This is a genomic window from Cellulomonas composti (assembly GCF_007990245.1).
In the GTDB taxonomy this organism is placed as follows: Bacteria; Actinomycetota; Actinomycetes; order Actinomycetales; family Cellulomonadaceae; genus Cellulomonas; species Cellulomonas composti.
In genome coordinates this window covers 115343-168424 of the sequence record NZ_BJWG01000008.1, presented here as the reverse complement: position 1 = coordinate 168424, position 53082 = coordinate 115343, and the positions used below count along the sequence as shown (strand labels likewise).

Sequence of the window (53082 nt, the reverse complement as noted above, 5' to 3'; positions counted from 1 at the left end):
CGCGCCTGTGCGCGTGGACCCTGGCTCGCGCGCACGCCCGCTCCGGCGACCGGCTCGCGATCGCCGCGTACCTCGGCACCTCGAGCCGCGCCGACGAGGCGTTCGCGCAGTTCGCGACGGACTACGCGGACCGGGTCGAGGTCGACCACGCGCACTTCGTCGACGCCATCGCACGCGGCGAGGTCCCCGCCTCGTCCCGCTGACCTGCGGCCGTCTGCGGTGTGGGAGACTCGTCGCGCTCGTCGGGCCCGGCCCGACCAGGAGGGCTGGCTGAGCGGCCGAAAGCGACGGTCTTGAAAACCGTTAGGGCGGGACAACCCCGTCCTCAAGGGTTCGAATCCCTTGCCCTCCGCCGAACGGTAAACATGCAGTTCAGAGTGCTACAACCGGTCCTGACCGACCTGTCGCGTAGCTATCCAGCGGTGACGATACTCGACAGTCGTCGAGAATACTCGACACTTGCCGAGGATCGTCGGCGTCAGTCGAGCATCCGTACGATGCCGCATGGGCCCGGACGCGACGGTCGTCACGACAACCGCCGCCTGGACGCTGTAGGCCGATGACCTGGGCAGGCGGGAGACGTGTGATGCGCGCTCGATGGAGTGTTCGGTCCCGCGCGTGGGTCGTCGCCCTTGGTCTGCTCGCGCTGGCGGGCTGTGCGACCGGCGGCGGGCTCGTCAACGACGATGCGACGGGCTCCGGGTACTGCGCACAGCAGGCCGCGACCGGACCCGTGCTGATCGGCCTGAGCACGCTTCGCAACGAGGGCACGTCGGTCGCCGAGGTGACGGACGTGACGCTCATCGACCCGACCGACGGCATCGAGCTCGTCGGGGCGTACCTCGTGCCCGAGGCGGACACCCCGTCGAACGGGCAGCCGTTCGTCATGCCGGACGACCCGGTCATGACGGTCGAGCCCGGCGGCACCGTGTTCGTCGTCGTCGGCATCGGGCTGCGGTCCGGAGTCCACGCCGCGCGCGCCGACGGCGTGCGGGTGACCTACCGGGTCGACGGTCGCGAGTCCCACGTCCGGACCAGGCTGTGGATGCAGACGAGCGAAGCCGGCGCGCCGTGCGACGCCGACTGGACGCCGCCGGGCTCGGACGACTGAACGACCGCAACCGAGAGGACGACCCGCAGCTCGGCGCCGCTCGACTGCGTAGAACCCGGAGTGCTCACCACACGCGCTCTCAGTGTGGTGTGGGTCAGGAACCGAGGCGGCGCGCCCGTCACCGTCGTCGAGGTCGAGCTGACCACCCGGGCCGCTGTCCGACCTCGATCGAGCGCGAGGCCTCAGGCGCTGCGCTGGTGGGAGGCGGCGTGCGTGCGGTAGCCGGCGGTGGTGTTGCGTGCGTAGACCGCACACGCCTCGTGGGCGGGGCCGCCCGCCCAGGGCAGTGAGCGCGCGCCGATCTCGACCATCTGGTCGCAGACCGTGCAGCGTCCGGGATCGCGAGCGGGAGCAGCGTTCACGGCTGTCACCCTGCCGGAATTGTGCTGTCTTGTGGCCGGTTCGGCGGGAATCCACCCGCAGCGTGCGCTCAATCCACCCGCACGTGGGGCGAGCGTCACCCGTTCGGATGTGCACAACGCCGGACGCGGGCCGCCCGCGCCCGCCATGATGACCGCCATGACGCCCTCACGCGCCCGCTCCGTCACCCGTCCCCTCGCGCTCGTCGGGCTGGCCGTCGCCGTGCTGCTCTCCCTCGCGGGATGCGTGAAGCTCGACATGAGCCTGACGTTCGCGGCCGACGACACCGTCGACGGCACGATCGTGTTCGCGATCGAGAAGAGCGTGCTCGAGATGACGGGCCAGACCGTCGACGAGTTCCTCGACAGCACCGAGGACTCGCTCGGCGACGACGCGACCTCCGTGGAGCCGTACCAGGACGACACGTTCGTGGGCCGCACCTACACGTTCGTCGACCAGCCGTTGTCCGAGTTCGGCGACGAGGACATGACGGTCACGCACGAGGACGGGACCTTCACGGTCGACGGCACGCTCGACCTCGGCGGAGCCTCCGAGGACGAGGAGACGCCGCAGCTGAGCGGCGGGGACATCCGGATCGCCTTCACCTTCCCCGGGCCCGTGACGTCCGCGAACGGCGAGATCAGCGGCACGACGGTCACCTGGACCGGCGACGGCTCCGAGGCGATCACGATGCAGGCGACGGCGAAGGACAGCCCGGCGTCGCCCCTCCTGAAGTGGATCTGGCTCGCCGTCGCGATCGGCGTCGTCGTGCTCGTCGTCGTGATCACGGTGATCCTGCTGTCGCGACGCCGTGCCCGCCGGGCGGAGGCGGACGACGAGAACGCGTTCGCGGCGCCCGTCGAGGGCGCGCACCCCGGGTACCTGACGCCCGGCGCGCCGAAGTTCACGCCCGGCGCGCCGACGTTCACGCCCGGCGCGCCGCCGGCACCGCCCGTGCCCGGCGCCGGGCCGTTCGCCCCGCAGCCGGCATCCCCTGCCGCTGGCGCAGGCCCGCTTGCCCCGCCGACGCCGCCCTCACCGCCGGCCGAACCGGGTCCGCCCGCGCCGCCGATCGGCTGACCCGCCAGGTCACCGGGCGCCGGGCCCGGCCCGTCGCCATAGGCTCGGGCGGTGCCACGACGCCAGGTACGGCTCCGGTCCGACGACCGTGCCGTCGACACCGCCGTCCGCGACGGGCTGGCCGCGCTGCGCGCCGAGCTCGCCATCCCCGACGAGTTCCCGCCGCCGGTCAGCGACGAGGCGCGCCGGGTCGCCGAGGCCGACCCGCATGCCGGCGACGATCGTCGGGACGCGCGCGACCTGCCGCTGCTGACGATCGACCCGGAGGGCTCGCGCGATCTCGACCAGGCGCTGCACCTCGAGCGCCGCGGTGACGGGTTCCGAGTGCACTACGCGATCGCGGACGTCGCCGCGTGGGTCGTGCCGGGTCGGGCGATCGACGACGAGGCGCGGCGGCGCGTGACCACGCTGTACGCGCCGGACCGGCGCACGCCGCTGCACCCGCCGCGGCTCAGCGAGGGTGCGGCGAGCCTGCTGCCGGGGCAGGACGCGCCCGCACTGCTGTGGCAGATCGACCTCGACGGGGACGGGATGCCACAGGCGGTGCACGTCGGGCGGGCGATGGTGCGCAGCGACCGGCGGCTGTCCTACGAGCAGGCGCAGGGCCTCGTCGACGGCTCCCGCGACGGCGGTGAGCCCGACGGCCCGCTCGGGCTGCTGCGCACGGTCGGGCTCCTGCGCCAAGCGGCGGAGCGCGAGCGGGGCGGCATCACCCTGCCGACGCCCGAGCAGGTCGTCGAGCGGCGCGACGGCGCGTGGGTGCTCGCGAGCCGATCGACACTGCCTGTGGAGGAGTGGAACGCGCAGATCTCGCTGCTCACCGGCATCAGCGCCGCTCGCCTCATGCTGGACGCGCGCGTGGGGATCCTGCGCACGCTGCCCGCGGCCGACGACCGCGACGTCGCCCGGCTCCGGCGCGCCGCGCTCGCGCTGGGCGTCGACTGGCCCGTGGGCACCGACGTCGGTGATGTGCTGCGCGGCCTGGACGCGGCCCGGCCCGCGCACGCGGCGGTGCTCACCGAGGCGACGACGCTGCTGCGCGGCGCCGCGTACGCGGCTTTCGACGGCGCGCCGCCCGAGCATCCGGGCCACGGCGCGATCGCGGCACCGTACGCGCACGTCACGGCGCCGCTGCGCCGCCTCGTCGACCGGTTCGCCGAGGAGGTCTGCGTGGCGGTCAGCGCCGGGAGCGACCCGGCGGACTGGGTCCGCGCGGCGCTGCCGGACCTGCCGGCCCGGATGGCCGAGGGGGACCGGCGGGCGTCGGCGTACGAGCGCGGCTGCCTCGACCTCGTCGAGGCGGCGGTGCTGGCCGGGCGGCAGGGAGAGGTCTTCCGCGGCGCGGTCGTGGACGTGCGCGACGACGGCGCGACCGGGGTCGTCCAGCTTCGCGAGCCCGTGGTGCGCGCGCGGGTCGGCGGCGCCGGGCTCCCGCTCGGCGAGGAGGTCGACGTGCGCCTCGCGGAGGTCGACGTCGCGCGGCGGCTCGTGCGCTTCGAGGTGGCATGACGACCGGCCCGCGCGACCCCGACGCACCCCGCGTGCACGCCGAGACGCGGGAGCCCTGGCGGCAGTGGCTCGCCGAGCACCACGCGACCGCGACGGGCGTCTGGCTCGTGTTCTGGAAGCCCGCGACCGGTCGGCCACGCCTCAGCTACGAGGAGGCGATCGAGGAGGGCATCGCGTTCGGCTGGGTGGACTCGCTGGCGCGCACGTTCGACGACGAGCGCTCCGGCCTGTGGTTCACGCCGCGCAAGCCGAGCAGCCCGTGGTCGAGGACCAACAAGGAGCGGCTGGCCCGCGTCGAGGCGGCCGGGCGGATGGCGCCGCCCGGCTGGGCCGCGGTGGAGGCGGCGAAGGCCTCGGGCGCGTGGACCTATCTCGACGACGTCGAGGCGCTCGTCGTGCCCGACGACCTGGCGGCGGCGCTCGCGGCGCTCCCGGGTGCCCGCGAACGGTGGGACGCCTTCACCGAGTCGGCGCGCCGGCAGGTGCTGCGCTGGCTGCTCGACGCGCGACGGCCGGCGACCCGGGCCGCACGCGTCGAGGAGACCGCCCGACTCGCGGCGCAGGGCGTCCCGGCCCACCAGCAGGAGCGCTGAGCCCCGCCGGCGGGCCGGGACGCGGTCGTCGCGTCAAGCGATCGCGGCGGCGCCCTCGGTCGGCAGGTCGGATCGTCGCGCCTGGATCAGCGCGATCGTCGCGACGAGCGCGAGCACGAGCAGGCCCGCGCCCGCCAGGTAGGCGACGTGGTAGCCGGCAACCTGCGCGGTGGCTTGCGTCGCCGCATCCGCAGCGTCGGCGCCGCCCGCGACCAGGTCGGTCAGCTTGTTCGTCGTCGCCGTGATCGCGAACGTGCTGAGCAGCGCGACACCGAGCGACCCGCCGACCTGCTGCGCGGTGTTGAGCACCGCGCTCGCGATGCCTGCGTCGTGGCCGCCCACGCCGATCAGCGCGGTCGAGGACGCGGGGATGAACACCATGCACATGCCGAGGCTGAGCACGACGAGCGCCGGCAGGACCACGGTCCAGTACGACGACGTGGGCGTGGTCCGCGTCAGCATGAGCATGCCGACGGCCGCGAGCGACAGGCCGACGATCATGAGCGGCCGCGGGCCGGTGACCGGCAGCAGCCGCGCGACCACGCCCGCCATGAGGATGAGCGTGACGCTGAACGGCAGGAACGCGAAGCCGGCCTTGAGGGGTTCGTAGTGCAGGACCTGCTGGAAGTAGAAGCCCATGAACATGAACATCGCGAACAGGCCCGCGCCGACCAGCAGGAACACGAGGTAGGACCCGCCGCGGTTGCGGTCGAGGATCAAGCGCATCGGCAGCAGCGGGTTGGGCACGCGCGTCTCGACGACGACGAACGCCACGAGCGAGAGCACTGCGACCACCAGCAGCGCGACCACGACCGGGTCGGTCCATCCGACGGTCGTCGTGTGGCCCTGATCGTCGACGGTGAGCTTGGCGGTCTCGGTGAACGCGTACACGAGCGAGACGAGCCCGATCACCGAGAGCACGGCGCCCGGGATGTCGAACCGCGTGTTGCCGTGGGCCCTGGACTCGCGCAGGATCCGGACGCCGAAGGCGGCCGTGATGAGCGCGATCGGCAGGTTCACCAGCAGGCACCAGCGCCAGTCGAGGTACTCGGTGAGCACGCCGCCCGCGATGAGCCCGATCGCGGCGCCACCGCCCGCGATCGCGCCGAAGACGCCGAACGCCTTCGCGCGCTCGTGCGGCTCGGTGAACGTCACGGTGATGAGCGCGAGCGCGGCGGGGGCCATGAGCGCCCCGAACACACCCTGCAGCGCCCGGGCGCCGAACAGCATCCCGGCGTTGGCCGCGACGCCGCCGAGGGCGGAGGCGGCCGCGAAGCCGAGCAGGCCGATGAGCATCGCGCGCTTGCGGCCCAGGTAGTCGGCGACCCGGCCGCCGAGCAGCAGCAGACCGCCGAACGCGAGCGTGTACGCCGTGATGACCCACGCGCGGTCGTTGTCCGCGATGTTGAGGTCCTCGGCCGCGGACGGCAGCGCGATCGTCATGATCGAGGAGTCCAGGACCAGCATCAGCTGGGTCACGGCGATGACGCCGAGGATGGCCCAGCGGCGCGGGTCGGGGGGTTCGACGGCCGCCGGCGCCGGGAGCGCGACGGGCTCGTCGGACGTGACGGGCAGGACGGATTCGGACACAGAGCACTCCAGGGCCGGGGGATCACGGGATGGCGTCGTCGCCGGACGAGACAGCCGGACGGTAACGAGACGCACCGACATGCCCCAGATACGGACCGCTGACCTCGATCCGCCGTGCACAGCACAGCCCGCGCGAGCCCGCGTCGTCAACGGCTTTCGCCTCACGGCGAAATCGCGCAGTGGCGCACGCCGCACACCGCGCAGGCCCCTGGGCCCACCCTTCTGCCCCCGGGCAGGTCAAGATGGTCCCGTGGCCTCCCCCGACGATGACGAGCTCGACCTGATCCGGCGCTCCGGCGCCGCTCTTCAGGTCGGCAAGCTGAGCCTGTCCGCGGGCACGGGCTCCTACCGCGTGAAGGCGTCGATGGCGCGCACCGCCCGGGCGATGGGTGTCGACCGGCACGAGGCGCACGTGACCCTCACCGAGATCACGGCCACGTCCCACCGCGGCCGTTCGTTCCGCACCGAGGTCGCCGAGGTCCGGTCGGTGGGCGTGAACGCCGACCGGCTCGCAGAGCTCGAGCGGATGGTCACCCGCTTCGAGCGGCGTCGCGACGAGCGCCGTGCCCCGGTCTCGGTCGACGAGGTGCTCGACGAGGTCAACGCGATCGCCGCCAAGCCCCCGCTGTACCCGGCCCTGCTCAACGCGCTGTGGTCGGCGATCGCGTGTGCCGCGTTCGCGTTCCTCAACAACGGCGGCCCGGTCGAGGTGGGCGGCGTGTTCATCGCCGCCGGCCTGGGCCAGCTCGTGCGGCGCAACCTCATGCACCGCGGCTACAACCAGTTCGGCGTCGCGATGATCGCGGCCACGGTGGCCTGCTTCTCCTACCTGGGGCTCGTCACCGCGCTGCACGAGCTCGGCATGCTCACCACCCGCCACGAGGCGGGCTACGTCTCCGCGGTGCTGTTCCTCATTCCCGGCTTCCCCCTGGTCGCGGGCGCGCTCGACCTCGCCCGGCTCGACTTCTCCGCCGGTGTCTCCCGGCTCACCTACGCGATGGTCATCCTCATGTCCGCCGCTCTCGCGGTCTGGGGCGTCTCGAGCGTCGTCGGCCTCGCCCCGGACCCGCCGCCACCGCCGGACATCGACGCCGCGCTGCTGCTCGCGCTGCGCTTCGTCGCGAGCTTCCTGGGCGTGCTCGGGTTCGCGCTGATGTTCAACGGCCCCTGGGTGATGGCGATCGGCGCCGCGACCGTCGGGATGTTCGCGAACGTCATCCGCCTCGAGCTCGTCGACCAGGGCATGGTCACGCAGGCCGCCGCGGCCGTCGCGGCCTTGCTCGTCGGACTCCTGGCGGGGTGGGGAGCCCCCAAGCTGGACGTGCCACGCGTGACGATCTCCGTGCCCGCCGTCGTCATCATGGTCCCCGGCGTGACCGCGTACCGGGCGATCTTCTACCTGTCGGACGGCAACACGGTGCAGGCGCTGGCGTACGGCGTGCAGGCCACGCTCGTCGTCGTCTGCCTCACGATCGGGCTCGCCGTCGCCCGCATGGTGACCGACAAGTCGTGGGGTCTGGAGCGCTGACGGACGCGCTTTGCTGCCCGACGACACGGCCAGGTACCCTGTGCGCACCTGGAGACGTCGCATAGCCAGGTCTAGTGCGCGACCCTGCTAAGGTCGTGAAGGCGTAAGCCTTCCGTGGGTTCAAATCCCACCGTCTCCGCCAGGCAGTACACGTTGGAACCCTCGGTGACCGAACAGTCGCTGGGGGTTCTTGCATGTCTCCCTCCGGTCCCCGTTCGCGGTGCCGGCGACTGCCACCGCCGTTCGTAGTACTCTCCGTGCGCCGGTGTGGCTCGAACTGGTTCAAGGGGGCTCGATGAGTCGGCGGATGCGTTCCGTGGTTGTGGTGCTGGCGTGGTGCTTGGCTGTCCTCGGGCTCGCGACGCCCGCCGCGGCTGCGGGCACGTGGTCTGGTTCGGTGTCGCTCGTCGCAGATGCGTCCGAACTGGGACCGGCGGAGCCCTCGACGTACGTGCGGGCGACGGTGTCGCCGGCGACCTACCCATCAGCTACCAACCCGTACGTCATCATCTACGACTCCACGACCGGAGCGCTGGTCGAGTCATGCCTGATGAGCTCCACTGCGTGCAGTACGAAGGTCAGCGTCGACGTCGACGCAACCCGTAGCTTCAGTGCCTACGTCACGATGAACAGCGTGCCCAACCCGGGCCCGCCTTCGGGCGCCGTCGTGCTCGCGTCCTCGTCGACCGCGGTGCATCGCAGCGGCTGGACTGGATCGCTGACGCTCGTCGCGGACGAGCCGACGCTGCAGGCCGACAAGGGAAGCACGTACGTCCGGGCCATCGTGAACCCGTCTGCGGCTACCAATCCGCATCCGTACGTGACCATCGGGGACGCCCAGTCGGGGCAGCTCGTGAAGAGCTGCCTCATGAGCTCCATCCCGTGCTCGGAGAAGGTCTCTGTCGGAATCGACCAGTCGCGATCGCTTGTGGCCTATGTGACCGACACCTGTTGTAGCGGTGGCAGGCCCACGAGCGGCATCCGGGCGTCGGCGGGTGTGGCGGTGAAGCGGTCCGGTTGGCACGGGTCCGTCTCGCTCGCTGCTTCGGTCTCGACGTTCGGCTCCGCCGGCGGCAAGTCGCTCATCACGGCGACGATCGCGCCGGACGTCAACGAGACCGGGCTGATCACAAGTATCTACAACGCCGAGACACACACAAGAGTCGCGAACTGCTCACAGAGCCTGGTCACGTGCAGCTACAGCGCGAATATCGGCGCAGGAGCCTACAAGTCGTTCATCGCCTTCGTTGCAAAGGACGCACCGTCTGACGCGCTCCCGAGCGTAGATATCCGCGCGAGTTCGGGCCGGGTCGTCGTCACGAGCATCCAGATCGACGCCGTGGAAGCGTCGCCGCTGGTCATCTCGCTTGCCACGCTGCTGGTGCAGAAATACGGGGACTCGGCGTGCCTCACGCTCGGCGCGTGGATTCCGAGCCACCGGGCCATGTCGAGCGTCCCGGACGTCACCCTCGTCTGCAACGCCAAGGGCATCGTCGCGGCGATCCGAATGATCGCGACACTCGATGACGTCGCCCGCGCTTTACAGAGCCTCATCGACACCATTCAGGACGACGTCGCTCCGATTGAGGACTTCGATCCCGACTGTTACCACGTGTCAGACGAGGGAATCTGTCTCGACGAAGGCACGCCGGACCTCGATTACGATCCGGAGCCCGGTGCCGACGGCGGCATCGATCTGCCCGGGAACTGCATCAAGGACCCCGTCTACAACCAGAACCTCCTGGACTCACTCCCGACCCAGAAGCACCACCTCGCGACTGACAAGAGTCCGCAGACGTGGACGCCCTATTTCGAGGAAATCATCGAAGATTACCCGGGGCTCACGCTTAACCAGGACTGGAACCTCTTGTCGATGCCGCACCGCGGTCGGCACCCAAACGCCTACCATCAGTGGGTTCTTGAGAACATGGAACTAGCGCAGGAGGTGGCCGGCGATGACGCCGATGAGTTCTTGCGATTGTTTGCCAAGTGGGTGCGGGAGCCCATCGAGAACAATCCGCTGGCGATTCGTGGTGCCTGGTGGAGGTGTTGAGTGTATTTCGATCTGATCCCCATGGGTGATGCTGTCGCACGCCGCATCTCGCCGGACCGCAAGTATCTGACGTCACTTCGGCACCATCCCGCCGTCGTGACAGACCCGCCACGGATGGAGTGGCGTTTGACGAGCGCCTTTGCTGGCGACTGGATGCGGGTGATCGATGCAACTCGCGTCGTGTCACTTCGGGCGCGAGACGTCCTCGAGCCGTTATTGGGACCTATGGATGTGGTTCAGTGGCTCCCGGCGATTGTTCGCACGGTTGCCGATGTCCCGCTCGACTGTTGGGTGATGCACTTCCCCGAACCGCCGGACATCTACGATGCGGCGCGCTCGGTCATCGGCCCAAGCGGGCTTCCGACTCAGCCCGTGATCTCTGCGACGAAGGTCGCCGGACACGAGATCATCGGTCCGAGGTCGCAGAGTCGGACGTTCGTGAGCGACAAGGTTCTGGCCGCGATGCGCGCATCGGGACTGAACGGCTACGAGATTCTGGGCTCCCACACGCCCGTGTGAGGTGCTGAACGGATCAGCTCGGTCGTTCATGCAGGAGTTGGTTGACGGCCGCCCAGAGTCCGGCGTTCCAAAGCTGTGTCAGTGAGGCCGCTCGAGGCCGGATCCGCGTCCAGGGGTCCGGCCTTCACGTTTCCGACGAGCGTGCCGCGTCCCTCCCGGAGCGCCGCCGGGCGGCCAGCACGTCGGCCGCGAAGACCAGCGCGAGCACGCCGTTCGTGAGCCACGAGAGGGTCAGCGGCGTGACGCCGCCCCGCAGCGCGACGAGTGCGACGGCCAGCGCGGCCCCCGTCAGGTGCGGCCACGACCAGGGTCCGCCCGTCGCTCGTCGGAACAGCGCGTTCCCGACGAGGTAGACGGCGGCTGCGCCGCACACCAGGCCCGCGGTCCACCCGTCGGTCGCGCCCTCGTGCCCGTGCGGGTGCTGCAGGACGAGCTCGTCCCCGACCGCGGTCAGGACGATGCCCATCACCAGCAGGTAGGGGATGTACGTGTAGGCGGTCTGCGCGACCATGCCGGGGTCGCGGCGCGACGACAGGTAGTGGCTGCCGGTGCGCTCCGAACGGTCGAAGTAGAGCAGCCACATCAGCACGGTCGAGGCGAACGCGGCGAGGAACGCGGTCACGCTCGTCGGGTCGATCTCGAGCTCCGCGAACGCGGCGCCCGCGACGATGATCGACTCGCCGAGGCTGATGATGACGAACAGCGAGACCCGCTCGGCCATGTGGTGGCCGCGCACCGACCAGGTGGCCGCGCGCGACGGACCGAGCCCCGGGACCCAGAACATCGCGCGCGGTGCAGCGAGGTCCAGCAGCGCCGCGGCGCCCCACCACCAGATCCGCTGCTCGGCGTCGACCGTCGCGCCCACCAGCCACAGCACGCCCGAGGTCGCCAGCCACATGCTGATCCGCACGAAGTTGACGGCGTTCTCGGGCCAGTGCCGGCCCATCGCGAGCGCGGTGAAGACGCTCCGGCCGACCTGGATCGCGACGAACGGCGCCGCGAACAGCATCGCCTTGCCGTCGAACGCCTCGGGGATCGCGCTGGACATCAGCAGACCGAGCAGCATGAGCACCAGGAGCATGACCCGCACCGGCACGCGGTCGGGGTCGAGCCAGTTGGTGACCCAGGTGGTGTCGATCCACAGGAACCACACCGCCCAGCCGAGGATCAGCGTGTGCGCCAGGGTGGTGCCGTCGGGGTGCGCGATCAGGCTGTGCGAGAGCTGCGTGACCGCGAACACGAACACGAGGTCGAAGAACAGCTCGACGTAGCCGACGCGGCTCGAGTCGCCGTCGTCGCCGTGCCGCAGCAGGTCGGTGCGCAGCCCCCATCGTCCCGTGCTGTCGCTCGGCGTCGCCACGGCGCGATAGTGGCACCCGCGGTGCGCGCTGTCACTCCCGGACCGGGTGGACCTCCCGTCGCGTGGCGGGGGGAGGTCCACCCGCCTCGCGACGTCAGCCGGCGAGGGCCGTGCGGACCAGGGCGGAGAGCTTCTTGCCGTCGGCGGCCAGACCCGCGCGGGCGGTGGCCTCCTTCATGACGGCGCCCATGTCGCGCATGCTCGTCGCCCCCAGGTCACCGACGACCGCCGTGACCAGCGCCGCGAGCTCGTCGTCGGAGAGGCGTGCGGGCAGGTACGTCTCGATGGCGTCGGCCTCGGCGGCCTCGTTCGCCGCACGCTCGGGCGCGCCGGCGTCGGTGTAGATCTGCACGCTCTCGCGCCGCTTCTTGACCTCGCGGGCGAGGACCGCCAGCACCTCGTCCTCGGTGAGCTCCTTGCTCACCGGTCCGGCCTTCTCCTCGGCCCGGACGGCGCCGATCACCTGGCGCAGCACGCTCGTGCGGTCGGTGTCGCGCGCCTTCATGGCGGTGGTGAGGTCGGAGGTCAGTCGGTTCAGCGTCTCGCTCATCCCCCGATCATCCCCGCCGGCGAGCCGCTGCCGCACTCGCATTCCGGTCCGAGGTCGGCCGCTCGCGGGGCCGGAGCGCCCACCGGCTCGGCGGAAGCGCAGCCGATCGACTGTGGCGTAGGCGGCTGCGTGCCGGCGTCAGGCCCCTCGCGATGCCCGGACGACGAAGGCCCCTGACCGCGTCTCCGCCGGTCAGGGGCCTTCTGATGTGCGCCCGAAGGGACTCGAACCCCCAACCTTCTGATCCGTAGTCAGAGAACGTGCCACACTGAGGGGAGGTCGCACCGGCTCTGACCTGCGCCTTAGCATCCAGTCAGACCCCGTGAGACTCTGTGAGATCACTACAGACTTCACTACACCCCGGAGGCGCGGCATGGCCGAGCGTCGCAGGCGGCAGTACGGCACCGGCAGCGTGTACCAGCGCGCCTCCGACGGCCGGTGGATCGGCACCTTCCAGGCCGGCTGGACCGAGCGCGGCACCCGGCGCGTCGTCACCGTCTCGGCCACCACCGAGGCCGAGTGCAAGCGGCGCCTGACCAAGCGGCAGCGCGAGTACGAGGTCGACGCCGGGGCTGTGGCCGGCGGGCACAGGACCGTCAAGTCCTGGTGCGAGGCGTGGCTCGAGGTCCACGCGACCAAGGCGCGGCCGAAGTACTACGCGACCGACGCCAGCGCCGTGCGCCGTTGGATCGTGCCGACCATCGGCAGCAAGCGGCTCGACACCCTCACGCCCGGCGACGTGCGCTCGGTGGGCACCGCGGTACGCAAGGCGGGGCGCTCGACGACGACCGCGCGCTACGTCCACGGCGTGCTGATCCGCGCCCTGGACGCCGCCGCGGCCGACGGGCACAGCGTCTCCCGGCTCGCCCGAGAGGTCGCCGCACCCGGCAAGGCCACCCACGACCGCGACGCGGTGCCGCTCGGCCACGCGCTCGCGATCCTCGGCGCGGCCTCGCAGCGGCCCGACGGCTCGCGCTGGGCCGCCGCCTTCTTGCAGGGCATGCGCCAGGGCGAGTGCCTGGGGCTGACATGGGAGGCCGTCGACCTCGACCGTGGGCTGCTCGACGCGTCCTGGCAGCTCCAGGCCCTGCCGTACCTCGACCGCGCCGCAGGGACGTTCCGCGTCCCCGACGGGTACGAGGCGCGGCGGCTCGTGGACGCGATGCACCTGGTGCGCCCGAAGTCGCGCAGCGGGTGGCGCGTCATCCCGCTCGTGTCGTGGATGGGGGCCGCCCTGGAGACGTGGCAGCGCGCCGAGCACGTGAACCCGCACGGTCTGGTCTGGCCCGTGATCGAGTGGGACACGACCGACCCGACGCTGCTCGCGCGGATGCTCGGCCGCCCACGCTCGTCCGGCGCCGACCGTGACGCCTGGTACGCGCTCCAGGCCGCCGCGAAGGTCGCCCCGACCGACGAGCGCCGCCACCGCGACCCCGCCCGGTACCTGCTGCATGAGGCCCGCCACACCACCGCGACGCTGCTGCTGGAGCACGGCGTCAAGGAGGCCGTCGTCATCGCGATCATGGGCCACTCGTCCATCACGTCCACTCGCGGGTATCAGCACGTCAGCCAGGCCCTCGCGCGGGATGCGCTCGACGGGATCGCCGGGGCGCTCGGGCTGACCGCTACGCCGCACGGGTGAGGGCGCGTACCTCGTCCGGGTGCCGGGTGTCAGGGGTGCGCGCGAGTCTGGTCGGCTGCGACGAGGGTGCGCGGCGGACAGGGGGATCGTCGGCGTGGACGAGTTCGAGTTGCTCGCACGGTTGGGTGTGGCGGTCGTCGAGGTCGAGGGGATGACCCACCCGGTCTGCTACGTCTCGACGCAGAACGTCGGGCTGCTCAGGGCAGGTCTGGACGCCGAGCGTCGTCTTGCCGCCGGCGCTCTACTGCTTGATCTAGCTCTTCGTCAGTTCGCTGCTCACCAAGGTCCGTGACCGCCTCAGCGTCCATTCGGGCGTCCCACTCGCGCTCGAGATAGTCGAGGCTCGGCGCATGGAAGTAGGCGACCATCGCCTCCCGTGCGGCCGTGGGGTCCTCAATGCCATGGCGACGGGCGTACTCCGCCACCGCGCGCCTCTCGGCCCGGCGCGCCTCGATCCACTGGACCATGAGCGTGTCCTCGGGCATGTACGCGGGGTCGGCGAAGGTGGACCCCGCGTCGAGGCTGCGGTACTCGGTGTCGGCCAGTGCAGCCTCGAGGACCGTCTCGTACGGCGTGCGCGTCGCAACCGCGAGGGAGTCGAGCAGACGCCGCTCGGGCAGCTGCTTGAGCCCGCGGTTCTTCCAGGAGTTGAGCGTCTGCGGGCGCGTGCCCATCTTGCGCGCGAGCGCAGCCTCGCGGACGCCGTACTCGTCCAGGTGCTTCTGGACGATCTGCCACAGGTGACCCATGGGGCGACCCTCTCCGGGCGCCGGCTCGGGCGCAACGGCCCCGGACACCGTGCCGTCTACCGGCAAAGCGTCCCGCGTGTCGTCATTTCGTCTACCAACCATCGGTGCCCATCGTGCCGTAAGTCCGCAGGCTGCGGAACTACAAGCGTGTGAGTAGTTGACCAGCGTCTACCTCCTGCGGAAGAATCATCCGCAGTTAGTTGACACCGCACCGTCTACCAAGGGAGGATCAATCCAGATGCAGGACCGGACGAAGACGCGTTGGCCGAAGGGGACTTGGATGCGACTCACCTCGCCAGAGACGCTGAGGGCGCTGATCAGGCAGCGCGGCTTCTCGTACGAGCAGCTCGCGCGCTACGCCGGCTGCTCGAAGTCGTTCGTCTCGCACCTGACCTCGGGCAGGAAGAGCACCTGCACCCCGAAGCTCGCCGTCCGTCTCGCGGAGGCCCTCGCAGTCCCGACCGAGATCCTCTTCGTGGCCTCCGCATCCGCAGTCAGCGGACGTTCCATCAACCAGCGAGCGAAGGTGGCGTGATGACCGACCTCATCCAGCACGCGTTCCACGGCCAGGCCGTGCGCGTCATCACGGACGAGTACGGGGAGCCCTGGTTCGTCCTCGCGGACCTCTGCGCCGCACTCGGCATCCGCAATGCCCGTGACGTCGCAGCCCGTCTCGACGAGGACATGAAGGGTGTCGGTCAGATCGACACCCTTGGCGGCCGTCAGTCGATGACCACCGTCACCGAGGCGGGCATGTACGACGTCATCGTCCGTAGCGACTCTCCGAGCGCGAAGCCGTTCCGGCGCTGGGTGACCACGGACGTCCTGCCGACGATCCGCCGCACGGGCAGCTACTCGGTCGCACCAGCCCCGGACCTGACGACCCCTGCTGGCGTGCTCGCCATGGCCGAGCAGTTCGTCGAGACGGCCCGCGCGCTCGTCGTCGCGAACGAGCAGATCGCCGCGCTCGAGCCCCGCGCCGAGGTCGCGGACCTCCTGCTGGACGCGACCGGTGACCTGTCCGTCGCGGACGCCGCGAAGGCACTCGCTCGCTCGGGCATCTCGCTCGGCTCCACGCGCCTGTTCGCGGTGCTCGCGGACCTCGGGTGGCTCTACCGCGGCTCCGACCAGCGGTGGCACGTCCGGCAGACCGCGATCGAGCGGGGCCGCATGGCCGCACTGCCGCAGTCGCACTACCACCCGCGCACCGGCGAGCGCGTCCTGGACGCCCCGCAGCCGCGCGTCACCCCGAAGGGGATCGAGTACCTGCTGCGTCACCTGCGCGGCGGCGGCCTGGCGGTCGTCTCGTGACCCCCGCGCCGCTGGTCTACACCCGCGACGAGGCGGCTGCTGCGGCGCGCACGTCGAAGGCGCGCATCGACCAGGCGATCCACTCCGGCCAGCTCAAGGCGAAGCAGATGGGTCGCCGCATCGTCATCCCCGCGAAGGCGCTCGAGGAGTACCTCGACGCCCTCCCGGACGCCTGACCCCACCCAGCAGACGGCCCCCGCCACAACCGCCAAGCCGGACGAGGGCCACCTACACGAAAGGAATCGTCTCAGATGAACCGCTTCCTGCGCCGCAAGCCGCGCCCCACCACCCCCGAGCCCGAGGACGTGTTCGCCGCGAAGGACGCCCAGCGCGACTACGCCACGTTCCGCCGCACGTCGACCCCCCTGTACGACCAGACGCGCGACACCCTCGGCTTCACCCCGACGCGTCCGCTCACGGTCGACGACCTGCTCGCGGAGGTCGACCTGCTGCGTGGGCCGATCGTCACGGGCACCCTCGTCGGCCCGGTCGAGGACGAGGTGGCGTGATGGGCCGCATCATCCCCGCCGCGATCGTCGCCCGCACCGACGAGTACGTGGCCGAGATCCTCGAGTACCCGTCGGTGACTGAGGTGTCCCAGCGGGGCGGGAGCATCCTGGCGGCCTACACGTCCGGCTGGTACGAGCACCCCGAGGACGCCGCGCCGTACACGCTGCGGCGGGTGGGCTCGGCGATGCGCGCCCGGCAGATCGAGCTGTGCGAGGTGCTGGACGCGCACCAGGCCCTCCGCGACGAGCGTGCGGCGGTGGCGTGATGGGCGAGGACACGATCACGCGCCTGGTCATCGTGGCGTCGACGACGGTGGCCGCGGCGATGGACAACGTGCGGGCGTGCGAGCAGGTGGTGGTGTCCGCGGCCGAGCGGCTGACCGTGGAGCCCGGTGCCGACTCGACGGCGGACCTGTTCGACGCGGTGGCGGGGCTGCACGAGGCGCGGCGTGGGCTGCGTGCGGCGAGGAGTGCGCAGCGGATCGCGCAGGATCTGGCGTCGCTGGACGACGTGCGGCCGTGTGGGCACCGGGACGAGGACGCGTGCGAGGCGTGCGTGCCGTCGCTGGTGGCTCTGGCCGTGACGCATGACCCGACGCGGTGCCGTAGCGCGTCCGACTGCACGTGCTCGTGCACGCCGTGCATGCGGGACCACGAGGGGGCGCTGCCGTGAGCGCGGCGACGTGCGCATGGTGCGACCTGTCCGCACCCGGTCCGCGCTACCCGGCGCACGACTCCGACGGCGAGCACGTCGAGGTCTGCACCGACTGCGCGATCGACGACCCTGACTTCCTGGACGAGCCCGGGGACGGCGTGCAGGCAGCACTCGACCTCGCTCGCCTGTGGGACGGGCGCGGCTCCCGCGGCGCGCAGATGGACTGGCTGCGGCGTCGCGTGGAGAAGCGGCACGCGGACCGGATCGTCGGGGACGTCGGCCCTCAGGCGATGCACGACGCGCTCGTCGCGGTCCTCGACCTGCTCGACGACGCATACGAGCGCGACCGCTCGTCGGTGACCGCGCTGCAGGTGCGGAACGCGCTGCACGGGGCGCTGTCGTGAGCGCCACGAAGGCCCGTCACCACGGCATCGCGTGCGACTGCCCGCACCGCTGCTACGAGTGCGCCCCGGTCGACGACAAGTACGCCCACTACCGCGGTGGGGCGCTCGTCGAGTCGCCGTGGGACCTCACCGGCGCGGGCGACCTCGACGAGGCGGCGAGCGGCCTGTACGTGCGCGTGTCGCACGTCGTGGAGCACCACCGCACCCTCGCCTTCATCGACCGACTCGACCGCCTGCGGCTCGCGGTCGACATCGCGCGGGAGGTGGCGTCGTGATCACGTCCCTGGACTACGACCTGACGGCGCGCTCACGGCTCGCGCTCACCTGGGCGCAGACCGCGATGAGCGGCACCGACGACGACCTCGACGCCGTGACCCGCACCGTGGCCGCGCTCGGCCACGACGAGGCCCACGAGGTGCTCGTCGAGGCAGGCGACTGGCTCACGGGCGTCGTGCTCGTCATCGACCCGCAGTGTGCACGTGACGCAGCCCTGCGACTGCCCGCCTCCGCGATCCGTGTCGCTGACGAGGCGGAGAGGCGGGTGGCGTCGTGAGCGACCAGCCCTACGACTACGCGCGCGAGATCGACGACGCGCGGCGGCACAGCACGTGGGAGCCCGCCGACGACCTGCCCAGCGGTGCGGACCTCGCGGACAACGACGAGCTCGACCAGGAGTTGCGGCTACGGCCGTGGGTGGGGGACGAGTCATGAGCCTGCGCATCCTGCCCGACCTCGTGCAGGGCACCGACGAGTGGGCCGCCCAGCGCCGCGGCATGGTCACCGCGTCCATCATGGGCAGGCTCGTCACGCCCACGCTCAAGGTCGCCGCGAACGACACGAGCCGCGACCTGCTGCGGCTGCTCGTCGCCGAGCGGATCACCGGCTGGACCGACCCCGTGTACGTGTCCGACGACATGCTCCGCGGCACCCTCGACGAGCCCGTGGCGCGCGACCTGTACGCGCAAGACCGCGGCGTCCCGGTCGTTGAGGTCGGGTTCATGGTCTACAGCCCCGATGAGCCCGACGACGACAGCCAGACCTTCGAGATCGGCTACAGCCCCGACGGCCTGGTGGACGACGACGGGCTCATCGAGATCAAGTCACGGCGGGCCAAGGCGCAACTGCGCACGATCCTCGACGACGAGGTGCCCGCCGAGAACATGGCCCAGATCCAGACCGGGCTGCTCGTGTCCGGGCGGGCCTGGTGCGACTACGTGTCCTACTGCGCCGGCATGCCGCTGTACGTGAAGCGCGTGCTGCCGGACCCCGCGTGGCGTGACGCGATCCTCGCCGCCGTCACGGCCTTCGAGGACACCGCCTTCGCCATGACGACCACCTACCGCGAGCGCGTCCAGGGCATGCCCGAGACCGAGCGCGGCCTCTACCAGGAGATGATCTAGTGGACCTCGCCGACACCCTGGCACCCCAGTCCGACCAGCTGGACGCCGTGGACCTCCTGGGAGGTCCGCAGACGTTCACCGTCGAGCGCGTCACCGTCGCCGCGGGTGAGCAGCCCGTCAACGTGCACCTCGTCGAGTTCCCGCGGCCGTGGCGTCCGGGCAAGAACATGCGCCGCGTGCTCGTGGGCGTGTGGGGGCTCGACCACACGCAGTGGCCCGGTCGCCGCATCACGCTGTACTGCGACTCGACGGTCCAGTACGGCGGTGCCGCTGTGGGCGGTGTGCGCATCGCGGCGATGAGCGGCATCGACAAGCCGAAGGGTGTGCCGACGATCCCGACGCGCGGGAAGTCCCACGTGTACGTGGTGAAGCCGCTCGCCGAGCCCACCCGCCCGAGCGCGCCGGACCTCGCGCAGATCACGGACCTCGACGTGCTGCGCGGCATGTACCGCACGGCCGACGAGCGGACCCGCGTGCAGATCAAGGCGCGCGTGGCCGAGCTGACGGCCCAGAAGCCTGCGGGGGCGGCCGCTCCCACCCCGGTCGAGGCCGCCTCACCAACGGCCGAGGATGCCGGGCTGGTCGAGGACGTGGCGGACGACTTGTCCCCGACCGCCACCATGCCGCCCCCGCAGGTCGACGACGCCGACTACGACTGGCCGCCCGCCGAGGCGCAGGACGGTGCGTCATGACCGCCCTGCACTCCCGCACCCGCTGCGACTGGTGCTCCCGCCCGGTGGGTGACGCGGCCCTCGTGACCGTGACCCTGCCCACGGGTCCGTGGCGGCTGTGCCCCGAGTGCGCGACCGGTGCCACGACGACCCGCGTCGTCCCCGAGCCGGTGCGCCTGCACGCCGACGAGCCCGACACGATCGACACCGAACCGCCCGGGGACGACGAGTGGCGGTGCGACGGCGAGCACGCACGCGACGCGCTCGGGCTGGCACTCGCGGTCGCGTTCTGGGCCGTCGCAGTCGCTGCCGGTGCGGCCATGGGTGCGTGGCTGGCGGGTGTGCTGTGAGCGCCAACCTCACGCTGACCGACCACTTCGCCGGCATCGGCGGGTCATCCACCGGGTGCACGTCGATCGCGGGCGTCGAGCTGGTCATCGCGGCGAACCACTGGCGGCTCGCGTGCGAGATCCACAACGCGAACCACCCGAGCGCCGACCACGCCGCGGTCGACCTGCACCAGGAGGACCCCGCGTTCTTCCCGACGACGGACGTGCTGTGGGCGTCGCCGGAGTGCACGAAGTGGTCCCAGGCGAACGGCAAGGCGCGGCCCGCGATCGAGGAAGGGCTCTTCGAGGACCCTCTCTCGGACGACGCCGCGACCCGCTCCCGGCTGCTCATGTTCGACGTCCTGCGCTTCGCCGAGCACCACCGCTACCGCTACATGATCGTCGAGAACGTCGTCGACATCGCCACCCAGGCGAAGTACCGGCTCGCGTGGCAGGTGTGGCGGCAGAGGCTCGCCGCGCTCGGCTACCACTTCCGGGTCATGTCGATCAACTCGATGCACGCGCAGATGCTCGGCCCCGGTGCGCCGCAGTCCCGTGACCGGATCTACGTCGTGTGCTGGCGCGAGGGCGAGCGTGCGCCGGACCTCGACCGGCTGATCCGCCCCCGCGCGTACTGCCCGCGGTGCGACGCGGTGGTCGAGGCGTCACAGGCATGGAAGGTCGGCCGCACGGTCGGCAAGTACCGGGTCCAGTACACGTACGTGCACGCCGCGTGCGGCATGACCGTGGAGCCCGGGTGGCGTCCCGCGTCCGACGCGATCGACTGGTCGATCCGTGGGCAGCGCATCGCGGACCGCGCGAAGCCACTCGCAGAGAAGACGATGCTGCGGATCGCCGCCGGGATCGCCCGCTACTGGACGCCCGTGCACATCGAGGCGCTCGGCAACCAGTACGACGCCGCCGACCCGAACCACGTGCGCCACGGCGACCCTGACGCCTACTACCGGGCGTGGCCGATGACGGACCCGATCCGCACCCTCAACACCCGGGAGACGAAGGGCCTCGCGGTGCCGCCGTTCCTCGTCGAGATGTACGGCACCAGCAGCACGCGGCCCGTCACCGAGCCCGCGGGCACGTTCACCGCCGGCGGGAACCACCACGCGCTCGTCACGCCGGCCGGCGGGACGTGGAACGAGGACGCGCGACCGGCGAGCGAGCCGCTGCGCACGGTCACCACGCGCGCGTCCTACGGGATCGCCGTGGCTGACCGCGACGCGCTCGTCACCCGCATGAACACCGGCGGCGGCGAGATGACCACGCCCGTGTTCGAGGAGCTGCGCACGCTCACGACGAAGGGCCACCAGGCGCTCCTGCGCTCACCGGCCGGGCGCCCGCGCCTGACCGCACGGGACCTGGCCGAGGCGCGCGAGATCCTGCCCGAGGTCGAGTTCCGGATGTTCCGCCCGCACGAGGTGGCCCGGGGCCAGGCGTTCCCCGACGACTACATCCTGCGCATGCCGGACCCCGACAAGAAGGGCCGCATGGCGACCGACGCGGACGTCACCAAGGGCGCCGGGAACGCTGTCACGCCGCCGAACGCGCGCGACCTCATGGGCGTGGTGTACGAGGCTGCGACCGGCGAGACGGCGGTGGCCGCATGACCGCCCCCACCCTCACCCGCGAAGAGGTCATCGAGGACTGCACGTTCCTCGCCCTCAACGGCGTCGGCATCTACGAAGCCGCACACCGCACCGGACGCACCACCGAGGCACTCGAGGTCCTGCTGCGACGCGCGAACCGGCTCGACCTGCTGCACACCCTGCGCGCCCAGGAGACGTCGCCCGTGGACACGTGGGCCGGTCGCGTCGGGCACGAGCTCGCGTGGTCGTCCACCGCCCTCGGGCGCCACGTCCTGGCTCGCGCGGAGGAGCACCGCCGCGCCGCCGCTGACCGCCACGACGACTCGCCCGCCACGACCGAGCGACGTCGGCTCGTCCTGCTGACCGGAGGCATCTCGTGACCCTGTTGACCATCCCCTTCCACCTCCCGTCGCACCACACGATCCCCGGCCGCGTCGCACCCGTCCTCGCTCGCCGCATCGCCGATGACTGCGACCGGCTCACGTCGTGGCACCTGGACCTGACCACCGACACCCTCATCCTCGACCTGCCCGGTGTGGCGCGTGAGGACGTCGAGAAGGCCGTGGGCGAGCACCTGCCGGCGGGCGTGCAGTACAGCGTGGGGGAGGCGTCGTGATCCGCTGCGCCCACTGCGGCACCCTGTACACCCCCGGCGCGTCAGGCGTCTGGCGGCACCGGACCATCGCCGGACACACCCCCGCGCCATGGACACCGCCACCCCCACCACCACCCCTGCACCTGTCGCTCACGTGCGCCGACAGCAGGCACCACGCGTGCCTCGGAGTCGTGAAGGTCAACGGGGCGCGAGAGACATGCGGATGCGTGTGCCACGGGATCGGGGGGCTGTGATGAGGATCCGCTCGACCAAGCCGGAGTTCTGGCGCTCGGCCCGGATCGCGTCCGTGAGCTGGGATGCGCGCCTCGTCCTCAAGGGCCTCGAGTCCTACGTGGACGACAACGGCGTGGGCAAGGACGACCTCGCGCTCATCGTCGGCGACGTGTTCCCTCGCGACATCCTCGCGAGCCCTCGCGAGACCTACGCGAGGGTGTCCGAAGCCGTTTCCGACCTCCACCGGGCCGGTCTCGTGTGGCGCTACGAGGTCGACGGGACGCGACTTATGTTCGTTTCGTTCTGGGAGGACATCCAGCGCATCGACAAGCCCGGCAAGGGACGTTTCCGCAGGCCAGACGGCACGTTGGAGTACCGGGACTCGATCATTCGCGAGAGTGTCGCGAGCCCTCGCGAGAGTGTCGCGCCTGGAACAGGGGAACAGGGGAACAGGGGAACAGGGGAACAGGGGAAGAAAGACGTCTCGTCGGAGGTCGCTGACGCGACCGTCCGACGCGCAGACGTCGAGCGCATCCTCGACCACCTCGACCACCGCATCGCGGCCAACGGAGCCAAGATCCCGAGCCGGTCGAAGCGCAACACCGACGCCGCTCGACTCCTGATCGACGCCGACGGCCACACCGTCGCCCAGATCGAGGCCGCGATCGACTTCGCCACCTCCGACGAGTTCTGGCGCTCCAACGTGCTGTCGATGTCCAAGCTCCGCGAGAAGTACGACCAGCTCCGGCTCAGCGCCCAGCGCACACGTCGACCCGCCGAGCCGCGGCCGACCCGCTTCGAGGAGAACCTCGCGGCCGTGCGTGCCGTCGCCGAGCGCGACGGGCTCGCCACCACCTACCCGCAGATCGGAGCGGCGCTGTGATCCCCACCGAGGTCGGCACGTTCCTGCTCAAGGTCTCCACCGTCGACAACCGCAAGGTGACGCCCGAGGCGATCGACTCGTGGGCGGACATCCTCGACGAGCGCATCACCCTGGCGGACGCGTGGCAGGCGGCGCGCGACCACTTCGCCGAGCGGGCGGGCGACTACCTCATGCCGGGTCACGTCAACGACCGCGTGCGGATCATGCGCCGGGCGCGCCTGGACGCGATGCGCACGCCCGAGCCGCCCGACACGCTCGACCCGGACGACGTGCGCGCGCACCTGACGTGGCAGCGCGCCTACCGTGCCGCGATCGGCGACGGCCACGACGAGCAGCGCGCCGACGAGATCGCGTGCGCGACGTTGGGCGTGACCCGTCCGCCGGCGCTCACCGCCGTGCGACCCGTCGTGGCGCTCGTGCAGCAGACCGCCGACGCGCTGCCACGCATCCCCCGGGGGGACGCGTCGTGACCCGCGAGCGCTGCCCCGAGCACGGCGTGTCCCTGCCGTGCGCCGGGTGCCGTGCCGACGCGCTCGAGGTGGGCGCACCGACCGAACGACCCCCGGACGTCCGCGAGCTCGCAGCAGGTGAGCGATGACACCCCCGGCCGCACGACCCGACGACACACCCATGGAGGAACGATGAGCACCGAGATCAAGCCCTGGGCGACCTGGGCGCCAGCGTCGATCAAGGCGTACAGCCTGAACGAGGACGGCCCCGACGTCGTGGCGATCAACCTGCCGAACGGGTCGGCCCTGTCGTCCCGTGCCGACTTCCTGGCGGCGGTGGCGTCCGAGCTGGACGTGATCGTGGTCCCGCGGGCGGACCTGCCGGAGGTGCGCACCGGGGGCGAGGGTGACGACGCCTACCTCGTGGCAGCCGGTGTCAGCGCGTACCTGAACGCCGACCCGGCCGAGACGCACCGCAAGGCGCTGGGCTTCCTGGCGATCGAGGCCCGCCAGCGCGCCCTGGCATCGGAGCGTGACGCGGCGGACGAGCGGGCCGTGGAGGCGCTGGCGAGCATCCTCGACCAGTACCCCGGGAGCGCGCCGAACGCAGCCCTCGCCCGTGCCCTGCTGGCCCGTCGTGACGAGGTGCTGGCGGCGCTGGGTGGTGGCGACCGTGGCTGAGCGCCGGTACACCGACGGTGAGCGGGGCGCACACCCCACCGCCGCACCGACCCCGAGCGCGGGGCCGTCCACGCCTCCCACGGGCGGTGCGGGCACGTCGACCGGTGTGGGCGACGACGCCGTGGAGCGGGCCGCACGGGCGCTGGACGAGCACCGCTGGAAGTCGATGAGCGTCAGGTCGGCCGAGTGCGAGTGCGGCGAGATCATCACCGGTGACGACTCGCTGACCGAGTTCCCGGCTGACGAGGCATTCCGGCGACACCTTGCCCGTGCCGCTCTTGCCGCTGCCGGTGTGGGCGAGACCGTCACCGAGTGGGGCGTGGAGCACAGCCAGGGCCTCGTCCACGAGGAATACGGGACGCCCTACACCGAGGCAAGGGCCAGGGCGCGGGCTGCCGAAATGATCGCCGGAGACGAGCGCCGCCAGGCCGCGTATCGCGGCAAGGTCCGCCTCATGCGCCGTGAGGTCACCCCGTGGGTCGTGGTCGAGGACGGTGCGCGATGAGCGAGTGGCGTCACTGGCTGGTCTGCCCCGTGCGGTCACGGTTGCGGCGGAAGGTCTACGGCCAGCCGTTCTGGAAGGACGACAGGGTCGCGATCGTCCTCGGCCGGGCTCATCGCGGATGCCCGCGCTGCGGACGGGGGGCGGCGCGATGAGCGACTACACGCCGACGACGGAGCAGGTGCACGTGGACGTGGCCGAGGGTGGTGCGGCGTGAGCACCTCTGTCGGGGCCACTTGCACCCGCTGCGGCAAGACCTTTGACGTCACGAACGTCTGGGACCGCGCGCAGTACGACCACGAGTGCATCGAGGCCCAGGACGGCCCCCGATGACCGCCCGCGTGAAGCGGCGCTGGGAGGTGTGGGCGCTCTACGAAGTGCCCGTGCGCATGAGTCGTCACTGGACCCGCAAGGCTGCCGAGCGGGCCGCTCTGCGCTGGCAGCACGACCCGTGGTTCGGGAATCCATGGCTGCCGCACGAGGTGCGGGAGGTGACCCGATGACCGCCCCGGAGCAGACGCCCGGCGTGTTCGCAGCCGAGGCGCTGGCGAAGCACGACGACGACTGCGAGGCCGAGTTCATCCCTGGCCCCTACGCCTGGACGCCGTGCAGGTGCTTCGAGCGACACGCCCTGCGCCAGTTGATCCAAGCCGCACACCAGGCCGCGCAGGTGGCCGCGCTGTGGCAGGACGAGACGGGAGAGGGGGGATCGTGAGCCTCGCCGTCCAGCCGCAACTGCTTCCGCCGGCGCAACTCGACGCGCTCGACCGCTCGACGGCGGACCAGCTACTGACCGAGTGGGGCCACTACCTTGGTCCGTGTCGTAGGCCGTTCGGCGTCGAGGCATGGGGGCTGTTCGTCGCAGGTAAGCCCGTGTCGCTCGCGGTGTCGGCATCGATCGTCTCCTCCACGGTCGCGGCCTACGCACGCGGCGAGGTGGTCGAGCTAGCGCGCCTGTGCTCGGCGCCGTCAGCTGCATGGGCCACGCGCGTGATGCTGCGCCTGTGGCGCGAGGCGTGCCCGTGGTCGTACTGGCCGGTCCGGGCCGCCGTGGCGTACAGCGCGTCGGACCGGCACGAGGGCCGCATCTACCGCTTCGACGGATGGAGGCACGCGGCCGACTCCGCGGGCTCGTCAGGCGGGGGCCAATGGACTGCGCCGAGGGGCGAGGGCCACGCCGCGCGAGGCCCGAAGCGGGTCTGGGTCTACGACTACGAGGGGGGACGACGATGAGCGACTTGACCGATGACCGGCTGGCCGCGATCCGGGCGAGGGTCGAGGCCGCATCCGAGGGGCCGTGGACCGTCATCGCCCACGACCACGCACGATCCAGGCACGAGACGACCGAGCGCATGTGGGTCTGGGGGCCGCGGCACTCCGTCGCGCAGGTGGGCCTCGCGGACGTGGACGACGAGGCCGACCCGATCCGTGCTGACGCCGAGTTCGTGGCCCACGCCCGCGACGACGTGCCCGACCTGCTCGACGAAATCGACCGACTCCGAGCGGTGGTCAGCGAGGCCGGAAATGGCTGACAGGTACGCACCCCTCGCGGATCGCTTCTGGGCCAAGGTGGACAAGCGCGAGGGGTGCTGGGAGTGGCAGGGCGGCCGGAGTGAGCCGGGCGGCTACGGGCGCATCGGGTCTGCCGGTCGACTACTCCTCGCGCACCGCGTGGCCTACGAACTCTGCAAAGGCCCGATCCTGGACGGCTTGACCGTGGACCACCTCTGTGGGAATCGCGGGTGCGTCAATCCTGCGCATCTTGAACTGGTCTCTCGCGGAGAGAACTCGCGCAGGTACGCATCCGCGCTCGAACGGTGCAAGCACGGGCACGAGTTCACCCCGGAGAACACCAGGACCTATCAGAAGAACGGCAGAGACGTCAGGGCATGTCGAGCATGCGCGCGTCGCAGGTATCACGAGGGGAGATCGCGGTGATGACCGAGCACGAACACTGCGAGTGCGTCGACCGGCTGCGGGCCTGGAAGGACGACGCGCTCATCGTCATGGGCGCCTACCAGGACCTCGCACAGCGGGTCGTGCCGGACCGTCCGGGCAACCTGGGGCGGCGGTGGTCGGACCTGTTGTCCGCGTACGTGGACGGACTGATTGCCGAGCGGGACGCGCTCAAGGAACGTGAGCCCAAGTGCGACGGGTGGTGCTCCGCCGACTCGGGGCCGGAGGAGACGTGCTCGTTGCATGGACGCCGGGTCGCCGAGGTGTGGCAGATCGTGGATCGGGTGGGGGCCGAACGGGACACGCTGCGGGCAGCGGTCGAACGGGTGCGGGCGCTGCACCGACCTGGTGACGGCGCAGGCCAGGGGTGGGTCCCGAACGACGGCAGGTACGGGTACATCGAGCCCTACTGCGCCGGGTGTGAGGCGAGCGACGTGTACGCCGTCGCCTGGCCCTGCGCGACCGTGCGGGCGCTCGACGGGGAACCGGCCCAGATCGTCGCAGGAACCGGCCCAGGAGCGCCGAACGACCCCACCCAGGCACCGAACGACACCCGTGTGATTCCAGGCCCGCAGAGAGGCGTACAGGCATGAGCGACCCGTGGGCGTGCGCCGTGTGCGGGCAGCAATGGGCGATCCCGTCACTCGCGCGGCTGTGCGAGGCCAAGCACGAGAGGGAGGGGCGATGAGCGAGACCTGCCTGGTCCACAGCTGCGCGATCCGCGGCCGACACATCCCCGAGACGCAGCGCACCCGACCACACGACGACTGCACCGGCTGCGACCCCACACCCGCCGACGACGGGCTCACCGTCTGCCGCTGGCACGCGAACCGCTACGAGGACACCCTGGTCAGCCTCCTGACGTTCCTGCCGCACCTGCGCGAGATCGGCCGCCCCTACGCGCAAGCCACCCCACCCAGCGACAGCGGCGGCACGTCAGACCCCGCGCACCGCACCGTCCTGCCCGCCGCATGGCTCGCCGCCGACGAGATCACCGCCGACCACACCGGCTGGTGCAAGGCCGTCCTCGAGGAAGCGCCCGCCCGGCTCACCTGGCCCGACCGCAAGCCCTGGCTGGGCGACGAGATCCGGTGGATGCTCGACCACCTCCCGTGGGCGCTGAACCTGCCGTTCACCGGCGACATGGTGGGCTCGTTCACGAACACCGTCGCGACCGCCCGGCACCAGTGGCCCACCGCCGACGACACGCAACCCGTCGAAGGGCTCGCGATGCCGTGCCCGTCGTGCGGGCTCAAGTCCCTCATCCGCAAGCCACCCCGGTGGGAGGGTGACCCGTGGCGTGTCGAATGCACCGACCCCGACTGCGCACGCATCTACGACGAGGGCCGCTACGACGAGCTCGTGGAGATCGCACTACGGCAGAGGGTCGGCAAGTGGGACGCGAGCGGGGGTGCCGCATGAGCGACGCCACCAAGCGCGCTCTCGACGACGCGATCCGCGCACACGTGGCCGACGAGTCGTCGGGCTTCGTCACCGCCTGGGCGCTCGTCGCGGGCGTGATGGACGACCCTGACGCGGACGTGCGGAGCGAGTGGCCCGACGGACAGCCCGGGTACATCACCGTCGGTCTGGCCGCGTCGCTCGGCGAGATGACGAAGGTCAGGGGCAACGAGTGAGCGCACAGTGGGCCACCTACGCCGACGCCGCCACCCTCACCGGCGTCCCCGAGGCGACACTGCGGCAGTGGAAGCGGCGCGGTGTCGTGCGGGCCGTCACCATCGGCCGCAAGGTCCACATCGACCTCGCAGACGCACGCAGGGCTGAGCGGTCACTGCGGCTGCACGGCGACCGGCCAGGACAAGGGCAGCGACGCGCCGACCTGCGCAACGTGACGACGAGGGCCGGTTAGTGTCACACTGACCGCACGAGAGTTGTCCCCTCGTAAGGCCCGGCCTGGTGGTCGGGCCTTCGTCGTGTCAGGAGACGTCGACCCCGCGCTCCACCCGGCGCATCGCCAAGTGGGCGTACACCCCGTCGAGCAGCCGCGCCAGACCGACCAGCAGCAGCACGACACCAACGAGGCCCAGCGCGGTGCCCACCAGGATCAGCACTGACGACGTGGACGAGTCGCTGTACGGGTCGGACGCCGCAGCACCACCGACGATCAGCGCGAGCGCGACGAGCAGAGCCACCACCCCCGCACACACGTACGTCGTGAAGGGGCGTAGGGGCTGGATGCGGACGGTCGCCATGGCCGCAACGGTAGACCTCGCAGCCTGCGCACGGGGGTGAACCGCGTGGCTCACGTCCGCTCCGGTCGCCACGGCTGGCAGCACCAGAAGCTCCGCGCCAAGACCCAGCGCCTCATCGACGCCGAGGGTGGCGCCACCTGCTGGCGATGGGCCGCCGGCGAACCGTCACCGAAGTGCGCGCGGTTCATCCCACCCCACACGCCCGCCGCGTGGCACCTCGGGCACGCGGCAGACCGCGTGACCTACGCCGGACCCGAGTGCGTCGCCTGCAACCTGTGGGACGCCGCGAGGGTGACGAACGGGATGCGCTCAGGACGAACCCGCGAGCGCGTCGAACTCGACTGGTGACCAACGCCGCAGGTCAGAGCGTTCTTTAGGTGCGCCTGAGCCATGACGGCGCTCGGCCCACGGAATCTCTCTCCGGTGTTTTTCCACGAGGGGCGGGCGGTGACGATCGTGACCGGGAAGCCCAACCTGCGCGCTGTCCGCCCCGACGACGAGCCGCCCGCGCCGAAGAAGCCGCTGACGCTGATCGAGGCCGCGGAGGCCGACGACCACCTGGCAGAGCTCAAGGCGATGCGGCAGATCCTCGCCCGCGCACTGAGCGCACCGAACTGTCCTCCGCGAGACATGGCTGCCCTGTCGCGCCGTCAGCTCGAGATCGGGCGCGAGATCGACGCTCTGGTCGCGGCGGCCGAGAGGGAGGCCGATGTCAACCACGGCGCCACCGAGGCCGAAGCCTGGGACGAGTCGGCTATCTGAGGTTGCCCGTCATCTCGTCGCGCCGACGGGGATCGTCAAGACGTACTGGAACGCGGTGCGTGACCAGTGTGCGGATCTCGGGCTGACGTTCGACCGGTGGCAGGACGGTGCAGGGCGCCTCATCCTCGCGCAGCGCGTCGGCGGCAAGTTCGCGGCCGGCATCGGCGGGGTGCACCTATCATGGCCGCGGCAGGTCGGCAAGACGTACCTCATCGGCGCCATCGTGATCGCGCTGTGTCTCCTGCGTCCGGGGATGCTGGCGCTCTGGACGGCGCACCACGGCAAGACGATCAACGAGACGTTCCGCGCGATGCAGGCGATGGTCAAGCGGGCGAAGATCGCGCCGCACGTGCTGCGGGTCACGACGGGCAACGGTGACGAGGGCATCGAGTTCCGCAACGGGTCGCGCATCCTGTTCGGCGCTCGCGAGCACGGGTTCGGGCTCGGCTTCACGAAGGTGACGCTCATCGTGTTCGACGAGGCGCAGCGCCTCAAGTCCCGAACGATCGTCGACATGGTGCCGACGACGAACGCGGCGACCAACCCGCTGGTGTTCTACATCGGCACGCCGCCTCGCCCCGAGGACAACGGGGACGTGTTCGCGGCCCGCCGCAAGAAGGCGCTCGCCGTCGCGGAGGCGCGGGCGGAGGGTGTCGAGCCGCGGTACAACGCGCTGTACATCGAGCTCGGCGCGGACCCGTCCGCGTCGCGGGACGAGATCGACTGGAACCAGCTCGCGAAGGCGAATCCGTCGTACCCGCACCGCGTGAACCGCGAGGCGATCGAGCGGATGTGGGAGCAGTTCGAGGACAAGGGCGACTTCCGCCGCGAGGGCTACGGCATATGGGACGACGAGGGTGCTGCGTCAGTGATCCCGTGGCCCGCGTGGACCGCGTGCCGCAAGGACCGCTCGAAGAAGTACCCGATGCTCGGTCCGGTGGTGCTGGCGGTGGAGGCGTCCACGGACCGGCAGGACTCGGCCATCGCGGTGGTCGGCGGGCGCAAGGGCACGGACCTGCCGCAGGTGACGCTCGCAGCGCCGTCGCGTGACTCGGACACGGGGACGCTGCCGGCGGGTCGCCGTCTGGTGGCTCGCGTGGTGGAGATCGTCGCGGCACGTCAGGACGTGGCCGCGGTGGTGGTCGACGAGAAGTCCCCGTGCGCCCCGATGATCGACGACCTCCGCGACCGTCTCGAGCCGCTGGGTGTCGAGCTCGTCACGGTCAGCACGGCCGCGGATCTCGCGGAGGCGTGCGCGCAGTGCTTCGACGCGATCGTGGACGGTGCGCTCATCCACTGGGGCGACGCGCGACTGGACGCGTCGGTGCGCGGTGCGGTGCAGCAGCCGATGGGTGACGCGTGGAAGTGGAGCCGCCGCAAGGGCGGGGCTCAGGTGGCGCCGCTGATCGCGGTCACGTTGGGGCTGTGGGAGTGGAAGCGACAGAACGCGAGCGACTACGACGTCATGGACTCGATCGGGTGAGGGGGGCTCCGTGGGCCTGGTGACCGACCTGCTCGAGCTGCTCGGCGGGCTCCTGCTCGTGGCGGCGGTCGTCGTGGCGCTGTGGATCGTCTCGCCCGCGCTGGGTCTACTCGGCGGCGGCGTCGCACTGGTGGGGCTGTCCTGGCTGATCTCGTGGGCGACGCGACGGAAGGCGGACCGATGAGCCTGCTGTTCCGTGAGTCGCAGCGGCGTGAGGCGACGCTGGACGCGCTGCTGGCGACGCGTGGCCTGTCGACGCGTGCGGGTGCGGCGTCGGTCGTCGGGCCGAAGAAGGCGCTGAAGCACTCGGTGGTGTGGGGCGCGACCCGTCTGCGCGCGGACCTGGTGTCGCTGATGCCGGTGGACGTGTACCGCAAGGTCGGCCGCGTGGGCGTCGAGGTGCCGAAGCCGGGCGTCCTGGTCGCACCGTCGAGCGTGGCTGAGGGTCACCCGATGGGCATCGGTGAGTGGATGTACTCCTCGCAGACGGCGCTCGACCGGACGGGCAACTCGGTGGGCATCATCCGGGAGACGGACGCGCTGGGGAAGCCTGCGCGGATCGACCTGGTGGACCCCGACGAGGTGTCGTTCCGCTGCAAGGGCGGCCGGATCGTCGAGTACCGCGTGTCCGGCGAGCTCGTGGACGCGAAGTACATCTGGCACGAGCGGCAGTTCACGGTTGCGGGCATCCCGTTCGGGCTGTCCCCGATCGCCGCTGCTGCGCTGTCGCTGACGGCTGGGCTGTCGGCGCAGGAGTGGGCGGTCGCGTGGTTCGAGAACGGCGCGAACCCGAGCGCGCACCTCAAGAATGAGGCGAAGGTGCTCGCGGCCGGTGAGGCCGAGAGGATCAAGGCGCGCTACGGCGAGTCGGTCGCCGCGGGCACGCCGTTCGTGTCCGGCAAGGACTGGACGTACACCCCGATGGCTGCGAAGGCCGCGGAGTCGCAGTTCATCGAGCAGATGCACTACACGGACACGGACCTGTGCCGCTTCATGGGCGTGCCGGCGGACCTGGTGGACGTGGTGTCGAACGCGGGCGGGTCAATCACGTACGCGAACATCACGCAGCGCAACCTGCAGTTCCTCGTGACGAACCTCGGCGGGTCGATCAAGCGGCGTGAGGACGCGCTGTCGACACTGCTGCCCGCGCCGCGCTACGTGAAGCTCAACCGAGATGCGGTGCTCGCGATGGACGCCAAGACGCGCGCCGAGCTGGTCAAGATCCGGATCGACTCGCGCACGATGACGCCGGACGAGGCGCGCGCGCTCGAGGACGAGGAGCCGCTGAGCGAGGAGCAGTACGCGCAGTTCGACCGCCTGTGGCCGACGCGCTCGAACGCACCTGTGACGAACACCCCGACGGGCGGAGGTCAGTGATGGACGAGGCGATGCTGGCGCGCCGCGCGGAGGCGGCGAAGGCACGTGCGCAGGGCGGTGTGACCCGCGGCGACCGTCCGCGGCAGCGGCGGTGCGCGCCGAACGAGGGCTCTCGCGCGGCGATGTCAGCCCGTGCGCGCATCGAGCTGCGGGCCGCGGGCGAGGACTCGGGGCTGCTGCACTTCCACGGCGTCGCGTCGGCCTACGAGCAGGCGTACGAGATGTACGACTTCTGGGGGCCGTACACCGAGGTCGTGAGCGCAGGCGCAGGCGCGGTGAGCCTGGCGCGCGCTGACCTGGACGTGCCGCTCGTCCTCGCGCACGACTCGCTGCGCCGGATCGCGCGCACGACGAACGGGACGCTCGTCCTGTCCGAGTCGGACGACGGCCTCGAGGTCGACGCGCCCAGCCTTGACCCGGGCGACGCGGACGTGGCGTACATCGCCCCGAAGCTGCGGGCCGGTCTCGTGGACGAGATGTCGTTCATGTTCCGGATCGTCCGGGGCCACTGGTCGCCGGACTACTCCGAGTACCGCATCGACGAGTACGACATCCACCGCGGCGACGTCGCGATCGTCGGCTTCGGCGCGAACCCCTTCACCTCGGGCGACCTCCGCTCGCAGGCCGTGACCCTCGAGCGCATCCGCTCGAGGGTCGTCACCTCCAAGTACCTGACGCACGTCTGACGAGCGTCACCGCTGCTCGCACGAGGCGCGAGGACCCGGCTGCGGCCGGTCCCGCCTGTCGTCGACTGGCCCGCTTCCCAGCCAGGTCAACGACAGCCCGCACGGGCAGACAGGAGGCCCATCGTGGCCACGATGCAGGAGCTCATCGCGCGCAAGAAGCACGCGATCAACGCGAAGGTCGACGAGCACAACACGCTGGTCGACGACCTGAACGCCGCCCGCGAGGCGGACACCCCCGACGAGGCGCGCGTCTCCGAGCTGCGCGAGAAGAAGGCGACCGTCGCCGCCGACCACAAGCGGCTGCAGGACGAGCTCGCGACGCTCGAGCGCGAGGCCGAGGACGACGCGAAGATCACGCGCGCCGCCGCCGAGACGACCGTCGTCGAGGAGACGCGCAAGCTCGCGTACGACGAGGTGGCGCGTGTCGTCTCCGAGGAGCGCACGTACAACAAGGAGAAGGACCGCCGCGGCAAGGGCTTCGCGCTCGACGTCGCCCGCGCCTTCGCCTTCCAGGACTTCGGCGCCAGCGAGCGCCTGCGCCGGCACATGCAGGAGGAGGTCGTCGAGCGCGGCTCGGACTTCCTCGCGCGCGCCGCCGGGACGGGCGCCTTCGCGGGCCTCGTCGTCCCGCAGTACCTCGTCGACGAGTACGCGCCCCTGGCGCGGGCAGGCCGCCCGTTCGCGGACGTCTGCCGCCCGCACGACCTTCCGCCCGAGGGCATGACCGTCGCGCTCGGCAAGGTCACCACCGGCACCTCGGTGGACGTGCAGTCGGCAGAAAACGCCTCCGTCTCCGAGACGGACATCGACGACACCCTGCTGACGGTCAACATCCAGACCAACGCGGGCTCGCAGACCGTCTCGCGCCAGGCGCTCGAGCGCGGCACCGGCGTCGAGGACACGGTGGTCGACGACCTGATCCGCGCCTACGCGGTCAGCCTCGACGCGAAGCTGCTCAACCAGGCGACGAACGGCCTGACGAACGTCGCGACGGCGATCGCGTACACCGACGGTACCCCCACGGCGCCGGAGCTGTACCCGAAGCTGCTCGCCGGGCCGGCGGCCGTCGAGGCGGCGCTGCTCGACCAGGCGGCGGGCGACGTCGTGGCGGTCATGCACTCGCGGCGCTGGTACTGGCTGCAGTCGCAGCTCACCTCGACCTGGCCGCTGTTCGGTCAGCCGGGCGCGGCGGTGCAGCAGGCGGGCGTCAACTACGGCGAGCGCTACGGCTCGGGCTTCCGCGGCATCCTGCCGTCGGGCGTCCCGGTGATCGTGGACAACAACATCGCCACGAACCTCGGCGCGGGCACGAACGAGGACGAGATCTACTTCGTCTCGCAGAACGAGGCCCACCTGTGGGAGGACCCCTCGGCGCCGATGCTCATCCGTGCCGAGCAGACGCAGGCGAAGAAGCTCGCCGTGGACCTCGTGGTCTACGGCTACTTCGCCTACACCTTCGCGCGTCGCGCGCACGCCCAGAAGATCAACGGCACCGGCCTGGTCACCCCGACCTTCTGATCCGGTCGTGCTCTCCCGCCCCCCGGCTGCACGCGGTCGGGGGGCGGGGGTGCGCACCCGGCGCAGCACCCGAGGAGGGATCACCATGTCGGACGAGACGGCCGTCGACCCGACGGCGACGAGCGATCAGAGCGCCGCGGCAGAGAAGCGCAAGGCTGCTGCCGAGGGCGCGATCGACTCGCGTGCGGCGCAGTACATCGAGGCGCTCAAGATCGAGCGCGCGGGCTACGTCGTGCGCGGCCTCGAGGACCGTGTGGCGCAGGTCGACGCGGCGATCAAGCACTGGTCCGCCGGCGACAAGCCGAAGCGCACCCGCAAGGCCTGACGTGGCAACCCCCGAGCAGGTCGAGGCGCTGATCGTGTACGTCGGCGGCACCCGCGACCTCGACGACGCCGCTGCCGGCTCCGCCTACGACCAGGCGTCGGCGCTCGTCGGGGCGTACATCGGCACGTTCGAGATTGACGTGCCGGCCGCGATCCGTGACGGCGCGGTGCTTGAGTGTGCGTCGAAGGTCATGCGACGTCGGTCCGCGCCGGACGGGCAGGAGCAGTACGCGTACGACGGCGCGTCGGTCGGCGTGCCGAAGGATCCGATGGTGACGGCTCGCCCGATCCTCGACCCGTTCCTCCCGGCGGGCTTCGCCTGATGGGTGCGCTCGCGGACATCCGCGCGGACCTCAAGGCCGTGCTCGTCGAGAAGGTCACCAAGGACGGCGCCGTGCTCACCGTGTGGGAGGCGCCGACCTTCACCCCGCCCGGCGTGCTGATCGTCGGGCACGAGAACCTCATCACCCCGGCGCAGGTCACGGGCGTGTGCGACGCCCGCTTCGACGTCCTCACGGTCGCGTCGAAGGGCATGTCCCTGACGCAGACGGTCGAGGTCGAGTCGCTCGCGGAGCAGGCGCTCGACGCGATCTACGCGGCGGGCTCCGAGTGGTCCGTGGACGGTGCGGGCCTCGTCGAGATCGAGCTGGGCGGTCAGGTGTACGCCGCCGCGCGCATCACCGTGTCCCGCCCCGCGTTCTTCCTCACCACCCCGGCCGACTGACAGGAGCACGCTCATGGCCACCACCACGGTCCCGCTGACCAACCCGCTCTTCCTCAAGGACGTCTCGCTCATCGTCGGCCCGAGCGGCGGGACGACCTACGAGTTCAAGGCGGCGCTCGAGTCCGTCCTGTTCACCCCGCAGACGACGACCGACACCTTCTCGGGCATCGGCGGCACGACGGTCTCCGACGTGTCGATCGACTCGTGGACGTGCACCGTCGGCTACATCCAGGACTGGGAGACGTCCACGAGCCTCTCCAATTACCTCCAGTCGAACCCGGGGCTGACCACCGACGCGGTGTTCAAGCCGAAGACCGCCGGCGCGAAGTCCGTCACAGCAACGATCACGCTCGTGCCCGGCCCGATCGGTGGACCCAAGGGCAAGGCCATGGCGTCGGTCACGTTCGGCGTCCAGGGCACCCCGACCGTCGCCTGACCCGCGGCGGCGTCGGTGCGCGTCTACGTCGACCCCGAGTCGCGTCGCCGCGCCGACGCCGCACGGCGCGCGTTCCGGACCCTGCCGAAGGAGCTCAAGAACTCCATCCGCAAGGCGAACCGCGCCGAGCTCAACCCGATCTGGCGCGGTGCGATGCGCGAGTCGGTGGCCCGCGCCCCGTACCCGATGCAGCGCGTGGTGTTCAAGTCCGGCACCCGTGTCGAGGCGGGCGTTCCCCTGTACCTCGTGGCGGGCGCGTCGTCGCGGCGGATGTCCGGCGGCGGCACGCCGATGACTCTCGACGAGACGTTCGAGTTCGGGTCGTCGCGGCAGGGCGAGTACACGCGCTACATGCGCCGCTCACGGCGGGGCGGGTCGCACGAGGTGGTGCGGCGTACCGCGCACCGGCTGCCGCCGAAGCGGCTCAAGGGCTACGTCGTGATGCCGGCTGTCGCACAGGCGATGCCGAAGATCATCGGCTCCTGGTCGCGCGAGTGGAACCGCCGCATCTACGAAGCGATCGACGGGAAGGGGTGACCTGTGGCGGGCGACCCGATCAAGATCATCGTCGATGCCGAGACGGCGGGTGCGGAGTCCGGCCTCGACCAGGTGGCCGACGCCTTCGATGACGTCTCCAAGGCGTCGGACAAGCTCGACGACGCGACGAAGGACGCGACCAAGGGCCTCGACAAGGTGGAGGACGGGGCGCAGGACGCGGCACGCCAGATCACCCGCGACCTGACCCCGGCGCTCAAGGAGGCGGCGCAGGCCTCGGAGAAGGTCTCCCGGTCGAGCAAGGACCTCGGCGCGGACATGAAGCGGGGGACCGAAGAGGCCTCCGAGGGCATGGACGACATGAAGCAGAACGCCATGTCGAACGCGAAGGAGATGGGCGGCTCCTTCCAGGACTTCAACTCGGTCCTCGACGGGTTGCAGGGCTTCATCGCGGAGGCTGCGGAGGGCTTCGGCGCGATGGGCATCGCCGCCGGTGTGGGCGCAGCAGCGGGCATCGGCCTGCTCGCGGCGGGCTTGCAGGCCGCGGCGGACAAGACGGCGGCGATCGCGGAGGCGGCGTCGTCCCTGGGGGCGGAACTGTCGGAGGCGACGGGCACGGAGAAGGTCGACGCGCTCGCGGACCGGTGGTCGGAGGTCACGCAGCAGGTCACCGACGCGAAGTCCGTGTGGGAGGTCTGGCAGCACCAGTCGGTGACCGGCATCCAGTCCCTGTCGCGCGCGGCGTCCACGGGCACCCTCGACCTGCAGGGCCTGTTCGAGACGTTCCGCGACCCGGACCCGATGGTGCGGCTCGAGGGCCTGCGTCGCGCGCAGGAGGGCGTGAGCGAGGCGCTCAAGGAGGCGGACAAGATCCGCGCGGACGGCGAGATCTGGATGGTCAACGGCAACAAGTTGACCACGGAGCAGATCCACGGCCTCACCGAGAGTAACGCCCTGCTCAAGGATGAGATCGCGACCCAGGAGCAGGCGCTCGAGATCGAGCAGGCGCTCGCGGACGCGAAGGGCCAGACCCTCGAGAAGTACCGCGCCAGCCAGGACGCGATCGAGTCGGCCCGTTCGGCGCAGGAGTCCTACCTGGCCGCGGTCGCTGACGCCGCCGACCCGGTGTCGGCGTACGAGCGGCTGCTGTCGGAGAAGTCGGCGGCCGAGCAGGAGAACGCGCAGAAGCTCGCGGCGGCGACGGATGACCAGAAGGACACCTGGGAGGACTACGCGCGGGATGCGAAGGTCACCATGGCGGACCTGATCGCGGACCAGAACGCGCAGCTCACCGAGCAGGCCAACTTCATGGCAGACATCGGGACGCTGCGGGCGCGTGGGTTGACCGACGCGATGATCGACGAGTTGGTGGAGAAGGGGCCGGAGGTCGCAGGCGCGACGGCCGACCTGCTCGCGAACTCGACGGACGCGGAGCTGCGCCGGTACGCGGAGAACGACGCGGCGCTGCGGGGTGCGGACATCACGGACGGGATCGCGACCGGCATGGATGACCCGGCGACCCGTGCCCGGCTGAACGCACAGGCACAGGCCGTCGTGTCGGCGGCACTCAACCAGGTGGTCCCGCCGCCGGTGAAGGTGACGTTCGACCCGGACGGGCTGACGACGTCGATCACGCGCGCCCTGGCCGACCGCACCTTCCTCATCAACCTGGGCGTGGCGCGTCCTGGGCAACCGGCGGTGACCTGATGACCTCGACCATCACATCCGGGTCGATCTCGACGACCCCCGACCAGGTGCTCGGGTACGAGGCGACGGTCGACAGGCCGGTGCAGGTGCACCGGATCATCGGCCGCGGCGACCCGGACGTCACGCTGTCGCCGGCCGGGCTACGCACGGGGACGCTGCACCTGTTCTACCTGACCGCGCAGGACGCCGACGCGGCCCTGACGGTGCTCTCGCAGGTCGGCACCTTCACCCTCGCGACGGACGACCTGGGCATGCCCGTCGGGTCCGGACCCGACGGGGTGATGCGGTTCGTCCCCTCGCGCCTTCATCTGCGGCTCGAGGGCCGGCGCTGGGTGCTGGACGTCGACTACCAGGAGGTCGCGGCGTGATCTCCACGCACACGCTCACTGCGGAGGTGGTGACCCCGGACGTGCTGCGCCCGGTCGGGGGCCACTACGTCGATGTCGGGTCGTGGGTGGCGGGCGTCTCGACCGTGACCACCGACGGGTTCGAGACGGACCTGGGCGGGTGGTCCAAGGGCACGGCGTTGTCCCTCGCGCGCGAGGTCACGTCCGCGGCGCGCACGGGTTCCTGTGCGGCGGCCATGACGGTGTCCGCGCCGGGCACGCAGTATGCGACGACGACGCTGACCGGGCTGACGGTCGGGCGCACCTATGAGGCGTCGGTGTGGGTGCTGCGCGTCGACCTCGCGTCCGGGGCGCAGGCCCGGCTTGCCGTCGTGGGGATCACCGCCCCGTCCTTCGCCGCGACGACGACGGGCACGTACGTGCGCCTGGCCGTCACGTTCACCGCGACGGCCGCGTCGCACACGCTGCGCCTCGTCACGAACTACCCGTCCGCCCTGCCGCCGTACACGGACGGGCTGGGCCACCTCTTCCTGGACGACTACGCGCTGCGGGCCACGACCGTGTGGTCGCCGGTCCTGGTGTGGCAGGCCGACCCTCCGACGATCGTCCCCGGGGTGCGACTGCCGCTGAGCGTGCGTGACGCGCGGATCACGCTCGACGAGACGTGGTCCCCGTACGCGCAGGTGACGCTCACGTGCACGACACCCGCGCCCGAGGTGCTGGCGCAGATCGACCCGCGTGCGGGCGTGCGGGTCCAGATGCTCGCGCGGCAGCGCTTCGGGGAGGGTGAGCCACTGTCGGCCCTGTCGGCGTGGCGGGTGCCCACCCGGACCGTCGGCGGCGTCGAGCGCACCAACCTCGTCACGAACCCCTCCATCGAGGCGAGCACGGCCGGGTGGTCGACGTCGGGCGCGACCCTCTCCCGCGTCACCTCGGGCGGGTTCGCGGGGACGTCGTTCCTGCGCTCGACGAGATCGGCGGTGGGGACCAGCACGGTCTCCATCGTCGTGGCGGGACAGTCCGGTCCGACGACGCTCGTCGCGTCCGCGTGGGTCAAGGGCACGACGGGGCGTACGACGTACCTGACGCTGACCACGCAGGCGGTCGGCGGCGGGGCGACGACGGTTCACACCGGCGACCCGGTGCTGCTGACCGGCACGTGGCAGCGCGTCACGCTCGTCGTCGCGATCCCCGAGGGTCGCGAGTCCGTCGGGGTGCTCGCGGTCGTGACGGACTCCACGGCGGTCGCTGACGTGGTCGACGTGGATGCGGTGCTGTGCGAGCAGGAGACCGCGGTCCTGGACTACTTCGACGGTGCGAGCGTCGACACCGACACCGACGAGTACGCGTGGACCGGCACCGCGAATGCCTCCACCTCGACGTGGAGCCCGGTCACCTGGCCCCCGGGCGTGTCCGCGCCCACCCTGGCCGACCTGTCCGCGCGCTACGCCGGCAGGAACCTCGGCCAGGTCAGTGCGGACTACGGGGTCGGCTACAACGCCGGTGTGGGGATGCGCTCGTCCACGTCACGACCCTTGGATCTGGTGCTCGTGTCTCGCGACGTGGACGAGGACGCCGGGACGATGACCCTCACCTGCGCGTCGGACGAGGCTCGCGCGCAGCAGGTCGCCTCCACGTCCACCATCCCGACCGCACCCGCCGGCACGTCCCTGATCGACGCGTGCAACCTCGCGTTGGTGCGGCTCTCGACGGCGCTGTACGCGGCCGTTGACGACGTCACCGACCTGGTGGCCGAGTCGCTGGTGTGGACGCCGGGCACGTCCGTGTGGGACTACCTCTACCCCCTCGTGTCCTCCAGTGAGCGTCGACTGTGGTGTGACGAGCGCGGCTCGTGGCGGCTGGGCTATCCCGCCGCGGCGGGTGAGGGCGTGCTGCACGTGACGCCGATCCGCACCGCGTCGGTCGACACGCTCTCGACCGACGGCTGGTACGACGGGGTCGTCGTCGAGTGGCGGTGGACGGACAGCGGTGGCGTGGACCACGTCGTCTACGAGTCCGCCGGGCCGTCCGACTCCCGCAAGGTGCTCAAGGTCACGAGGGAGCGCAGGCCGCAGCCGCGCGTCGGTGCCGCCCGCACGATCCTGCGGTGGCTGACCGGTAACGGACGCAGCGTCCGGATCGAGGCCGTGTCCGACTACGGGGCCGCGCCCGGGCAGGTCGTCAACGTGACGCTCCCGGACGGGACGTACGCCTCCGGGGTCGTGCAGTCGGTCACATGGAACCTGCCCGCCGACCGCATGCAGATCACCACCCGCGACCTGCTGGAGGCCCCCGCGGGCTCCTGGCTCGCCGACAGCCCTGGCGTCTCCTGGGCCGACATCCCGGTAGGCACCGACTGGACGGAGGACGTCTGACATGGCGAACGGTGACGCGGCACAGGCGGTGGGCTTCACGCCCGTCCCGTCCACGAAGGACAAGCGGCTGGGCTACGACGACATCAACCGCGCGGCGGACTTCACCGCCGCACACATGACGTCCGGCGGGCACGACTTCTCCCGGATCACCGGGCAGGCCGCGACGTCCCAGATCGCGAACGGCGCGATCACGACCGCGAAGCACGCGGACGCGTCGGTGACGACCCCCAAGCTCGCACCGGGCGCCGTGACGAAGCCGAAGCTCTCGCCGGGCTCGGTCGACGGCGACATCGTGGCGACGACCGTCAGCAAGTCGGGACCGCTCAACATCCAGGGGTCGCCCCTGCGACTGCGCACGCCGGACACGGACCATGCGGTCGCGGTCGCCACGACCGGCGTCGGGATCGTGTCCAGCGTCGAGGTCGGGTTGGAGGTCGGTTCGGCCGCCGCCGTCACCCTGACACCCGGCGAGGTCACGGTCGAGGCAACCACGGTCACCGTCGGGGGATCGGTAGTCGAGGTTTCCGCCGTGGAGGGTGACCTCACCCTGTCGGCGGACAAGACCTCGGGTGAGGCCGCGGTGAACATCGAGGCCAAGTCGAAGGTCCGCATGGAGACCGAGAGCGGCAACGAGTTCGCCGTCGGCCCCGTCGGTGGCAACCACCGCGTCTACAGCGAGGGCATCCGTCGCATCACGACGGGTGCCAGTGCCAACGTCCGCATCGACGACACGAACGGCGTGCTCGTGCGGTCTACCTCGTCGCGGCGCTACAAGGACGACATCGCCGACGCGCCGCCCGCTCCCGCCGTGCTGGACATCCGCCCCCGCACGTGGGTCGACAAGGGTGCGCCACCCGACGCGCCCCGGTACTTCGGCGCGATCGCCGAGGAGCTGCACGACCTCGGGCTGGCCCACCTCGTCGCGTACGACGACGAGGGCCGCCCCGAGGCGATCGCCTACGACCGTGTGGCGATCGCACTCATCCCGGTCGTCCGTGACGCGGTCGACCGCCTCGCCGTCCTCGAGCAGCGTCTCGAGGCACTGTCCACGAAGGGGGCGTGACGTGCCAGGCGCGATCGACAGCCGCGGCGTCTACATCTACGCGGAGTCCGACGCGGCGTCGCCCGTGTCGGACCTGCTCAACCTCGGGCAGGTCGCCACGTCGAACGCTGTGGCGGCACTGTCCACCACGATCAACGCGAACGCGACCGCCGCCAGCAACGCGGACGACGCTCTCGACACCCGGCTCGACGCCCTCGAGTCCGACACGGGCTGGATCTCCCTGACCGTCTCGGGCGCGACGGGCGCGTCCTGCGCGTACCGGCGTGTCCGCAGCACCGTGTACCTGCGTGGAGAGGTGTACAACGTGACGACCTCGGGTGCGACGATCGCGACCCTGCCGACCGGGTACCGGCCGTCGGTGCGCATGGGCTGGCTCGTGCCGCGTGATGCAGTCTCGGCGGTCACGCAGGCAGCGGCGATCGTCATCGACACGGACGGCACCATCCACGTGTCCCCGGCGGTCGTCGGTGCGGCGGTCACGACCTCGCCCGGGTACGCGATGACGTTCAGCTTCCCGGTCTGATCGTGGACACCGCGACCATCACCCCCGGCCACTGGCTGCGAGCCGACGCGGCGGCGTCCTACGCCCGCATGCGTGCCGCGGGCATGCCCGCGGGGATCACGTCGGCGGGCCGCACCTACGCGGAGCAGGTCGCGATCTTCACCAGCCTGTACTCACAGGTGAACACGGGCCGCGACTACCAGCGCTGGGACGGCCGGGACTGGTGGCGCAAGAACGACGGCGGCACGGGCTACGCGGCACCCCCGGGCACGTCCACCCACGAGACGGGCGTGTCCCTGGACCTGCCGGAGCCCGCGCGTGCGTGGGTGCGCGCCCACGGGGTCGCGTACGGGTGGCGGCACGACACGGTCCGCGGTGAGCCCTGGCACATGACCTACTACCCCGGCGACGACCAGCACCAGGAGGACGACGTGGCGCTCACACAGGACGACCTCGAGAGGGTCAAGGAGGCGTCGGCGAACGGGTTGACGGTGCTGCTCGCGGAGGCGGCGGCGGGGTCGACGACGCGCGGACGTCAGGCGGCGGCGGCACTGCGGGCGATCACCGCCGTGGACGCCGACGCGCTCGCGGACGCGGTGGCCGACGCGCTGCCCGCGACGGGCGGCGGGATCACGAAGGCGCAGGTGCGCCAGGCCGCGAAGGCTGCCCTCGTGGACGTCCTCACGGGCGGCACGGGTAAGGCGTGACCATGGTGGACAACCCACTGCTCGCCGCAGTCCACGGTGTCGCACAGGATCTGCGCGACATGCGCGCGGACCTGACCGGGCGCATGGACGCGATGGTCACCCGCCGTGAGCACGACGCCGAGGTCCGCCGCCTGGACGCCGAGGCGCAGTCGACCCGGGATCTGCTGCTCGCGCACGAGCAGTCCGCCGACCGACGTCTCGACGCGCAGCGTGCCGAGCAGCGTGCGGCCGACGAGCAGATCCGCGAGCAGATCGCGGAGGGCGAACGCAGGCGCGAGGAGGCGCAGATCGCGGCCGCAGAGCGTCGCAAGGCGGACCGGCGCTGGACGGCGACCTGGACCCTCGGCGCGGCTGCCTTCATGGTCACGGCGTCGACAGCGGCGCGCGCCTGGCTCGGCTGAGCGGCGTACAACCACACGGCTGTAACTCGTCAGCGCGTACACCGGTGCGCGCCCGTGCTGTACAGGAGGCCCATGATGACGGTGAAGTGGTGGGGTGCGGCGGGTCGCCGCGCGGTGCGCACGACGGCGCAGACCGCGGTCGCGCTGATCGGCACGGCGGCGCTCGGGCTGCTCGAGGTCGACTGGGTGGCGGTCGCCTCGGGATCGGTCCTGGCGGGCGTCGTGTCGCTGCTGACGTCCCTGTCCGGGCTGCCCGAGCTGGACGACGGCGAGGCGTGAGCGTGCTGCCCGGGTGCGCGCACACGTGCGACCTGGTGGCCGACCTCGTGGCGGAGAACGCCCGCCTGCGGGGGATCACCGAGCGGGCCGCACGTGTGGGCCTGGGGCTCGTCACGGCCGACGAGGGGCAGCATGTGTGCCGCGGGTGCGCCGCGGTCTACACGTCCAGGCATGCGGCGGCCGAGTGCGCCGACCTCGACTACGGCACCACCGACTGAGACGGAGGCGACGTGAGCACACCGGCCCCGTCCTGGGACACGACCCGCTGCCACGGCACCTGGCACACGATGACGGGCGCGCTGCGCCCCGGCGCGTTCAAGGTGACGCTCACCGACCGGGTGACGAACACCCCCTCGGACGCGATCGTCCCCGCCGGCGTGTTCGCGTCGGGGCGGCTCGCGACCACGGGTGCGACGTCGCTGGACCTGCTGGTGCCGGTCGTGGACGACCCGGACAACTCGACGCCGACCAGCATGCGCGTCGTCGTGGACGTCGCGTTCGACGAGCCCGGGGTGAAGGGCGAGCGCTTCGTCCTGGCCCCGGTGCGCGGGGTGGAGATCAACCTCCGCACCGTGTCCCCGGACGGCGCACTGTCCCCAGCACAGGTCGCCTCCCTGATCCTGGGAGCCGCGGGCGGTGTGGCGCTGCTCGACGCCGACGGAGACGTCATCGACGCGACCGGGGCGAAGGTCGTCGCCGGACCAGGCGGCGGGCTCGACGAGGAGGCCCTGTCCGAGTGGGTCGACGACTCGCTCGACGACGGCGCCCTGCACACCGCGCTCGCCGCGAAGGCCGACGCGGGCGCGACGACCACGGCGCTCGCAGGCAAGGCGGACGCCGCGGCCGTGGCGAGCGCCCTGGCCGGCAAGGCCGCGACGTCGCACGCGCACGCGCAGGGCGACGTGACGGGCCTGACCGCCGCGCTGTCAGCCAAGGCCGACGCCGCCACGGTGACCGCCGCCCTGGCCACCAAGCGGACGGTCGCCGACGAGCGGGACGTGCACCTCGAGTGGACCGGCAGCGCATGGCCCGCCGAACCGGGCGGGCTCGGCGCAGGCCAGGTGCTGCACTTCCACGCCGAGTGGGCGGTGGCCGCGACCCTGCCCTCCCCGACGCACCCCCGCTGCCTGCTGTGGCTGCACCCCGAGTCCCCGTGGCTGGTCACGTGAGCCCCGCCGCGACGTTCGTGTGGCAGCCCGCGACACGCTCCTGGGCGTCCGGGCAAGGCTGGCGGGATCTGGTCATGGGCGACATCGACGACGGGTTCGTGGTCGGCACCACCGAGCCCGTCGCCGGCGTCAACGTCGGCTGCCGCATCCCGGAGGGCTCCCTCACGCCCGTGCCGGGGAACCTCACGATCTCCACGGGCGGGACCGCGCTCGCCCCGCTCGTCGTGTCCGGGCTCGACGTCGAGGGCTCCATCGACGTGCGCGCACCGTGGGTCACGGTCCGGGACTGCCTGGCCCGCATGCACTCGGGCGACCACCTCGGACGCGGCGTGTACGTGCGGACGGCCGCAGCCGTGGGGGTGCGCATCGAGCACACCACTGTCCGCGTCGCAGAGGCCGACTACGGGCTGACCCGCGCGTACGGGGTCCAGGGCTCCGGCTTCACCGCCTACCGGGTCCACGTACGCGGCACGGTCGACGGGTTCTCGCTGGCGGGGATCAGCAAGCGCGGCGAGGCGCACGTGTGGGGCTGCCTCGTTGAGGACCTGCAGGTGCACCCCGACGCCGGGCAGAGCGACGGCCTGACGCACAACGACTGCATCCAGTGCGAGGGGAACCTCGCGGCGGTGAGCATCCGCGGCAACGTCCTGCGCTCGGGGCGCACGTCGTGCATGCTCATCACCCGGGACTACTCGGGTGGCGCGTACGACACCGCGCCCGTCATCACGGATAACTGGCTGCGGGTCCAGACCTCGCCGGGCTCGCTGCTGAACGTGAAGTCCTCGATGACGCCGATCGCAGGCCTGACGATCGCCCGCAACAGGTTCACCCGCGACCTGCCGGCCAAGGCGCGGATCATCCTGGCGCCCGCGCACCTGGCCGCCGCCGTCATCACCGCCACCGGCAGCGACCGCAACGTCTACGAGACGGGCACGCCGAGCGACGTCGTGCCCGTCTACAACGGCAGCGTGCAGCTCTACGAGTACGGGAGCCCCGCATGAGCGTCCGCACGTGCACGTTCGAGGGTGGCACCAACGGGGCGTCGATCCCCACCTCCGCGGCCGGTGCGTCCTCCGCGTTCTCCGTGTCGTCCTCGGGCCTGGTCTACTCGACTGAGCGCCCCGCACACGGCACGGTCGGCGGCAAGATCCCCGGCGGCGCGACCGGCACCCAGAACTGGGTGTGGACACAGGACGCGGGTGACTCGTGCTTCGTGCGCTGCTACGCGAACTTCGACGCGAACGGCACCGAGATCTCGATCTTCCAGATCCGGCACGCGTCCGGCAACGCGCTGCGCCTGTTCAAGACGACCGCCGGGACGATCCGCATGAGCGACCCCGGCTCGTCCAACCGCGCGACGTCGAGCATGGCCGTCTCGCCGGACACCACCTACCGCTTCGAGGCGTGGTGCAAGGGCTCGGCCGCGGGCGCGGGTGAGGGCCGCTTCGCCGTCTACCTCGGGGACTCGACGACACCGCTGTACGAGTCCGCCCTGGCGACCGGGCTCACGAACCAGGCGATCACCGAGGTTCGCTACGGCTCCATCGGCACGGCTATCGACACCTGGTGGGACGACCTCGGCTACAAGTCCGGGGCGGACGCCGTGTACGGGCCGTGGGTGCCTGCCGCGCCCGCGCTCGACCCCGACCCGGACCCGCCCGTGCTCGGCATCGTGCGCCGCCTGGACTTCACCGGTTCGGCCGCTGGCGCCGGCGGGACGTTGCCCGTGGTCGCGTCGGTCGCGCAGGTCTCCGGCCCCGACATCACCGCCACCCTCGCTGCGGTCAGTGGCACGGGCTCGCTGGTGTGGTCCTTCGTGGACGACCTCGAGCGCGCCGACGACATCGTGCTGACGTGGCAGCTCGAGGACGCCGCGTCGGGTGCGTCCGACCCTGCCACCGTCACGATCGGCCCGGGCGGCACTCCGGTCGTGCGTCGCGTCGGTGGGCCGCTCGTCTGGGACCCGGGCGACGAGACCTGGCGCTGACCCCACCCCGACAGACGTCGCCCCTCCTGCCTCACGGCGGGAGGGGCGGCTTTCGTCATGCCCGGACGCGGGATCACTGACGGGATCACTACAGCGACGCTCTGATCCGGCGAGACATGAAACGGCCCGCCCCTGCTCGTGTGCAGGTGGCGGGCCGTTTCCGTGCTGTGCGCCCGAAGGGACTCGAACCCCCAACCTTCTGATCCGTAGTCAGATGCTCTATCCATTGAGCTACGGGCGCATGGCCTTGACGGCCGGGGTAGACGATACAGGTCGCCCGCCCGCGTGCCCAAACCGGCCGAGGGTGACCCCGGCCACCCGGCGCTGCGTCAGTGCCGCGCACGGTGGAGGTCCGTGAGCGTGCAGATCTTCGTGGACGAGCCCACGGTCGAGGTGCGCGGGGTCCGGCATTGTGGCCGGGCGCCGACGGTGGTGTGATCGAGGGACGCGACGAGACGCGACGAGATCCCGCCCCCGGGGCCGGTATCAGCCGCACCCCGCCCGGCTCGTCCTGTGTGACGGGCTGTGGCGCCCGCCCGCGACGGACCGGCCCCTGGGGGGCGACATGGAACAGGTTCCGATCAGTGACGTGAACCGGCGCACCGGCCGGCAGGCATGGCTCCTGCCCGATGCGGCCGCCTCCTACGAGCGGATGAAGGCCGCCGGCATGCCTGCCGGCTGCGTCTCGGACGCGGGCCGCACGCACGAGGAGCAGCGGTCGATGTACGACGCGTGGAAGCGCGGGGAGCTCGACACCCCCTCGGTCGCCTTCCCCGGCACGTCGAAGCACGAGTCCGGGCGGGCGCTCGATCTGGCCGAGCCGGCTCGCACGTGGGTCCGCACGCACGGGGACCCGCACGGCTGGCTCAAGGACCACGTGGCGCGCGAGCCGTGGCACCAGGAGTACTTGGAGAACCAGGACGACGAGGAGGACGAGGACGACATGGCGACGCTCACCGACGACAACCTGCACGAGATCTCGCTCGCGGTGTGGGGCCAGAAGCTCGGCCGCACGGACATCTCCATGCACGACGTCATCAGCGCGATGCGCACCCAGCTCCAGGAGACGGCCGCGCTGGTGGCCGCTCTCGACACCGCGATCGAGCGCCTCGCCGCGGGGGAGTCGGTGGACATGGTCGCGTTGCGGCGTGCAGCCCGACGCGGCGCGGAGCGCGGGGTCGAGTCGGCGCTGGGCGACCGCGACCCGGGTCCGGCGGCAGCAAGGTCCAAGCCACGCGCACGCGCGACGAAGCCGCGGGCCGCCAAGCCGGCGAGCCCGCCGGGTTAGGCCAAAGGGGCCGCGAACGTGGCGCACGACTCACCCGAACGGGTGAAATTCGCCTCCAGATGAGGCGATTTCGCAAGAACTGGAACGGTTTGCTGCCCCCCGAGGACATCCGACGTGGCTACGGTGGGCGCGTGACGGCTGAGACGATCCCCCCCATCGCGGTCCGTGAGCACACGGTCGACGCCTTCGTGCGGGAGTTCCTGCGCGAGCTCAACTTCGGGCAGGGCGTGGACCTGACCCGGGCCTCCGTGAACGACAAGTACCTGGCGATGGCGCGCACCGTGCGCCACTACCTCATGACGCGCTGGCTCTCCACGCTGCGTCGTCAGTCGGAGCTCCAGGCGAAGTCGGTCGCCTACCTGTCCGCCGAGTTCCTGCTCGGTCGCCAGCTCGACAACGCGCTGCTCGCAGCCGACCTCGAGGACATCGTGACCGAGGGCCTCGCGAGCCTCGGCATCGAGCTGGACGAGCTCCGGCAGGCCGAGGTCGAGCCGGGCCTGGGCAACGGCGGCCTCGGACGGCTCGCCGCGTGCTTCATCGACTCGCTCGCGACGATGAACGTGCCGTGCATCGGCTACGGCATCCGGTACGAGTACGGCATCTTCCAGCAGACGTTCGTCGACGGCGAGCAGGTCGAGAAGCCCGACGACTGGCTGCGCCTCGGTTCGCCGTGGGAGTTCCCGCACCCCGAGTCCGCGGTCACCGTGGACTTCGGCGGGTCGGTCGAGCAGTACCAGGACGACGACGGCGTGGTGAAGCGGCGCTGGGTGCCGGGCTGGTCCGTGCTGGGCGTCCCGTACAACTACATGGTCCCGGGCTACGAGAGCGGCCGCGTGAACACGCTGCGGCTGTGGAGCGCCCGCGCCACGCGCGCCTTCGACCTCGAGATCTTCAACTCGGGCGACTACGCCGAGGCCGTGCGCGCACAGACCTTCGCGGAGAACATCTCCAAGGTGCTCTACCCGGAGGACTCCACGCCCCAGGGCAAGGAGCTGCGACTGCAGCAGCAGTACTTCTTCGTCGCGTGCTCCATCAAGGACTTCGTCGACCAGGTGCTGCCGCAGGGCTTCGACCTGCACAAGCTCCCCGAGCGGATCGTCTTCCAGCTCAACGACACCCACCCGGTGATCGCCGTCCCCGAGCTCATGCGCGTGCTCGTCGACGAGAAGGGCTGGGACTGGGACGACGCGTGGGCGACGACGCAGCAGTGCTTCGCGTACACCTGTCACACGCTCCTGCCGGAGGCGCTCGAGGTCTGGCCGGTCGAGCTGCTCGGCCGCCTGCTGCCGCGGCACCTCGAGATCATCTACCGCATCAACGAGGAGTTCCTCGAGGAGCTGCGGGAGGCCTACCCCGACGACGAGCTGCGCGTGCGCCGCATGTCGATCATCGCCGAGTACCCGGTGCGCGCGGTGCGCATGGCGTACCTCGCGACCGTCGCCGGCTCCAAGGTGAACGGCGTCGCGGCGCTGCACAGCCAGCTCCTGCGGGACAAGGTGCTCGACGACTTCGCCCAGCACTGGCCGGAGAAGTTCACCAACGTCACCAACGGCGTCACGCCGCGCCGCTTCCTCAAGCTCTCCAACCCGGGCCTGTCCGGGCTGATCACCGAGGCGATCGGCGACGGCTGGGTCACGGACCTCGACCGGCTCAAGGGCCTCGAGCCGCTCGCCGACGACGCGGAGTTCCGCCGCCGGTTCCGCGAGATCAAGCACGCCAACAAGCTGCGCATCGCCGACGTGCTCGAGCGCCGCGACGGCATCGTCGTGGACCCCGAGACGCTGTTCGACGTCATGGTCAAGCGGCTGCACGAGTACAAGCGGCAGACGCTCAAGCTGCTGCACATCGTGTCGCTGTACGAGCAGATCACCACGGGCAGGCTCGCGCTCGCGGACGTCACGCCGCGCACGTTCGCGTTCGGCGCGAAGGCCGCGCCGGGCTACGTGATGGCCAAGCAGATCATCGCGCTCATCAACGCGGTGGGCCGCACGCTCAACGAGGACACCTCGCTGGAGGGCCGGCTCCGGATCGCCTTCCCCGCGAACTACAACGTCACGCTCGCCGAGACGCTGATCCCCGCCGCCGACCTGTCCGAGCAGATCTCGCTCGCCGGCAAGGAGGCGTCGGGCACCGGCAACATGAAGTTCATGCTCAACGGTGCGCTCACGATCGGCACCGACGACGGCGCGAACGTCGAGATCCGCCAGCTCGTCGGCGACGAGAACTTCTTCCTGTTCGGGCTCGACGAGCCCCAGGTCGCCGAGATCGTCGAGCGCGGCTACCAGCCGTCGGCGTACTACGAGACGAACGCGGACCTGCGCCGGGCGCTCGACCTGATCCTCTCCGGCGCGTTCTCGGGCGGCGACCGGCACACGTTCGAGCCCGTCGTCGCGAACCTGCTGCACGAGGACCGGTTCCTCGCGCTCGCGGACTTCCAGGCGTACGTCGACGCGCAGGCGAAGGTGGACGTCGCCTACGCCGACCAGGAGGCGTGGACCCGGTCCGCGGTGCTCAACGTCGCGCGCGGCGGGTTCTTCTCCTCCGACCGTTCGATGCGCGACTACATCGACCGCATCTGGCACACCCCGCCGGTCTCTCCGAGCTGACGAGCAACGACGACGCGAGCGTGCGCGCCGCCCCCACGGGAGCGGGTCGCACGCTCGCGTCGTCGTGCGTCCATGTGACGAACCTCGCGTCCCGATTCAGCGGATGATGGATAGGCTTGCCTTCCTTCTTCTGTCATCCCGTTGTCGTCCCGAGGTCGTCCCGTGCCACGCTCGCTCCGCTCGCTCGTCGCGAGCACCGCACTCTGCCTCCTGCTCGCCGCCTGCTCGGACGCCTCGGCGCACGACGTGTCCGACGACGGGCCCGGCGGGGAGCTGGAGCGCGGACACGGCCAGCGCTGCGGCGGCGACCACGGCCGCCGTGCGGCCCGTGCGTCGCCAGACTGTGGAACTCATAGCACTCCTCGTCCTCGTCCCTCGCGGCGCGAGGGCTTCATCAGATGAAAGTTAGGCCAGCCTGTCCTATATGAACAGGGCGTGACCGCACCGTGGTCGCCGAGGGGCAGAGGCGTTCGTCACATTCGGTCGCAGGGTCCTCCCCTGCGTAGGCTGACGCCGTGGCCAAGAAGACGCAGGAGATGAAGCCGTCCACCGCGGCCGCCAAGCTCGGGGTGTACCTGGCGGCGACGCCGGAGGAGTTCCAGGCGGGCACGGTGAGCCGCGACGAGTTCGCCGAGCTGCAGCGCAACCCGCCCGCGTGGCTCGTCGACCTGCGCCGCAACGGCCCGCACCCTCGCGCGGTGGTCGCCGCGCGCCTGCGCGTCTCGACGAGCGGGCTGGCCCGCGCCGGGATGACCGAGCCCCTCACCACCGAGCAGATCACCGAGCTGATCGCCGAACCGCCGCCGTGGCTGCTGGCCGAGCGCCGCACGTTCGAGAAGGTCCGCGAGGAGGAGCGCCGCCTCAAGGCGCTCGAGAACCCGCCGGCCTGATCAGCGCCGGCGCCTCTTGCGCGCCGGCTGCGGCTGGGGCCTGCGCTCGGGGGCCCGGGCGGGCTGCTGGGCGCGGCTGCCGCGGGAGGAGTTCGCGGTGCGGCCGCGAACGATGCCGATCAGCTCCTCGGTCAGCTCGTCGTAGGCGTCGGTGGGCCAGGCGAGGGCGACCGTGGAGCCGGGGGCGTCCGGGACGGGTTGCGTCGTCAGACCCTTGCGCAGGTGCAGGCGCGCGAGCGAGTGCGGCAGGACGAGCACCGCGTGCCCGGCCGCGACGAGGTCGACCGCGTCGCTCGTCGTCGGGACCGGTCCCGCGAAGCGCTCGCCCGGCGGGTCGGCCCACCCGAGGACGTCGTCGCCGGGCACGACGAGCGTCTCGTCGGCGAAGTCCTCGAGCGCGACCTCGTCGGCCGCGGTGAACAGGTGGTCCTTGCGCACGACGACGACGCTCGCCTCGGTGTAGAGCGGGATCGCGTCGAGACCGTCGCGGTCCACGGGGAGCCGCAGCAGTGCAGCCTCGAGCTCACCCGCGCGCAGCGCCGCCTCCGCCTGGGCGGCAGCGACCGGCACGACGAGCAGCGGGACGTCGGTGACGCGCTCGCCCCACACCCGCAACCAGCGGTCGGGGTTCACGCCCGGGACGAGGCCGAGCCGGAACGTGCTCATGCGACGCGTTCCGCGACGAGGTCGACGCTCGGACGGCCCTGCTCGATGCCGCGGGCCTCGAACTTGGTCACCGGCCGGTGCGCGGGTCGCTGTGCGAAGCCCGCGGTCCGCAGGCCGGGGTCCGCCGCGAGCACCGCGAGCATCTGGTCGGCGTAGGGAGCCCAGTCGGTCGCGACGTGCAGCGTTCCGCCGACCCGCAGGCGCGAGCGCAGCAGCGCTACGTGCTCCGCCTGCACGAGGCGGCGCTTGTGGT

The 53082-nt window shown here is 71.4% G+C and carries 73 protein-coding genes and 3 tRNA genes (2 of these 76 only partly in view); 67 read left to right on the top strand and 9 right to left on the bottom strand.

Translation table 11 applies throughout. The annotated features are described in order from the left end of the window. The 3 genes from CCO02nite_RS10325 to CCO02nite_RS10315 form a co-directional block, all read left to right on the top strand. A protein-coding gene (locus tag CCO02nite_RS10325) for a DUF2252 domain-containing protein (protein WP_246117477.1) crosses the window boundary here: on the top strand, positions 1-203 show its 3' portion. 1183 nt of this gene lie to the left of the window's left edge; the window shows 203 of its 1386 coding nt (coding positions 1184-1386); its start codon lies beyond the left edge, outside the window; it ends in the stop codon at positions 201-203. 57 nt (positions 204-260) lie between these two features. Continuing rightward, a tRNA-Ser gene (locus CCO02nite_RS10320) sits at positions 261-352 on the top strand. Between the two features lie 234 nt (positions 353-586). Further along, the gene (locus CCO02nite_RS10315; protein ID WP_146843047.1) at positions 587-1111 is read left to right on the top strand and encodes a hypothetical protein; all 525 of its coding nucleotides are present in this window, start codon (positions 587-589) and stop codon (positions 1109-1111) included. A gap of 182 nt (positions 1112-1293) precedes the next feature. Here CCO02nite_RS10315 and CCO02nite_RS10310 read toward each other — a convergent pair whose 3' ends face one another. Continuing rightward, positions 1294-1473, bottom strand: coding sequence for a hypothetical protein (locus tag CCO02nite_RS10310; protein WP_146843046.1), 180 nt, complete (start codon positions 1471-1473; stop codon positions 1294-1296). Between the two features lie 157 nt (positions 1474-1630). On the opposite strand from CCO02nite_RS10310, the gene CCO02nite_RS10305 reads away from it, so the two are divergent. From CCO02nite_RS10305 to CCO02nite_RS10295, 3 genes are read left to right on the top strand one after another with little or no spacing between them, the layout of a single operon-like run. Next, positions 1631-2551 (top strand): LppM family (lipo)protein, encoded by a 921-nt coding sequence (locus CCO02nite_RS10305; RefSeq protein ID WP_146843045.1) that lies wholly within the window; start codon positions 1631-1633, stop codon positions 2549-2551. A 51-nt stretch (positions 2552-2602) separates the two neighbouring features. Then, positions 2603-4060, top strand: coding sequence for an RNB domain-containing ribonuclease (locus CCO02nite_RS10300; RefSeq protein WP_146843044.1), 1458 nt, complete (start codon positions 2603-2605; stop codon positions 4058-4060). Further along, positions 4057-4653 (top strand): YdeI/OmpD-associated family protein, encoded by a 597-nt coding sequence (locus tag CCO02nite_RS10295; protein ID WP_146843043.1) that lies wholly within the window; start codon positions 4057-4059, stop codon positions 4651-4653. The genes CCO02nite_RS10300 and CCO02nite_RS10295 overlap by 4 nt, the downstream gene beginning before the upstream one ends. A 33-nt stretch (positions 4654-4686) precedes the next feature. Here the strand turns inward: CCO02nite_RS10295 and CCO02nite_RS10290 are convergent, their stop codons facing one another. Next, positions 4687-6243, bottom strand: coding sequence for an MFS transporter (locus tag CCO02nite_RS10290; RefSeq protein WP_246117476.1), 1557 nt, complete (start codon positions 6241-6243; stop codon positions 4687-4689). Positions 6244-6493: 250 nt separating this feature from the next. On the opposite strand from CCO02nite_RS10290, the gene CCO02nite_RS10285 reads away from it, so the two are divergent. The 4 genes from CCO02nite_RS10285 to CCO02nite_RS10270 all read left to right on the top strand — a co-directional run bounded on the left by CCO02nite_RS10285 (position 6494) and on the right by CCO02nite_RS10270 (position 10343). Then, entirely contained in the window at positions 6494-7771 is a 1278-nt protein-coding gene (locus CCO02nite_RS10285; protein WP_246117475.1) for a threonine/serine exporter family protein, read from the top strand. Positions 7772-7821: 50 nt separating this feature from the next. After that, a tRNA-Ser gene (locus CCO02nite_RS10280) sits at positions 7822-7913 on the top strand. A gap of 123 nt (positions 7914-8036) precedes the next feature. Beyond that, complete coding sequence (locus tag CCO02nite_RS15900) at positions 8037-9824, top strand: AHH domain-containing protein (protein WP_222593188.1); 1788 nt, start codon at positions 8037-8039, stop codon at positions 9822-9824. Next, the gene (locus CCO02nite_RS10270) at positions 9825-10343 is read left to right on the top strand and encodes a hypothetical protein (RefSeq protein WP_146843040.1); all 519 of its coding nucleotides are present in this window, start codon (positions 9825-9827) and stop codon (positions 10341-10343) included. A 124-nt stretch (positions 10344-10467) separates the two neighbouring features. On the opposite strand, the gene CCO02nite_RS10265 is transcribed toward CCO02nite_RS10270, so the two are convergent. Continuing rightward, positions 10468-11703: a low temperature requirement protein A gene (locus CCO02nite_RS10265; protein ID WP_186812664.1), complete on the bottom strand. Its 1236-nt coding sequence runs from the start codon at positions 11701-11703 to the stop codon at positions 10468-10470. A gap of 94 nt (positions 11704-11797) precedes the next feature. Then, entirely contained in the window at positions 11798-12253 is a 456-nt protein-coding gene (locus CCO02nite_RS10260; protein ID WP_146843038.1) for a GatB/YqeY domain-containing protein, read from the bottom strand. 373 nt (positions 12254-12626) lie between these two features. Here CCO02nite_RS10260 and CCO02nite_RS10255 point away from each other — a divergent pair, with 373 nt between their 5' ends. Then, complete coding sequence (locus tag CCO02nite_RS10255) at positions 12627-13895, top strand: tyrosine-type recombinase/integrase (protein ID WP_146843037.1); 1269 nt, start codon at positions 12627-12629, stop codon at positions 13893-13895. 197 nt (positions 13896-14092) lie between these two features. On the opposite strand, the gene CCO02nite_RS15735 is transcribed toward CCO02nite_RS10255, so the two are convergent. After that, a complete protein-coding gene (locus CCO02nite_RS15735; protein WP_186812663.1) occupies positions 14093-14644 on the bottom strand; it encodes a hypothetical protein in 552 nt (183 codons plus the stop codon). 280 nt (positions 14645-14924) lie between these two features. On the opposite strand from CCO02nite_RS15735, the gene CCO02nite_RS10245 reads away from it, so the two are divergent. From CCO02nite_RS10245 to CCO02nite_RS10115, 29 genes are all read left to right on the top strand, one after another. Beyond that, positions 14925-15179 carry a helix-turn-helix domain-containing protein gene (locus CCO02nite_RS10245; protein WP_146843036.1) on the top strand — a complete coding sequence of 85 codons (255 nt, stop codon included), beginning with the start codon at positions 14925-14927 and terminating at the stop codon, positions 15177-15179. Further along, positions 15179-15955 carry a phage antirepressor KilAC domain-containing protein gene (locus CCO02nite_RS10240; protein WP_146843035.1) on the top strand — a complete coding sequence of 259 codons (777 nt, stop codon included), beginning with the start codon at positions 15179-15181 and terminating at the stop codon, positions 15953-15955. Before CCO02nite_RS10245 ends, CCO02nite_RS10240 begins: the two co-directional genes overlap by 1 nt. Further along, positions 15952-16131, top strand: a complete 180-nt coding sequence (locus CCO02nite_RS10235) for a helix-turn-helix domain-containing protein (protein WP_146843034.1) — start codon at positions 15952-15954, stop codon at positions 16129-16131. Before CCO02nite_RS10240 ends, CCO02nite_RS10235 begins: the two co-directional genes overlap by 4 nt. A 75-nt stretch (positions 16132-16206) precedes the next feature. After that, entirely contained in the window at positions 16207-16464 is a 258-nt protein-coding gene (locus tag CCO02nite_RS10230) for a hypothetical protein (RefSeq protein WP_146843033.1), read from the top strand. Continuing rightward, positions 16464-16730: a hypothetical protein gene (locus CCO02nite_RS10225; protein ID WP_146843032.1), complete on the top strand. Its 267-nt coding sequence runs from the start codon at positions 16464-16466 to the stop codon at positions 16728-16730. The genes CCO02nite_RS10230 and CCO02nite_RS10225 overlap by 1 nt, the downstream gene beginning before the upstream one ends. Further along, complete coding sequence (locus CCO02nite_RS10220; protein WP_146843031.1) at positions 16730-17137, top strand: hypothetical protein; 408 nt, start codon at positions 16730-16732, stop codon at positions 17135-17137. Before CCO02nite_RS10225 ends, CCO02nite_RS10220 begins: the two co-directional genes overlap by 1 nt. Beyond that, positions 17134-17523, top strand: a complete 390-nt coding sequence (locus tag CCO02nite_RS15730; RefSeq protein ID WP_186812662.1) for a hypothetical protein — start codon at positions 17134-17136, stop codon at positions 17521-17523. The genes CCO02nite_RS10220 and CCO02nite_RS15730 overlap by 4 nt, the downstream gene beginning before the upstream one ends. Continuing rightward, a complete protein-coding gene (locus CCO02nite_RS10210) occupies positions 17520-17798 on the top strand; it encodes a hypothetical protein (RefSeq protein WP_146843029.1) in 279 nt (92 codons plus the stop codon). Before CCO02nite_RS15730 ends, CCO02nite_RS10210 begins: the two co-directional genes overlap by 4 nt. Beyond that, positions 17795-18076: a hypothetical protein gene (locus CCO02nite_RS10205; protein WP_146843028.1), complete on the top strand. Its 282-nt coding sequence runs from the start codon at positions 17795-17797 to the stop codon at positions 18074-18076. Before CCO02nite_RS10210 ends, CCO02nite_RS10205 begins: the two co-directional genes overlap by 4 nt. After that, positions 18073-18234 carry a hypothetical protein gene (locus tag CCO02nite_RS15725; protein ID WP_186812661.1) on the top strand — a complete coding sequence of 54 codons (162 nt, stop codon included), beginning with the start codon at positions 18073-18075 and terminating at the stop codon, positions 18232-18234. The genes CCO02nite_RS10205 and CCO02nite_RS15725 overlap by 4 nt, the downstream gene beginning before the upstream one ends. Beyond that, entirely contained in the window at positions 18231-18923 is a 693-nt protein-coding gene (locus CCO02nite_RS10200) for a lambda exonuclease family protein (protein WP_146843027.1), read from the top strand. Before CCO02nite_RS15725 ends, CCO02nite_RS10200 begins: the two co-directional genes overlap by 4 nt. Continuing rightward, positions 18923-19615, top strand: a complete 693-nt coding sequence (locus CCO02nite_RS10195) for a hypothetical protein (protein ID WP_146843026.1) — start codon at positions 18923-18925, stop codon at positions 19613-19615. Before CCO02nite_RS10200 ends, CCO02nite_RS10195 begins: the two co-directional genes overlap by 1 nt. Beyond that, positions 19612-19944, top strand: a complete 333-nt coding sequence (locus CCO02nite_RS10190) for a hypothetical protein (protein WP_146843025.1) — start codon at positions 19612-19614, stop codon at positions 19942-19944. The genes CCO02nite_RS10195 and CCO02nite_RS10190 overlap by 4 nt, the downstream gene beginning before the upstream one ends. Beyond that, positions 19941-21545, top strand: coding sequence for a DNA cytosine methyltransferase (locus CCO02nite_RS10185; RefSeq protein WP_146843024.1), 1605 nt, complete (start codon positions 19941-19943; stop codon positions 21543-21545). Before CCO02nite_RS10190 ends, CCO02nite_RS10185 begins: the two co-directional genes overlap by 4 nt. Beyond that, complete coding sequence (locus CCO02nite_RS10180) at positions 21542-21904, top strand: hypothetical protein (RefSeq protein ID WP_146843023.1); 363 nt, start codon at positions 21542-21544, stop codon at positions 21902-21904. The genes CCO02nite_RS10185 and CCO02nite_RS10180 overlap by 4 nt, the downstream gene beginning before the upstream one ends. Then, the gene (locus CCO02nite_RS10175; protein ID WP_146843022.1) at positions 21901-22140 is read left to right on the top strand and encodes a hypothetical protein; all 240 of its coding nucleotides are present in this window, start codon (positions 21901-21903) and stop codon (positions 22138-22140) included. The genes CCO02nite_RS10180 and CCO02nite_RS10175 overlap by 4 nt, the downstream gene beginning before the upstream one ends. A 232-nt stretch (positions 22141-22372) precedes the next feature. Continuing rightward, entirely contained in the window at positions 22373-23236 is an 864-nt protein-coding gene (locus tag CCO02nite_RS15895) for a phage replication protein O (RefSeq protein ID WP_222593187.1), read from the top strand. Beyond that, on the top strand, positions 23233-23706 hold the full coding sequence (locus CCO02nite_RS10165; protein ID WP_146843021.1) for a hypothetical protein: 474 nt from the start codon (positions 23233-23235) through the stop codon (positions 23704-23706). The genes CCO02nite_RS15895 and CCO02nite_RS10165 overlap by 4 nt, the downstream gene beginning before the upstream one ends. 171 nt (positions 23707-23877) lie before the next feature. Next, a complete protein-coding gene (locus CCO02nite_RS10160) occupies positions 23878-24366 on the top strand; it encodes a hypothetical protein (protein ID WP_146843020.1) in 489 nt (162 codons plus the stop codon). Between the two features lie 106 nt (positions 24367-24472). Next, positions 24473-24871, top strand: a complete 399-nt coding sequence (locus CCO02nite_RS10155; RefSeq protein ID WP_146843019.1) for a hypothetical protein — start codon at positions 24473-24475, stop codon at positions 24869-24871. A 326-nt stretch (positions 24872-25197) separates the two neighbouring features. Next, positions 25198-25371 carry a hypothetical protein gene (locus tag CCO02nite_RS15720; protein ID WP_186812660.1) on the top strand — a complete coding sequence of 58 codons (174 nt, stop codon included), beginning with the start codon at positions 25198-25200 and terminating at the stop codon, positions 25369-25371. Then, positions 25368-25583: a hypothetical protein gene (locus tag CCO02nite_RS10150; protein ID WP_146843018.1), complete on the top strand. Its 216-nt coding sequence runs from the start codon at positions 25368-25370 to the stop codon at positions 25581-25583. The genes CCO02nite_RS15720 and CCO02nite_RS10150 overlap by 4 nt, the downstream gene beginning before the upstream one ends. Next, complete coding sequence (locus tag CCO02nite_RS10145; protein WP_146843017.1) at positions 25580-26101, top strand: hypothetical protein; 522 nt, start codon at positions 25580-25582, stop codon at positions 26099-26101. The genes CCO02nite_RS10150 and CCO02nite_RS10145 overlap by 4 nt, the downstream gene beginning before the upstream one ends. Beyond that, on the top strand, positions 26098-26400 hold the full coding sequence (locus CCO02nite_RS10140) for a hypothetical protein (RefSeq protein WP_146843016.1): 303 nt from the start codon (positions 26098-26100) through the stop codon (positions 26398-26400). The genes CCO02nite_RS10145 and CCO02nite_RS10140 overlap by 4 nt, the downstream gene beginning before the upstream one ends. Next, positions 26393-26806 (top strand): HNH endonuclease signature motif containing protein, encoded by a 414-nt coding sequence (locus CCO02nite_RS16345; RefSeq protein ID WP_146843015.1) that lies wholly within the window; start codon positions 26393-26395, stop codon positions 26804-26806. The genes CCO02nite_RS10140 and CCO02nite_RS16345 overlap by 8 nt, the downstream gene beginning before the upstream one ends. Then, entirely contained in the window at positions 26806-27417 is a 612-nt protein-coding gene (locus tag CCO02nite_RS10130) for a hypothetical protein (RefSeq protein ID WP_146843014.1), read from the top strand. The genes CCO02nite_RS16345 and CCO02nite_RS10130 overlap by 1 nt, the downstream gene beginning before the upstream one ends. Positions 27418-27508: 91 nt before the next feature. After that, complete coding sequence (locus CCO02nite_RS10125; RefSeq protein WP_146843013.1) at positions 27509-28246, top strand: hypothetical protein; 738 nt, start codon at positions 27509-27511, stop codon at positions 28244-28246. Further along, positions 28243-28461: a hypothetical protein gene (locus CCO02nite_RS10120; RefSeq protein ID WP_146843012.1), complete on the top strand. Its 219-nt coding sequence runs from the start codon at positions 28243-28245 to the stop codon at positions 28459-28461. Before CCO02nite_RS10125 ends, CCO02nite_RS10120 begins: the two co-directional genes overlap by 4 nt. Then, a complete protein-coding gene (locus CCO02nite_RS10115; protein ID WP_146843011.1) occupies positions 28458-28694 on the top strand; it encodes a chaperone modulator CbpM in 237 nt (78 codons plus the stop codon). Before CCO02nite_RS10120 ends, CCO02nite_RS10115 begins: the two co-directional genes overlap by 4 nt. A 67-nt stretch (positions 28695-28761) precedes the next feature. Here the strand turns inward: CCO02nite_RS10115 and CCO02nite_RS10110 are convergent, their stop codons facing one another. After that, complete coding sequence (locus CCO02nite_RS10110; RefSeq protein WP_146843010.1) at positions 28762-29037, bottom strand: hypothetical protein; 276 nt, start codon at positions 29035-29037, stop codon at positions 28762-28764. 45 nt (positions 29038-29082) lie between these two features. Between CCO02nite_RS10110 and CCO02nite_RS10105 the strand changes: the two genes are divergently transcribed. The 24 genes from CCO02nite_RS10105 to CCO02nite_RS09995 all read left to right on the top strand — a co-directional run bounded on the left by CCO02nite_RS10105 (position 29083) and on the right by CCO02nite_RS09995 (position 47379). After that, positions 29083-29385 (top strand): hypothetical protein, encoded by a 303-nt coding sequence (locus CCO02nite_RS10105; protein WP_146843009.1) that lies wholly within the window; start codon positions 29083-29085, stop codon positions 29383-29385. A gap of 99 nt (positions 29386-29484) precedes the next feature. Further along, on the top strand, positions 29485-29799 hold the full coding sequence (locus CCO02nite_RS10100) for a hypothetical protein (RefSeq protein WP_146843008.1): 315 nt from the start codon (positions 29485-29487) through the stop codon (positions 29797-29799). Between the two features lie 55 nt (positions 29800-29854). Next, positions 29855-31282, top strand: a complete 1428-nt coding sequence (locus tag CCO02nite_RS10095) for a terminase large subunit domain-containing protein (RefSeq protein WP_146843007.1) — start codon at positions 29855-29857, stop codon at positions 31280-31282. A 10-nt stretch (positions 31283-31292) separates the two neighbouring features. Next, on the top strand, positions 31293-31466 hold the full coding sequence (locus CCO02nite_RS15715) for a hypothetical protein (RefSeq protein ID WP_186812659.1): 174 nt from the start codon (positions 31293-31295) through the stop codon (positions 31464-31466). Continuing rightward, complete coding sequence (locus CCO02nite_RS10090) at positions 31463-32659, top strand: phage portal protein (protein ID WP_146843006.1); 1197 nt, start codon at positions 31463-31465, stop codon at positions 32657-32659. The genes CCO02nite_RS15715 and CCO02nite_RS10090 overlap by 4 nt, the downstream gene beginning before the upstream one ends. Next, positions 32659-33345 carry an HK97 family phage prohead protease gene (locus CCO02nite_RS10085; RefSeq protein ID WP_222593186.1) on the top strand — a complete coding sequence of 229 codons (687 nt, stop codon included), beginning with the start codon at positions 32659-32661 and terminating at the stop codon, positions 33343-33345. The genes CCO02nite_RS10090 and CCO02nite_RS10085 overlap by 1 nt, the downstream gene beginning before the upstream one ends. 132 nt (positions 33346-33477) lie before the next feature. After that, positions 33478-34863, top strand: coding sequence for a phage major capsid protein (locus tag CCO02nite_RS10080; protein ID WP_146843082.1), 1386 nt, complete (start codon positions 33478-33480; stop codon positions 34861-34863). An 85-nt stretch (positions 34864-34948) separates the two neighbouring features. Continuing rightward, on the top strand, positions 34949-35188 hold the full coding sequence (locus CCO02nite_RS10075; protein ID WP_146843005.1) for a hypothetical protein: 240 nt from the start codon (positions 34949-34951) through the stop codon (positions 35186-35188). A gap of 1 nt (position 35189) precedes the next feature. Beyond that, entirely contained in the window at positions 35190-35510 is a 321-nt protein-coding gene (locus CCO02nite_RS10070) for a hypothetical protein (protein ID WP_146843004.1), read from the top strand. Further along, positions 35510-35911: a hypothetical protein gene (locus CCO02nite_RS10065; protein ID WP_146843003.1), complete on the top strand. Its 402-nt coding sequence runs from the start codon at positions 35510-35512 to the stop codon at positions 35909-35911. Before CCO02nite_RS10070 ends, CCO02nite_RS10065 begins: the two co-directional genes overlap by 1 nt. Before the next feature lie 13 nt (positions 35912-35924). After that, on the top strand, positions 35925-36347 hold the full coding sequence (locus tag CCO02nite_RS10060; protein WP_146843002.1) for a hypothetical protein: 423 nt from the start codon (positions 35925-35927) through the stop codon (positions 36345-36347). A 15-nt stretch (positions 36348-36362) separates the two neighbouring features. Further along, positions 36363-36884 (top strand): hypothetical protein, encoded by a 522-nt coding sequence (locus tag CCO02nite_RS10055; RefSeq protein WP_146843001.1) that lies wholly within the window; start codon positions 36363-36365, stop codon positions 36882-36884. Positions 36885-36887: 3 nt separating this feature from the next. After that, positions 36888-38549, top strand: coding sequence for a hypothetical protein (locus CCO02nite_RS10050; protein ID WP_146843000.1), 1662 nt, complete (start codon positions 36888-36890; stop codon positions 38547-38549). Then, complete coding sequence (locus CCO02nite_RS10045; RefSeq protein ID WP_146842999.1) at positions 38549-38917, top strand: hypothetical protein; 369 nt, start codon at positions 38549-38551, stop codon at positions 38915-38917. Before CCO02nite_RS10050 ends, CCO02nite_RS10045 begins: the two co-directional genes overlap by 1 nt. Next, a complete protein-coding gene (locus CCO02nite_RS10040; RefSeq protein ID WP_146842998.1) occupies positions 38914-41271 on the top strand; it encodes a carbohydrate binding domain-containing protein in 2358 nt (785 codons plus the stop codon). The genes CCO02nite_RS10045 and CCO02nite_RS10040 overlap by 4 nt, the downstream gene beginning before the upstream one ends. 1 nt (position 41272) lies before the next feature. After that, on the top strand, positions 41273-42334 hold the full coding sequence (locus CCO02nite_RS10035; RefSeq protein WP_146842997.1) for a tail fiber domain-containing protein: 1062 nt from the start codon (positions 41273-41275) through the stop codon (positions 42332-42334). A 1-nt stretch (position 42335) separates the two neighbouring features. Further along, positions 42336-42857, top strand: coding sequence for a hypothetical protein (locus CCO02nite_RS10030; RefSeq protein WP_146842996.1), 522 nt, complete (start codon positions 42336-42338; stop codon positions 42855-42857). A 2-nt stretch (positions 42858-42859) separates the two neighbouring features. Beyond that, the gene (locus CCO02nite_RS10025; RefSeq protein WP_146842995.1) at positions 42860-43543 is read left to right on the top strand and encodes a M15 family metallopeptidase; all 684 of its coding nucleotides are present in this window, start codon (positions 42860-42862) and stop codon (positions 43541-43543) included. A 2-nt stretch (positions 43544-43545) separates the two neighbouring features. Continuing rightward, positions 43546-43944 (top strand): hypothetical protein, encoded by a 399-nt coding sequence (locus CCO02nite_RS10020; protein ID WP_146842994.1) that lies wholly within the window; start codon positions 43546-43548, stop codon positions 43942-43944. A gap of 72 nt (positions 43945-44016) precedes the next feature. Continuing rightward, positions 44017-44223, top strand: coding sequence for a holin (locus CCO02nite_RS10015; RefSeq protein WP_222593184.1), 207 nt, complete (start codon positions 44017-44019; stop codon positions 44221-44223). After that, the gene (locus tag CCO02nite_RS10010; protein WP_146842993.1) at positions 44220-44441 is read left to right on the top strand and encodes a hypothetical protein; all 222 of its coding nucleotides are present in this window, start codon (positions 44220-44222) and stop codon (positions 44439-44441) included. The genes CCO02nite_RS10015 and CCO02nite_RS10010 overlap by 4 nt, the downstream gene beginning before the upstream one ends. Before the next feature lie 12 nt (positions 44442-44453). Beyond that, positions 44454-45392 (top strand): hypothetical protein, encoded by a 939-nt coding sequence (locus tag CCO02nite_RS10005; RefSeq protein ID WP_146842992.1) that lies wholly within the window; start codon positions 44454-44456, stop codon positions 45390-45392. Between the two features lie 74 nt (positions 45393-45466). Next, the gene (locus tag CCO02nite_RS10000) at positions 45467-46393 is read left to right on the top strand and encodes a hypothetical protein (RefSeq protein ID WP_146842991.1); all 927 of its coding nucleotides are present in this window, start codon (positions 45467-45469) and stop codon (positions 46391-46393) included. Further along, the gene (locus CCO02nite_RS09995; protein ID WP_146842990.1) at positions 46390-47379 is read left to right on the top strand and encodes a hypothetical protein; all 990 of its coding nucleotides are present in this window, start codon (positions 46390-46392) and stop codon (positions 47377-47379) included. The genes CCO02nite_RS10000 and CCO02nite_RS09995 overlap by 4 nt, the downstream gene beginning before the upstream one ends. A 168-nt stretch (positions 47380-47547) precedes the next feature. Here the strand turns inward: CCO02nite_RS09995 and CCO02nite_RS09990 are convergent. Beyond that, positions 47548-47620 (bottom strand) — tRNA-Arg (locus tag CCO02nite_RS09990). A gap of 348 nt (positions 47621-47968) precedes the next feature. Here CCO02nite_RS09990 and CCO02nite_RS09985 point away from each other — a divergent pair. The 3 genes from CCO02nite_RS09985 to CCO02nite_RS09975 all read left to right on the top strand — a co-directional run bounded on the left by CCO02nite_RS09985 (position 47969) and on the right by CCO02nite_RS09975 (position 52163). Further along, positions 47969-48667, top strand: coding sequence for a M15 family metallopeptidase (locus CCO02nite_RS09985; protein WP_186812658.1), 699 nt, complete (start codon positions 47969-47971; stop codon positions 48665-48667). A gap of 131 nt (positions 48668-48798) precedes the next feature. Then, entirely contained in the window at positions 48799-51273 is a 2475-nt protein-coding gene (locus tag CCO02nite_RS09980; protein ID WP_146842988.1) for a glycogen/starch/alpha-glucan phosphorylase, read from the top strand. A 536-nt stretch (positions 51274-51809) separates the two neighbouring features. Continuing rightward, complete coding sequence (locus CCO02nite_RS09975) at positions 51810-52163, top strand: DUF5997 family protein (protein ID WP_146843080.1); 354 nt, start codon at positions 51810-51812, stop codon at positions 52161-52163. Here the strand turns inward: CCO02nite_RS09975 and CCO02nite_RS09970 are convergent, their stop codons facing one another. Together CCO02nite_RS09970 and trmB are read right to left on the bottom strand one after the other, a co-directional pair. After that, complete coding sequence (locus CCO02nite_RS09970) at positions 52164-52829, bottom strand: LysR family transcriptional regulator substrate-binding protein (RefSeq protein ID WP_146842987.1); 666 nt, start codon at positions 52827-52829, stop codon at positions 52164-52166. It lies immediately after the preceding gene. Then, positions 52826-53082, bottom strand: partial view of a tRNA (guanosine(46)-N7)-methyltransferase TrmB gene (gene trmB / locus CCO02nite_RS09965; protein ID WP_146842986.1) — the 3' portion only. Its footprint extends 469 nt past the window's final position; the window shows 257 of its 726 coding nt (coding positions 470-726); its start codon lies off the right edge, out of view; its stop codon occupies positions 52826-52828. The genes CCO02nite_RS09970 and trmB overlap by 4 nt, the downstream gene beginning before the upstream one ends.

Excerpts from the sequence above, each read along its gene's own strand:
- CCO02nite_RS10000 (WP_146842991.1), top strand. The coding sequence starts at position 45,467 with ATGGGCGACATCGACGACGGGTTCGTGGTCGGCACCACCGAGCCCGTC.
- CCO02nite_RS10190 (WP_146843025.1), top strand. The coding sequence starts at position 19,612 with ATGACCGCCCTGCACTCCCGCACCCGCTGCGACTGGTGCTCCCGCCCG.
- CCO02nite_RS15720 (WP_186812660.1), top strand. The coding sequence starts at position 25,198 with ATGACCGCCCGCGTGAAGCGGCGCTGGGAGGTGTGGGCGCTCTACGAA.
- CCO02nite_RS10240 (WP_146843035.1), top strand. The coding sequence starts at position 15,179 with ATGACCGACCTCATCCAGCACGCGTTCCACGGCCAGGCCGTGCGCGTC.
- CCO02nite_RS10200 (WP_146843027.1), top strand. The coding sequence starts at position 18,231 with ATGAGCCTGCGCATCCTGCCCGACCTCGTGCAGGGCACCGACGAGTGG.
- CCO02nite_RS10045 (WP_146842999.1), top strand. The coding sequence starts at position 38,549 with ATGACCTCGACCATCACATCCGGGTCGATCTCGACGACCCCCGACCAG.
- CCO02nite_RS10015 (WP_222593184.1), top strand. The coding sequence starts at position 44,017 with ATGATGACGGTGAAGTGGTGGGGTGCGGCGGGTCGCCGCGCGGTGCGC.
- CCO02nite_RS10125 (WP_146843013.1), top strand. The coding sequence starts at position 27,509 with ATGAGCGAGACCTGCCTGGTCCACAGCTGCGCGATCCGCGGCCGACAC.
- CCO02nite_RS10020 (WP_146842994.1), top strand. The coding sequence starts at position 43,546 with ATGGTGGACAACCCACTGCTCGCCGCAGTCCACGGTGTCGCACAGGAT.
- CCO02nite_RS10255 (WP_146843037.1), top strand. The coding sequence starts at position 12,627 with ATGGCCGAGCGTCGCAGGCGGCAGTACGGCACCGGCAGCGTGTACCAG.
- CCO02nite_RS10150 (WP_146843018.1), top strand. The coding sequence starts at position 25,368 with ATGACCGCCCCGGAGCAGACGCCCGGCGTGTTCGCAGCCGAGGCGCTG.
- CCO02nite_RS10130 (WP_146843014.1), top strand. The coding sequence starts at position 26,806 with ATGACCGAGCACGAACACTGCGAGTGCGTCGACCGGCTGCGGGCCTGG.
- CCO02nite_RS10260 (WP_146843038.1), bottom strand. The coding sequence starts at position 12,253 with ATGAGCGAGACGCTGAACCGACTGACCTCCGACCTCACCACCGCCATG.
- CCO02nite_RS10220 (WP_146843031.1), top strand. The coding sequence starts at position 16,730 with ATGGGCGAGGACACGATCACGCGCCTGGTCATCGTGGCGTCGACGACG.
- CCO02nite_RS15735 (WP_186812663.1), bottom strand. The coding sequence starts at position 14,644 with ATGGGTCACCTGTGGCAGATCGTCCAGAAGCACCTGGACGAGTACGGC.
- CCO02nite_RS09995 (WP_146842990.1), top strand. The coding sequence starts at position 46,390 with ATGAGCGTCCGCACGTGCACGTTCGAGGGTGGCACCAACGGGGCGTCG.
- CCO02nite_RS10225 (WP_146843032.1), top strand. The coding sequence starts at position 16,464 with ATGGGCCGCATCATCCCCGCCGCGATCGTCGCCCGCACCGACGAGTAC.
- CCO02nite_RS16345 (WP_146843015.1), top strand. The coding sequence starts at position 26,393 with ATGGCTGACAGGTACGCACCCCTCGCGGATCGCTTCTGGGCCAAGGTG.
- CCO02nite_RS10315 (WP_146843047.1), top strand. The coding sequence starts at position 587 with ATGCGCGCTCGATGGAGTGTTCGGTCCCGCGCGTGGGTCGTCGCCCTT.
- CCO02nite_RS10075 (WP_146843005.1), top strand. The coding sequence starts at position 34,949 with ATGTCGGACGAGACGGCCGTCGACCCGACGGCGACGAGCGATCAGAGC.
- CCO02nite_RS10080 (WP_146843082.1), top strand. The coding sequence starts at position 33,478 with ATGCAGGAGCTCATCGCGCGCAAGAAGCACGCGATCAACGCGAAGGTC.
- CCO02nite_RS10230 (WP_146843033.1), top strand. The coding sequence starts at position 16,207 with ATGAACCGCTTCCTGCGCCGCAAGCCGCGCCCCACCACCCCCGAGCCC.
- CCO02nite_RS09970 (WP_146842987.1), bottom strand. The coding sequence starts at position 52,829 with ATGAGCACGTTCCGGCTCGGCCTCGTCCCGGGCGTGAACCCCGACCGC.
- CCO02nite_RS10090 (WP_146843006.1), top strand. The coding sequence starts at position 31,463 with ATGAGCCTGCTGTTCCGTGAGTCGCAGCGGCGTGAGGCGACGCTGGAC.
- CCO02nite_RS10120 (WP_146843012.1), top strand. The coding sequence starts at position 28,243 with ATGAGCGACGCCACCAAGCGCGCTCTCGACGACGCGATCCGCGCACAC.
- CCO02nite_RS15895 (WP_222593187.1), top strand. The coding sequence starts at position 22,373 with ATGAGGATCCGCTCGACCAAGCCGGAGTTCTGGCGCTCGGCCCGGATC.
- CCO02nite_RS10245 (WP_146843036.1), top strand. The coding sequence starts at position 14,925 with ATGCGACTCACCTCGCCAGAGACGCTGAGGGCGCTGATCAGGCAGCGC.
- CCO02nite_RS10110 (WP_146843010.1), bottom strand. The coding sequence starts at position 29,037 with ATGGCGACCGTCCGCATCCAGCCCCTACGCCCCTTCACGACGTACGTG.
- CCO02nite_RS10035 (WP_146842997.1), top strand. The coding sequence starts at position 41,273 with ATGGCGAACGGTGACGCGGCACAGGCGGTGGGCTTCACGCCCGTCCCG.
- CCO02nite_RS10295 (WP_146843043.1), top strand. The coding sequence starts at position 4,057 with ATGACGACCGGCCCGCGCGACCCCGACGCACCCCGCGTGCACGCCGAG.
- CCO02nite_RS10085 (WP_222593186.1), top strand. The coding sequence starts at position 32,659 with ATGGACGAGGCGATGCTGGCGCGCCGCGCGGAGGCGGCGAAGGCACGT.
- CCO02nite_RS10140 (WP_146843016.1), top strand. The coding sequence starts at position 26,098 with ATGAGCGACTTGACCGATGACCGGCTGGCCGCGATCCGGGCGAGGGTC.
- CCO02nite_RS10305 (WP_146843045.1), top strand. The coding sequence starts at position 1,631 with ATGACGCCCTCACGCGCCCGCTCCGTCACCCGTCCCCTCGCGCTCGTC.
- CCO02nite_RS10060 (WP_146843002.1), top strand. The coding sequence starts at position 35,925 with ATGGCCACCACCACGGTCCCGCTGACCAACCCGCTCTTCCTCAAGGAC.
- CCO02nite_RS10160 (WP_146843020.1), top strand. The coding sequence starts at position 23,878 with ATGAGCACCGAGATCAAGCCCTGGGCGACCTGGGCGCCAGCGTCGATC.
- CCO02nite_RS10180 (WP_146843023.1), top strand. The coding sequence starts at position 21,542 with ATGACCGCCCCCACCCTCACCCGCGAAGAGGTCATCGAGGACTGCACG.
- CCO02nite_RS10065 (WP_146843003.1), top strand. The coding sequence starts at position 35,510 with ATGGGTGCGCTCGCGGACATCCGCGCGGACCTCAAGGCCGTGCTCGTC.
- CCO02nite_RS09975 (WP_146843080.1), top strand. The coding sequence starts at position 51,810 with ATGAAGCCGTCCACCGCGGCCGCCAAGCTCGGGGTGTACCTGGCGGCG.